Annotated in this window: 48 protein-coding genes and 3 pseudogenes; 29 read left to right on the forward strand and 22 right to left on the reverse strand. The window is 73.7% G+C overall.

Features of this window, described 5'->3' with window-relative positions; translation table 11 throughout:
* The first annotated feature begins 117 nt into the window (after nt 1-117).
* The 4 genes from AVW11_RS22575 (at nt 118) to AVW11_RS22590 (ending at nt 3,678) form a co-directional block, all read left to right on the forward strand.
* Complete coding sequence (locus AVW11_RS22575) at nt 118-378, forward strand: hypothetical protein (RefSeq protein WP_076045570.1); 261 nt, start codon at nt 118-120, stop codon at nt 376-378.
* A complete protein-coding gene (locus tag AVW11_RS22580; protein WP_076045572.1) occupies nt 375-2,723 on the forward strand; it encodes a heavy metal translocating P-type ATPase in 2,349 nt (782 codons plus the stop codon). Before AVW11_RS22575 ends, AVW11_RS22580 begins: the two co-directional genes overlap by 4 nt.
* Nucleotides 2,720-3,313, forward strand: coding sequence for a copper chaperone PCu(A)C (locus AVW11_RS22585; protein ID WP_079250732.1), 594 nt, complete (start codon nt 2,720-2,722; stop codon nt 3,311-3,313). The genes AVW11_RS22580 and AVW11_RS22585 overlap by 4 nt, the downstream gene beginning before the upstream one ends.
* A 122-nt stretch (nt 3,314-3,435) precedes the next feature.
* Nucleotides 3,436-3,678, forward strand: a complete 243-nt coding sequence (locus AVW11_RS22590) for a DUF6296 family protein (protein ID WP_030843647.1) — start codon at nt 3,436-3,438, stop codon at nt 3,676-3,678.
* A 141-nt stretch (nt 3,679-3,819) separates the two neighbouring features.
* On the opposite strand, the gene AVW11_RS22595 is transcribed toward AVW11_RS22590, so the two are convergent.
* The 3 genes from AVW11_RS22595 to AVW11_RS22605 form a co-directional block, all read right to left on the reverse strand.
* Nucleotides 3,820-4,218: an ATP-binding protein gene (locus tag AVW11_RS22595; RefSeq protein WP_158076155.1), complete on the reverse strand. Its 399-nt coding sequence runs from the start codon at nt 4,216-4,218 to the stop codon at nt 3,820-3,822.
* Nucleotides 4,219-4,414: 196 nt separating this feature from the next.
* Nucleotides 4,415-4,681 carry a DUF4235 domain-containing protein gene (locus tag AVW11_RS22600; protein WP_076045576.1) on the reverse strand — a complete coding sequence of 89 codons (267 nt, stop codon included), beginning with the start codon at nt 4,679-4,681 and terminating at the stop codon, nt 4,415-4,417.
* Nucleotides 4,682-4,770: 89 nt separating this feature from the next.
* The gene (locus AVW11_RS22605) at nt 4,771-5,478 is read right to left on the reverse strand and encodes a TetR/AcrR family transcriptional regulator (protein ID WP_060177483.1); all 708 of its coding nucleotides are present in this window, start codon (nt 5,476-5,478) and stop codon (nt 4,771-4,773) included.
* 118 nt (nt 5,479-5,596) lie between these two features.
* On the opposite strand from AVW11_RS22605, the gene AVW11_RS22610 reads away from it, so the two are divergent.
* Entirely contained in the window at nt 5,597-6,844 is a 1,248-nt protein-coding gene (locus AVW11_RS22610) for a saccharopine dehydrogenase family protein (protein ID WP_076045578.1), read from the forward strand.
* A 130-nt stretch (nt 6,845-6,974) separates the two neighbouring features.
* Here the strand turns inward: AVW11_RS22610 and AVW11_RS22615 are convergent, their stop codons facing one another.
* Nucleotides 6,975-7,664: a UdgX family uracil-DNA binding protein gene (locus tag AVW11_RS22615; protein WP_076045625.1), complete on the reverse strand. Its 690-nt coding sequence runs from the start codon at nt 7,662-7,664 to the stop codon at nt 6,975-6,977.
* A 151-nt stretch (nt 7,665-7,815) separates the two neighbouring features.
* Between AVW11_RS22615 and AVW11_RS22620 the strand changes: the two genes are divergently transcribed.
* From AVW11_RS22620 to AVW11_RS22630, 3 genes are all read left to right on the forward strand, one after another.
* On the forward strand, nt 7,816-8,565 hold the full coding sequence (locus AVW11_RS22620; protein WP_076045580.1) for a DUF72 domain-containing protein: 750 nt from the start codon (nt 7,816-7,818) through the stop codon (nt 8,563-8,565).
* A gap of 206 nt (nt 8,566-8,771) precedes the next feature.
* Entirely contained in the window at nt 8,772-9,662 is an 891-nt protein-coding gene (locus AVW11_RS22625; RefSeq protein ID WP_240528235.1) for a methyltransferase domain-containing protein, read from the forward strand.
* The gene (locus AVW11_RS22630) at nt 9,659-10,765 is read left to right on the forward strand and encodes a terpene synthase family protein (RefSeq protein WP_076045584.1); all 1,107 of its coding nucleotides are present in this window, start codon (nt 9,659-9,661) and stop codon (nt 10,763-10,765) included. The genes AVW11_RS22625 and AVW11_RS22630 overlap by 4 nt, the downstream gene beginning before the upstream one ends.
* A 57-nt stretch (nt 10,766-10,822) precedes the next feature.
* Here AVW11_RS22630 and AVW11_RS22635 read toward each other — a convergent pair whose 3' ends face one another.
* Genes AVW11_RS22635 through AVW11_RS22655 form a run of 5 tightly spaced genes read right to left on the reverse strand, consistent with a single transcriptional unit; the run spans nt 10,823 to nt 15,138 of the window.
* The gene (locus AVW11_RS22635; RefSeq protein ID WP_060177478.1) at nt 10,823-12,232 is read right to left on the reverse strand and encodes a cytochrome P450; all 1,410 of its coding nucleotides are present in this window, start codon (nt 12,230-12,232) and stop codon (nt 10,823-10,825) included.
* Nucleotides 12,229-12,849 (reverse strand): GTP-binding protein, encoded by a 621-nt coding sequence (locus AVW11_RS22640; RefSeq protein ID WP_030843670.1) that lies wholly within the window; start codon nt 12,847-12,849, stop codon nt 12,229-12,231. Before AVW11_RS22640 ends, AVW11_RS22635 begins: the two co-directional genes overlap by 4 nt.
* Nucleotides 12,830-13,189: a DUF742 domain-containing protein gene (locus AVW11_RS22645; protein ID WP_030843673.1), complete on the reverse strand. Its 360-nt coding sequence runs from the start codon at nt 13,187-13,189 to the stop codon at nt 12,830-12,832. The genes AVW11_RS22640 and AVW11_RS22645 overlap by 20 nt, the downstream gene beginning before the upstream one ends.
* The gene (locus AVW11_RS22650) at nt 13,186-13,590 is read right to left on the reverse strand and encodes a roadblock/LC7 domain-containing protein (RefSeq protein ID WP_030651942.1); all 405 of its coding nucleotides are present in this window, start codon (nt 13,588-13,590) and stop codon (nt 13,186-13,188) included. The genes AVW11_RS22645 and AVW11_RS22650 overlap by 4 nt, the downstream gene beginning before the upstream one ends.
* Before the next feature lie 6 nt (nt 13,591-13,596).
* The gene (locus tag AVW11_RS22655) at nt 13,597-15,138 is read right to left on the reverse strand and encodes a sensor histidine kinase (RefSeq protein WP_076045586.1); all 1,542 of its coding nucleotides are present in this window, start codon (nt 15,136-15,138) and stop codon (nt 13,597-13,599) included.
* 701 nt (nt 15,139-15,839) lie between these two features.
* On the opposite strand from AVW11_RS22655, the gene AVW11_RS22660 reads away from it, so the two are divergent.
* Nucleotides 15,840-16,169 carry a hypothetical protein gene (locus AVW11_RS22660; RefSeq protein ID WP_076045588.1) on the forward strand — a complete coding sequence of 110 codons (330 nt, stop codon included), beginning with the start codon at nt 15,840-15,842 and terminating at the stop codon, nt 16,167-16,169.
* Nucleotides 16,170-16,205: 36 nt separating this feature from the next.
* Here the strand turns inward: AVW11_RS22660 and AVW11_RS22665 are convergent.
* A pseudogene (locus AVW11_RS22665) lies at nt 16,206-17,392 on the reverse strand (glycoside hydrolase family 64 protein).
* 132 nt (nt 17,393-17,524) lie between these two features.
* Nucleotides 17,525-18,715: a spore photoproduct lyase family protein gene (locus tag AVW11_RS22670; RefSeq protein ID WP_076045590.1), complete on the reverse strand. Its 1,191-nt coding sequence runs from the start codon at nt 18,713-18,715 to the stop codon at nt 17,525-17,527.
* A 184-nt stretch (nt 18,716-18,899) separates the two neighbouring features.
* On the opposite strand from AVW11_RS22670, the gene AVW11_RS22675 reads away from it, so the two are divergent.
* On the forward strand, nt 18,900-19,154 hold the full coding sequence (locus AVW11_RS22675) for a hypervirulence associated TUDOR domain-containing protein (RefSeq protein ID WP_060177473.1): 255 nt from the start codon (nt 18,900-18,902) through the stop codon (nt 19,152-19,154).
* 106 nt (nt 19,155-19,260) lie between these two features.
* Here the strand turns inward: AVW11_RS22675 and AVW11_RS22680 are convergent, their stop codons facing one another.
* Together AVW11_RS22680 and AVW11_RS22685 are read right to left on the reverse strand one after the other, a co-directional pair.
* Entirely contained in the window at nt 19,261-19,737 is a 477-nt protein-coding gene (locus tag AVW11_RS22680; RefSeq protein ID WP_030843685.1) for an MSMEG_6728 family protein, read from the reverse strand.
* A 108-nt stretch (nt 19,738-19,845) separates the two neighbouring features.
* Nucleotides 19,846-21,312: an aminotransferase class I/II-fold pyridoxal phosphate-dependent enzyme gene (locus AVW11_RS22685; RefSeq protein ID WP_076045592.1), complete on the reverse strand. Its 1,467-nt coding sequence runs from the start codon at nt 21,310-21,312 to the stop codon at nt 19,846-19,848.
* Between the two features lie 295 nt (nt 21,313-21,607).
* Between AVW11_RS22685 and AVW11_RS22690 the strand changes: the two genes are divergently transcribed.
* Complete coding sequence (locus AVW11_RS22690) at nt 21,608-23,302, forward strand: SpoIIE family protein phosphatase (RefSeq protein ID WP_079250734.1); 1,695 nt, start codon at nt 21,608-21,610, stop codon at nt 23,300-23,302.
* Between the two features lie 67 nt (nt 23,303-23,369).
* Here AVW11_RS22690 and AVW11_RS22695 read toward each other — a convergent pair whose 3' ends face one another.
* Together AVW11_RS22695 and AVW11_RS22700 are read right to left on the reverse strand one after the other, a co-directional pair.
* Nucleotides 23,370-24,479, reverse strand: a complete 1,110-nt coding sequence (locus AVW11_RS22695; protein ID WP_076045596.1) for a sensor histidine kinase — start codon at nt 24,477-24,479, stop codon at nt 23,370-23,372.
* The gene (locus AVW11_RS22700; protein WP_079250735.1) at nt 24,472-25,350 is read right to left on the reverse strand and encodes a response regulator transcription factor; all 879 of its coding nucleotides are present in this window, start codon (nt 25,348-25,350) and stop codon (nt 24,472-24,474) included. Before AVW11_RS22700 ends, AVW11_RS22695 begins: the two co-directional genes overlap by 8 nt.
* Here AVW11_RS22700 and AVW11_RS22705 point away from each other — a divergent pair.
* From AVW11_RS22705 to AVW11_RS22720, 4 genes and pseudogenes are all read left to right on the forward strand, one after another.
* Nucleotides 25,344-25,724: a hypothetical protein gene (locus AVW11_RS22705; protein ID WP_143568879.1), complete on the forward strand. Its 381-nt coding sequence runs from the start codon at nt 25,344-25,346 to the stop codon at nt 25,722-25,724. The two genes, AVW11_RS22700 and AVW11_RS22705, sit on opposite strands and share 7 nt — an antisense overlap.
* Before the next feature lie 46 nt (nt 25,725-25,770).
* Nucleotides 25,771-26,013: pseudogene (locus tag AVW11_RS37775) on the forward strand (amidase family protein); the annotation flags it as partial.
* Nucleotides 26,014-26,259: 246 nt separating this feature from the next.
* A complete protein-coding gene (locus tag AVW11_RS37780) occupies nt 26,260-26,766 on the forward strand; it encodes a metallophosphoesterase family protein (protein ID WP_076045629.1) in 507 nt (168 codons plus the stop codon).
* A 34-nt stretch (nt 26,767-26,800) separates the two neighbouring features.
* Nucleotides 26,801-27,436, forward strand: a complete 636-nt coding sequence (locus tag AVW11_RS22720) for a VOC family protein (protein ID WP_030843707.1) — start codon at nt 26,801-26,803, stop codon at nt 27,434-27,436.
* 19 nt (nt 27,437-27,455) lie between these two features.
* Here the strand turns inward: AVW11_RS22720 and AVW11_RS22725 are convergent, their stop codons facing one another.
* Nucleotides 27,456-28,388, reverse strand: coding sequence for an oxidoreductase (locus AVW11_RS22725; protein WP_076045600.1), 933 nt, complete (start codon nt 28,386-28,388; stop codon nt 27,456-27,458).
* A 71-nt stretch (nt 28,389-28,459) separates the two neighbouring features.
* Here AVW11_RS22725 and AVW11_RS22730 point away from each other — a divergent pair, with 71 nt between their 5' ends.
* The 5 genes from AVW11_RS22730 to AVW11_RS22750 all read left to right on the forward strand — a co-directional run bounded on the left by AVW11_RS22730 (nt 28,460) and on the right by AVW11_RS22750 (nt 35,661).
* On the forward strand, nt 28,460-29,467 hold the full coding sequence (locus AVW11_RS22730; RefSeq protein ID WP_240528236.1) for an ArsR/SmtB family transcription factor: 1,008 nt from the start codon (nt 28,460-28,462) through the stop codon (nt 29,465-29,467).
* 460 nt (nt 29,468-29,927) lie between these two features.
* Nucleotides 29,928-31,391 carry a xanthine dehydrogenase small subunit gene (locus tag AVW11_RS22735; RefSeq protein WP_076045602.1) on the forward strand — a complete coding sequence of 488 codons (1,464 nt, stop codon included), beginning with the start codon at nt 29,928-29,930 and terminating at the stop codon, nt 31,389-31,391.
* On the forward strand, nt 31,388-33,787 hold the full coding sequence (gene xdhB, locus AVW11_RS22740) for a xanthine dehydrogenase molybdopterin binding subunit (protein WP_076045604.1): 2,400 nt from the start codon (nt 31,388-31,390) through the stop codon (nt 33,785-33,787). Before AVW11_RS22735 ends, xdhB begins: the two co-directional genes overlap by 4 nt.
* A 1-nt stretch (nt 33,788) precedes the next feature.
* A complete protein-coding gene (gene xdhC / locus AVW11_RS22745) occupies nt 33,789-34,715 on the forward strand; it encodes a xanthine dehydrogenase accessory protein XdhC (protein WP_107423314.1) in 927 nt (308 codons plus the stop codon).
* Nucleotides 34,716-34,917: 202 nt separating this feature from the next.
* The gene (locus AVW11_RS22750; RefSeq protein ID WP_060177463.1) at nt 34,918-35,661 is read left to right on the forward strand and encodes a class I SAM-dependent methyltransferase; all 744 of its coding nucleotides are present in this window, start codon (nt 34,918-34,920) and stop codon (nt 35,659-35,661) included.
* Nucleotides 35,662-35,694: 33 nt separating this feature from the next.
* Here AVW11_RS22750 and AVW11_RS22755 read toward each other — a convergent pair whose 3' ends face one another.
* Nucleotides 35,695-36,168: a hypothetical protein gene (locus AVW11_RS22755; RefSeq protein ID WP_076045606.1), complete on the reverse strand. Its 474-nt coding sequence runs from the start codon at nt 36,166-36,168 to the stop codon at nt 35,695-35,697.
* Between the two features lie 315 nt (nt 36,169-36,483).
* On the opposite strand from AVW11_RS22755, the gene AVW11_RS22760 reads away from it, so the two are divergent.
* The gene (locus AVW11_RS22760; protein ID WP_076045608.1) at nt 36,484-36,819 is read left to right on the forward strand and encodes an SAV_915 family protein; all 336 of its coding nucleotides are present in this window, start codon (nt 36,484-36,486) and stop codon (nt 36,817-36,819) included.
* Between the two features lie 450 nt (nt 36,820-37,269).
* Here the strand turns inward: AVW11_RS22760 and AVW11_RS37470 are convergent, their stop codons facing one another.
* Complete coding sequence (locus AVW11_RS37470) at nt 37,270-37,443, reverse strand: hypothetical protein (RefSeq protein ID WP_158076156.1); 174 nt, start codon at nt 37,441-37,443, stop codon at nt 37,270-37,272.
* A gap of 252 nt (nt 37,444-37,695) precedes the next feature.
* Between AVW11_RS37470 and AVW11_RS37785 the strand changes: the two genes are divergently transcribed.
* A complete protein-coding gene (locus tag AVW11_RS37785) occupies nt 37,696-37,839 on the forward strand; it encodes a hypothetical protein (protein ID WP_167389240.1) in 144 nt (47 codons plus the stop codon).
* Nucleotides 37,836-37,925 (forward strand): K(+)-transporting ATPase subunit F, encoded by a 90-nt coding sequence (gene kdpF, locus AVW11_RS35985; RefSeq protein WP_079250738.1) that lies wholly within the window; start codon nt 37,836-37,838, stop codon nt 37,923-37,925. The genes AVW11_RS37785 and kdpF overlap by 4 nt, the downstream gene beginning before the upstream one ends.
* Before the next feature lie 166 nt (nt 37,926-38,091).
* On the opposite strand, the gene AVW11_RS22775 is transcribed toward kdpF, so the two are convergent.
* Nucleotides 38,092-39,378, reverse strand: a complete 1,287-nt coding sequence (locus AVW11_RS22775; RefSeq protein WP_076045610.1) for an extracellular solute-binding protein — start codon at nt 39,376-39,378, stop codon at nt 38,092-38,094.
* 547 nt (nt 39,379-39,925) lie between these two features.
* On the opposite strand from AVW11_RS22775, the gene AVW11_RS22780 reads away from it, so the two are divergent.
* The 4 genes and pseudogenes from AVW11_RS22780 to recQ all read left to right on the forward strand — a co-directional run bounded on the left by AVW11_RS22780 (nt 39,926) and on the right by recQ (nt 46,287).
* Complete coding sequence (locus tag AVW11_RS22780) at nt 39,926-42,364, forward strand: ATP-binding SpoIIE family protein phosphatase (protein ID WP_076045612.1); 2,439 nt, start codon at nt 39,926-39,928, stop codon at nt 42,362-42,364.
* Between the two features lie 96 nt (nt 42,365-42,460).
* On the forward strand, nt 42,461-43,312 hold the full coding sequence (locus tag AVW11_RS22785) for a class I SAM-dependent methyltransferase (protein WP_076045614.1): 852 nt from the start codon (nt 42,461-42,463) through the stop codon (nt 43,310-43,312).
* Nucleotides 43,313-43,792: 480 nt separating this feature from the next.
* Nucleotides 43,793-44,041, forward strand: a pseudogene (locus AVW11_RS22790) (RlpA-like double-psi beta-barrel domain-containing protein); the annotation flags it as partial.
* A gap of 215 nt (nt 44,042-44,256) precedes the next feature.
* Nucleotides 44,257-46,287, forward strand: coding sequence for a DNA helicase RecQ (recQ, locus tag AVW11_RS22795; RefSeq protein ID WP_076045616.1), 2,031 nt, complete (start codon nt 44,257-44,259; stop codon nt 46,285-46,287).
* 96 nt (nt 46,288-46,383) lie between these two features.
* Here recQ and AVW11_RS22800 read toward each other — a convergent pair whose 3' ends face one another.
* Nucleotides 46,384-46,668 (reverse strand): hypothetical protein, encoded by a 285-nt coding sequence (locus AVW11_RS22800; protein ID WP_030843736.1) that lies wholly within the window; start codon nt 46,666-46,668, stop codon nt 46,384-46,386.
* A gap of 232 nt (nt 46,669-46,900) precedes the next feature.
* On the opposite strand from AVW11_RS22800, the gene AVW11_RS22805 reads away from it, so the two are divergent.
* A complete protein-coding gene (locus tag AVW11_RS22805; RefSeq protein ID WP_076045618.1) occupies nt 46,901-47,854 on the forward strand; it encodes a 5'-nucleotidase in 954 nt (317 codons plus the stop codon).
* 109 nt (nt 47,855-47,963) lie between these two features.
* On the opposite strand, the gene tsaD is transcribed toward AVW11_RS22805, so the two are convergent.
* Both tsaD and AVW11_RS22815 read right to left on the reverse strand, forming a co-directional pair.
* Nucleotides 47,964-49,034: a tRNA (adenosine(37)-N6)-threonylcarbamoyltransferase complex transferase subunit TsaD gene (gene tsaD, locus AVW11_RS22810; RefSeq protein ID WP_199818517.1), complete on the reverse strand. Its 1,071-nt coding sequence runs from the start codon at nt 49,032-49,034 to the stop codon at nt 47,964-47,966.
* An 80-nt stretch (nt 49,035-49,114) separates the two neighbouring features.
* Nucleotides 49,115-49,855, reverse strand: a complete 741-nt coding sequence (locus AVW11_RS22815) for an NIPSNAP family protein (RefSeq protein ID WP_076045620.1) — start codon at nt 49,853-49,855, stop codon at nt 49,115-49,117.
* A 120-nt stretch (nt 49,856-49,975) separates the two neighbouring features.
* Here AVW11_RS22815 and AVW11_RS22820 point away from each other — a divergent pair, with 120 nt between their 5' ends.
* Nucleotides 49,976-50,995, forward strand: a complete 1,020-nt coding sequence (locus tag AVW11_RS22820) for a helix-turn-helix transcriptional regulator (RefSeq protein WP_076045621.1) — start codon at nt 49,976-49,978, stop codon at nt 50,993-50,995.
* The last annotated feature ends 206 nt before the right edge of the window (nt 50,996-51,201 follow it).

A 51,201-nucleotide genomic window follows, 5' to 3' on the forward strand; every position in this document is an offset into this window, starting at 1 on the left:
ATCCCCACGGAAATCCGCGGGGATCGGCGGGAACCGGGCGGGGACCGCATCCGACCACCTGCGCGGAACCGGCGGGGCGTCGACCCCGTGAGCGCATCCTCGGATCAGGGAATGTCGATGACCGAAGAACAGCAGTCCGCAGTCCAGGCCTCCGCGTCCACGGGGAGGTGGGGCCCTCCCCGGGCGCTGACCGGCTTCGTGGTGCTGCTCCTGGCGGTGTTCGCCCTCGCGTACGGGATCGGGTCCGCGGCCGGTCCGGTGGCGCCCGGCATGCGCAGCACCGTCGGCGACCCCGGCCCCGCCGAGCCGGGGGGCATGGGCGGCATGAACGGCGGCCCGGGTGGCGGCATGGGCGGCATGAACGGCGGAGGGCGATGACGGCGGAGGGCGGCACGGTCGCGGGGGTGACCACCGACCTCGTCGTCCGCGGCATGACCTGCGCGGCGTGCGTGAACCGGGTGGAGAAGCGGCTGTCCCGCATCGACGGGGTGACGGCCTCGGTGAACCTGGCCACCGGTCGGGCCCGCGTCCACCACCCGGTGGACGTCACGGCCGCAGAGCTCCTCGCGGCGGTCGAAAAGGCCGGCTACGGGGCGGAGTCGGTGTCGGCGCCCCCACGGCCGGCACCGGGTACCGCGGCCGGTCCCCTCGCGCCGAGCCGTACGACCGGCCCTGCGGATCCGGACGACCCGGACGACCCCGCCGGCCGGACGCGGGAGGAGGCCCGCAAGGACCGCGAACGCCTGCTGATAACCGCCCTGCTCTGCCTGCCCGTCCTCGCCTTGTCGATGGCCCCCGCCCTGCAGTTCCGCAACTGGCAGTGGCTGTGCCTGGTCCTGGCCGCGCCCGTGGTCGTCTGGAGCGCCTGGCCGTTCCACCTGAGGGCGGCCCGCGGGCTGCGGCACTCGGCGGCCACCATGGACACCCTCGTCTCGCTGGGCGTCATCGCCTCCTTCGCCTGGTCCCTGTACGCGCTGTTCCTCGGCGGCGCGGGCGATCCCGGTATGCGGATGCCGTTCAGCCTGCTCCCCTCGGCCGGAACGGAGGTCGCCCACATCTACCTGGAGGCCGCGGTCGCCGTCCCCCTGTTCGTGCTGACCGGCCGTCATCTGGAGGCGCGGGCCCGGCGCGGTACGGGGGCGGCGCTGCGCTCCCTCGCCGGGCTGGCCGCCAAGGACGTCACGGTCCGCGAGGACGGCAAGGAGCGCCTGCTGCCCATAGCGGAGCTCGTACCGGGCCAGGGGTTCGTCGTCCGGCCCGGCGAACGGGTCGCCACCGACGGCGTCGTGGTGTCGGGCAGTTCGGCCCTGGACCTGTCGCTGATCACCGGGGAGAGCGATCCCGTCGAGGTGGGCCCCGGCCGGGCGGTGGTGGGCGGCGCCGTCAACATGGGCGGACTGCTCCTCGTACAGGCCACCGCGGTGGGCGCCGACACCCGGCTGGCGCGGATCACGGACCTGGTCACCGAGGCCCAGGCGGGCAAGGCGCGGGCGCAGCGCCTGGCGGACAGGGTGGCGGGCGTCTTCGTCCCGGCCGTGCTCTCCCTGGCGGTGACCGTGCTCGGCTTCTGGCTCGGCGCCGGAGCCGATCCGCAGGCGGCCGTCACCGCGGCCGTCGCGATCCTCGTCGTGGCCTGCCCGTGCGCCCTGGGGCTGGCCACCCCGACCGCCCTCATGGCCGCCACCGGCCGGGGCGCCCGGCTCGGCATCCTGGTCAAGGGGCCGCAGTCGCTGGAGGCCCTGCGGCACGTCGACGTGATCGTCCTGGACAAGACCGGCACCCTCACCACGGGCCACATGTCGGTCGTACGGGTCACGGAGACCGCCGGCGGGATCGGCCGGGACGCGGCGGTCCGGCTGGCCGGGGCGGTGGAGCAGGGCTCCGAGCATCCGCTGGGCCGGGCGATCGCCTCGTACGCCCGGCGTTCCGCGGCCCGGGGCCCGCTGCCGGGGGTCGCCGGCTTCCTGGCCGTCCCCGGCAGCGGTGTCACGGGGATCGTGGAGGGCCGCAGGGTGGAGGTACGCACTCCGGGTGAGGGCCTGCCCGCGTCGCTGGCGCAGGCGTTGGCCGAGGCGGAGGCCGCCGCGCTCACCCCGGTCCTGGTGCGGGTGGACGGCTTCGACGAGGCCCTGATCGCGGTGGGCGACGTCCTGCGGCCGGGCAGCTACCGGGCGGTCGACCGGCTGCGGCGTCTCGGCGTGGAGCCGGTCCTGGCCACCGGCGACGGGGAGACCACGGCACGGGCCGTGGCCCGCGAGCTCGGCATCGCGGAGGTGCACGTCCGCTGCACACCCGAGGGCAAGGCCGCGCTGGTACGGAAGCTGCGGAGCGGGGGCCGCCGGGTGGCCGTGATCGGGGACGGGGTCAACGACGCCGCGGCCCTGGCGGAGGCGGATCTCGGGATCGCGATGGGCAGCGGTACGGACGTGGCCATCGGGGCCGCCGACGTGACCCTTGTCCGGGGTGACATCGAGGCGGTCGCCGACGCGGTCCGCCTCGCCCGCCGCACGCTGGCGACGATCCGGCTCAACCTGGTCTGGGCGTTCGGCTACAACGCGGTGACCGTGCCGCTGGCGGCCGTGGGGCTGCTGGGTCCGATGCTCGCCGCGGCCGCGATGTCCGCCAGCTCGGTCCTCGTGGTGGCCAACAGCCTGCGCCTGCGCACCTGGCAGCCGGCGCCGAGGCGCCCGGGCACCCCCGTCGGAAAGGCGTCCCTTCGATGAACGAGTCCTTGCGGAGGGTGAACCGGTCGGTGGGCCCGCGGGTGCGGCGGACGGCGGGCCGCGCCGCGGCCCGGGCGGTGAGGGCGGCGGCCGAAGTCCGCGGCCCGGACCGGCGGAGCCTGCGCGACGGGCTGCTCGCCACGCTGGTTCCCGTGATGGCCTGCATGGCCATGCTGGTGGCGCTGACCGCGTGGACCAGGGCGGGGGCCGCGGGCAGCCCGGCGCGGATCGACGTCGGCGTGGGTCAGGTCCTCCTCCCGTACGCCGGCAGGGAGCGCACCTCGGCCTTCTTCCGGATCGCCAACACCGGTGGCTCCGACGACCAGCTGGTCGCGGTGACCTCGCCGGCCGCCGACGAGATCATGCTGAACCGGCACGAGCCCGTCGGCGGGGGCGGCGACGCGGTGCGCGCGGTGTCCTCGGCGAACGTCCCGGCCGGGACTGTCGTGCACATGACGCCAAGCACCCTGGACCTGATGGTCAGGGTGAAGTCCCGCCGCCAGGTGGGCGACGTCATCCCGTTCGTCCTGCACTTCCGCCGCAGCGGCCCGGTGGACGCCGTCGCCTTCGTGGTGCGCCGCGGCGGCTGAGCCGTGCGGGGCCCCGGCCCCGGCCCCCGGCCAGGACAGAGCGGCGGGCCGGGCTTAGCGTGGCAGGTGCGAAGTCGGCCACCAGCCGGCGAACGGCAGTCGTCACGGCAGGAGGGTCGGCCATGAGCACGGTGCACGGGGACGCGGAAGCCTACGAGGTGGTCTTCGCCGCCGCGGACGGGGTCGGGGAGGACGTCGTCCGGATGACCCGCACCAGCGCCGCGGGCCCCGGTGGGCACCCCGTCTACGAGGACGCCACCGGCATCGTCCGGGCGGAGATCAGCAGCGGCGGCGAGGTGCGGGTGCTGGCGACGGGCGGAGGCCAGCAGCCGGCCCGCGTACTGCGGGCCCGGCCGGTGACCTGACCTACGTCCGCGACCACCGCAGGAGCGGCCACCGCGGCCACCGCGCTGCGCCGTCCGGCCGGGCCGAGTGTACGGCGCCCTCGCGGCGGCCTCGCCTCCAGCCCTCGGCCCGGGGGCCGCCCGGCGGCGGGGGTCAGGCCCTCAACACGGGACGCGGACATGGATCGTCTTGCCTCCCGTCGCATGGTGGCGGATCCCCACGTCGGTCCCCAGCCGGTTGACCAGGTGCCATCCCCAGCCGCCCTCGCCGCGCCGGTCGGGCCGCCTGGGCTGCGGCTCCGCATCGCTGGTGTCCGTGACCTCGATGTCGATCCCGTCCGCCGCGAGGCGGACCTCCAGCAGGCATCCGCCGCTCGTATGGCGGACGGCGTTGGTGACGAGCTCACTGATCAGCAGGAGCGCCGTGTCCAGCGCGAGAGGTGGGATGAGCTCGTGGTGGTCGGCCGCCGTTTCCTCGAGGTGGATCCGGGCCGCGCGCCGGGCCTGTGCCGCTGCGCTGCGTCCGTGCAGGTCGAGGTGGAGTCTCAGTTGGAGAGGCATGTACCCGCTCTCCCGGAACATAGAGAAACGTCGCATTCCGGCATATTTCCGGAGTTGCGCTTCCGGTGTGCGCCTTCCCTCCCGTTGCGCCCTTCACTCACCCGAGACGCCCCGTACACCTCCGCACACCGACGGCGACCAGCCCGGCCGCCGCCATCCGGAGCCTTCGCGCCCACCTCGGCGGAGGCGAACGGGGTCAGTCCGGCCAGGTGCCGGTGAGGCGCCTGACCGCCACGGCTCCGCCCCGGTCGATCGCCGCCTTGACCACGGCGAACACGGCGCCCTGGAGGACCGCGGCGATGAGGATCTCCCGCCACGTCCGGTCCTCGTCGGTGGCGTCCGGTGCGTCGTCCTCATGGCCGAGCCGCTTCCACAGCTGCTTGAACGCGACGCCGGCGAGCACGCCTCCGAGGGTGCCGAGCGCCATTCCCACGGGCTTGTACGCGACGGTCGAAGCCTTCATCGGTGCCTCCTCCACGGTTCGGGTCCGCTTCCTCCTCCCTGCGCCTGCCCGGTCGGGCGGGCGGCTAACGTCCACGCCCGGGCCCCGGCTCAGGCCCCGGCGTCCGCCAGCTGCCGCTCCGCCGTGTCCAGCAGCATCTCCAGCGCGACCGGGTAGGCACTGTGCGGCATCCGGGCGGCCAGCAGCCGGGCGGTGGCCGCGATGTTCGGGTGGTCGTCCGCCGGCAGGCGGGCGTAGGTCGACTCCCAGCGCTCCTCGTCGGACGCGCGCGCCTTGTCCGTCAGGGCGAGGGGTCCCGCGTCGAGGGCCGCGAAGGCCAGGCTCTGGTCGATGTAGGCGTGGTAGATCCGCACCGCGTCCTCGTCGCCGAACCCGGCACCGCGCAGGATGCCCAGGATCGCCTCGTCCGCCGCGATCTCCCGCGGGCGGCCGGTGACCCGGCTGGCGGTCAGCAGGGCTGCCTGCGGGTGGGCGAGGTAGGCGCCGTGGATGCGCAGCCCGAGGGCACGCAGGTCGTCGCGCCACCGTCCGGTGGGGGCCCAGCCGGCGAGCGCCCGGCCGATCAGCTCCTCGCCGATGGCGAGGGTGAGGCCGTCCATGCCCTCGAAGTACCGGTAGAGGGTGCTGGGGTCCGCGCCGAGGGCGGCGCCGAGCCGTCGGGCGGACAGGCCGGCGCTGCCGTGCTCGCGCACCATCCGCAGCGCCGTCTCGACGATCAGCTTCTCGGAGAGGACCGTCCCCCGGCGGGTGGGCCGCCTCCTCCTGCGCGCCTCCTCGGGGACCACGTTCTTCGCCATCGCCGCCCGCCTCCCTGACGTCCCGTCCTGTCTTATGCCAACACCATTGACCTTAACTCGGGGCGCCAGGTTCCATCAGCCCCCTGAGGCGGACGCCTCACCGAGAGAGGACCAGGCCATGCGTGTTCTGCTTGTGGGTGCCGGCGGTGTCGGGAGCGCGATCACCAAGATCGCCGCCCGCCGTGACTTCTTCGACCACTTCCTCGTCGCCGACTACGACCTGGGCCGCGCGCAGGCCGCAGTCGCCGCCCTGGGCGCCGACGAGCAGCGCTTCAGCGCCTGCCGCGTCGACGCCTCCGACGAGGCGGCGGTGACCGGGCTGCTCACCGAGCACGGGTGCGACGTACTGATGAACGCCACCGACCCGCGCTTCGTGATGCCGCTGTTCAACGCGGCGCTGGCGGCGGGCAGCCACTACGTCGACATGGCCATGTCCCTCTCCCGCCCGCACCCGGACAATCCGCACGGCGAGTGCGGGGTGAAGCTCGGCGACGAGCAGTTCGAACGGGCCGCCGACTGGGAGAGGTCGGGCCGCCTGGCGCTCGTCGGCATGGGCGTCGAACCCGGGCTGTCGGACGTCTTCGCCCGCTACGCGGCCGACGAGCTCTTCGACGACATCGACGAGATCGGTATCCGCGACGGGGCCGACCTGGCCGTCGAGGGCTACGACTTCGCCCCGTCCTTCAACATCTGGACGACGATCGAGGAGTGCCTGAACCCTCCCGTCGTGTACGAGAGCGAGCGCGGCTGGTTCACCACCGAGCCGTTCAGCGAGCCGGAGGTCTTCGACTTCCCCGAGGGCATCGGGCCGGTCGAGTGCGTCAACGTCGAGCACGAGGAGGTCCTCCTCGTGCCGCGCTGGGTGGGCGCCCGCCGCGTGACGTTCAAGTACGGTCTCGGCGACGACTTCATCGGCAAGCTCAAGGCGCTGCACGCGCTGGGCCTGGACTCCACGGTCCGGGTGCCGGTCCGCGGCGCTGACGGCGCCGAGGTGCGGGTCTCGCCGCGCGACGTGGTCGCCGCCTGTCTGCCCGACCCGGCGACGCTCGGGGACCGGATGACGGGGAAGACCTGCGCCGGCACCTGGGTCAAGGGCGCCAAGGACGGCCGGCCCCGCGAGGTGTACCTCTACCACGTCGTCGACAACCAGTGGTCGATGCGCGAGTACGGCTCCCAGGCCGTCGTCTGGCAGACCGCCGTCAACCCGGTGGTGGCCCTCGAACTGCTCGCGACCGGCGTGTGGTCCGGCTCCGGTGTCCTGGGCCCCGAGGCGCTGCCGCCGGTCCCGTTCCTCGACCTGCTGACGGCGTACGGCTCGCCCTGGGGCGTCCGCGAACAGGGCCCCGCCCACGCCCCGGCCGGCTGACCGGGCCGGCCGCCGGCCGCCTTCCGCTCCGCGCGAGGACGCGCTGGTCGCGAAGGCCGCGAAGGCCGCCGCGGTACTGGCGTCGGCCCTCTCCTGAGGGCTTCCCCGTCCGCGGCCGGCCCCGCGCGGGTCATTCCAGCACGGTGGCGGCCACCGAGAGGTCCGCGACCAGGCCCGCGAAGGCGGCCTCGCGGTCGTCGGCCCGCAGCACCGCCGAGGGGTGGACCGTCGCCAGCAGCTGCCCGGCCGCCGCCGTCCCCGGCTCCTCGCCGTCGAGGGCCGGCATCGGCAGCAGGACGCCCCGCTGCTCGCCGACCCGGAACGAGGGCCCCAGCAGGGCCTTGCCCGCCGTCGCGCCGAGCACCACCAGCACCTCGGGCGCGACCAGGCGCAGTTCCCGCGCCAGCCAGGGCCGGCAGGCGGTCATCTCGCGCAGGCTGGGCGCCTGGTGGATGCGCCGTTTGCCGCGCGGAGCAGGGGTGAACTTGAAGTGCTTGACCACGTTGGTGAGGTACGCCTCCTCGCCGTCGAGCCCGGCCTCGTCCAGCGCCCGGCGCAGCAACTGCCCGGCCGGACCCACGAAGGGCTCCCCCTGCACGTCCTCCCGGTCACCGGGCTGCTCCCCGACCAGCATCAGGCGGGCGCGGGCCGGGCCCCGGCCGAAGACGGTCTGGGTGGCGTCACGGAACAAGGGGCACCCGCGGCATGCGGACGCCGCCCGGCGCAGGGCAGGCAGTCCGCCGCGTGCGGGCAGGTAGGGGGTGGCGTCGTAGTGCTGCCCGGCGTCGTCACCGGGTGCGTCCGGGACGGCCTTCGCCATCGCTTCCATCGGCCACCACCGCCCCGGTGCGCTGTTCCTGGTCCGTCCCGCAGTCGGGACCGCGGGACGGCAGTCGGCTTGTGCCCGGGGATCTCCGCCTCAAACCGGGGCGGCGAGGTGTGCCGGACGTCGGGCAGGGCAGGCGGATGGCATGACCGTGTACGTCGGCACCTCCGGGTGGCAGTACCGGGACTGGTCGGGTGTCCTCTACCCGCCGGACCGGCCGCAGCGCCTGTGGCTGGAGGAGTACACGGCTCATTTCGGCACCGTGGAGATCAACAACGCCTTCTACCGGCTGCCGTCACCCGAGACGTTCGCCCAGTGGCGCGCCCGCACACCGCCCGGTTTCGTCATGGCCGTCAAGGCGAGCCGCTTCCTGACGCACGTCAAACGCCTGCGCGAGCCCGCCGAGCCGGTGCACCGGCTCCTGGCGCACGCGGCGGCCCTCGGCGACCGGCTCGGACCGGTCCTGCTCCAGCTGCCGCCCACCCTGCGGGCCGACCCGGCCGCACTCGACGCGTGTCTCGCCTGCTTCCCGGCCGGTACGCGCGTCGCGGTCGAGCCCCGGCACGCGTCCTGGTGGACGCAGGACGTGCGCGCGGTCCTGACCGACCGCGGCGCGGCCCTGTGCTGGGCCGACCGCGGATCGCGGCCCGTGACCCCGCTGTGGCGCACCGCGGACTGGGGGTACGTGCGGTTCCACGAGGGCCGTGCCCGCCCGGCGCCCCGATACGGCAGGACGGCCCTGCGCACCTGGGCGGCCCGGATCGCGGACACCTGGCCGGCGGGCGCGGACGTCTTCGCGTACTTCAACAACGACCCGGGTGGAGCGGCCGTGGCGGACGCGCGGGCGTTCCGACGGCTGGCGCCGTCCGCGGCGCGGGCGCCGGCCCGCGTCTGATGCCAACCAGGGCCCGGCGCAAGGATCTTGACGGTACCGTGCTCCCCCAGCGGGCTGACGCGGTGCCGACGGAATGCCACGATGGTCCGTGCTTCAACAGTGTGCCTTTTCGGGGCGCTCCGAGAGCGGCGCCGAGCATCCCGGAGGGCAGCCCTACCCCACGAAAGGGCGGACACCCCATGCGCGTTTTACCGTTCGTATGGCCCTTGAGCGGCGACCGCGGCTCGTCCGCGGAGGAACAGGTGCGGCGCTACTACAGCCGCAAGACACGGGAGATCCTCCACAAGTACGGGCCGGGTCCGCGCGTCCACTTCCACGTGGGGCTGTACCCGGACGGCCCACCGGAGACCACCGTCCCCCAAAGGGCTCTGAAGCAGGGCCTGTTCGACTCGCAGGAGCGAATAGTCGACCACGCGGCCCGCACGTGGGGCGTGTACGAGACGCCTCCCCGGCGCCTGCTCGACATCGGCTGCGGCCTGGGCGGCACCTCGCTCTACTGGGCGCAGGAGCACGGGGCGTCGGTCACCAGCCTCACCATCGCGCCGGAGCACCTTCCCATCGTGGGGCGCTTCGCCCGCCGCGCCGGCGTCGCGGAGCGCGTGATGCCCGTACTGGCCGATGTGCACCACCTCGACGAGACCCGCGCCTACGACGCCGTGTACGCCAACGAGAGCAGCGGCTACACCGATCGGACCCGGCTGTTCGAGGTCGTCGCCAAGGCCCTGGAGCCGGGGGGCTGGTTCGGGATCCAGGAGCATTTCGCGGGCGCCACGCCGTGGCGGGAGTTCATGGACGGCTACTACAGAACACGGCTCGGCCGGCTCGGGGAGTACCTGGCCGCGGCCGAGGCGGCCGGCTTCGAGCTGGTGCAGGACGAGGACGTGACGGACTCGGTGGCGGAGTTCTGGGTGCAGTCCATGGCGTGGAACACCGCCGAGCTCGACCGGCTGCGGGCGGACTCCGCTGCCGTACCGGGGGCCTGGAGCGGCCACCGGCTCGAACAGTCGACGATCGCACACAGCAGGTTCTTCCGGCTCTGGCGCGACCACGCGGTGGAGACGCGGCTGCTGCGCTTCCGGATCGGCGGCGGCCGATGACAGCACCGCTCCGGCCCTCGCGCCTCGGTACGGGCCTGCCGCCCTTCTACTGCCCACTGCCGCGCGACCTCGTCCACCCCGAGGCCGAGGAGGTGGAGTCCCGGGCCGTCGCATGGCTGGACGCCTTCGGCCTGTACCCCGATCCCGTCGAGCGTGCCTGGGGGCTCGCCACCCACAGTGCCGACTTCTCCTGCCGCATCATCCCCGACGGGGACGTGGAGGCCGTCCTGCTGTTCACCCAGTGGAACTACTGGGCGAACGCCGTGGACGACTGGCAGGACTCGGGCTCCGACGAGGTGGGGACCGCTGCCGTCGTCGAGCACGGGGTGCGGCTGCTGCGCACCATCGAGGACCCGGGGGCGTCCGTGCTGCCCGACGGGCCCATGACCCGTGCACTACGGGATCTGGTGGACCGCACCCATGCCATGCTCACCCCCTACGAGCTGCGCAGATTCGTCGAGGGAACACGGGACTGGCTGCTCGGGGCCGCCTGGCGGGCCGCCCGGGCGGAGGCGGGGTCCATGCCGGGGCTGAACGACTTCGTCGCCATGGGGCCGCTGGCGAACGGCACACGGTTCTCACTGACCTGGGCGGACGTCGCCCGCGGTAGCAGGCTGTCGGCGGACGTCCTCAGCTCCCCCGCCCTGACGGCCCTGACGGACGCGGCCGGTTTCGTCGTCAGCGCGGACAACGACCTGTTCTCCTACGACAAGGACGACCACCTGGAGCCGCGCGAGGTGAACCTCGTCAACGTCCTCGCCCATCAGGAGGGCTGCTCCCCGGCCGAGGCGGTCCCGCTCGCCGTGGCGCTGCGCGACCGGGTGATGGTCCTGTTCACCCGGCTGCGGGCGCGGCTCGAGGACGGCGGGGACGGCGCGGACGGGCAACTGCGCAGCCACCTGGCGGCGTTGGGGCACTACGTGGCCGGCTCGATCGCCTGGCAGACCCGGGCACCCCGGTACGCCAGTCCGCGCAACCGGTACGAACTGCCCGTCCCGGACGCCCGGTTCCCGGTCCGGTACGCCGAGCAGCCCAGCACCACCGCGACCGGGCCGCCGGATCTGCCGGCTCTGGCGTCCTGGTGGCGGCACCTGCACGGCTGAGCACGACACCGAGGTCCCCGGCCCGTACGGCCGGGGACCTCGGTGCGAGCGGTCCGCTCAGCGGCGGCCCAGCAGCCGGCGCCACCAGCTGACGCCACGGCGCCTGCGACCGACCGCGGCCGGTGGCGGCGCCGTCGGCTGCGGCGGGATCACCGGGTGCACGGGGTGCCCGGCCGGCTGCTCCACCGGGAGCTGCGGGGCCGGGGACGGGGCCGGCGCCGAGCGCGGGGCGAACCGTACCGGCAGTGACAGCAGGTGGCGGGACATCAGCGTGCCGCGCCACCGGAGTTCGCTCGCGTCGACCGCCAGCTGGAGGTCGGGCAGCCGGTCCAGCAGGACCTCGATGCCGGTGTCCGCGATGGCGCGCCCGATGTCCTGGCCGGGGCATTCGTGCGGGCCGCTGCTGAACGCCAGGTGCGAGCGGTTGCCGTGGACGGACACGGAGGGGTCGGGCCGGATCTGCGGGTCGGCGTTGCCCGCGGCCAGGCCGAGCAGGATCATGTCCCCGGCCTTCACCTGCTGGCCGCCGAGCACGGTGTCCCCGGTGGCCCAGCGCCCGATGATCGTGTTGATCGGCGGGTCGTCCCACAGGACCTGCTCCAGCGCGTCCGGCAGGGTCATGTGGCCTCCGGAGAGGCTGGCCCGGAAGCGCGGGTCCGTCAGGACGGTGCGCAGCGTGTTGGCGATCAGGTTCGCGGTGGTCTCGTAGGCCGCGATCAGCACGACCCGCAGGTGCATGAGCACTTCGGTGTCGGTCAGGTCCGCGGGGTGCTCGATCAGCCAGGAGGCGAGGTCGCGGGCGGGGTTGGCCTTGCGCTCGACGACCAGGTTCTCCAGCGTGGTCGTGACGTAGCGGTCGCTCTGCAGGGCCGTCTCCGTCCCCTGGAGCATGTCGCGCGCCGCGTTGACCAGCAGCGGCCCGTGCTCGTCGGGGGCGCCGATGAGCTGGGTCATGACCAGCATGGGGAGTTGGTCGGAGAAGGCGGGCACCAGGTCGGCGTACCCCTCGGCCGCGATCTGGTCGACGAGCTGGTTGGCGAAGCGCGTCACATAGCGGCGGATGCCGCGCTTGTCGAAGCGTTCGAGGGACTCCACCACGGCCGAGCGCAGCCGCTCGTGGACGGGGCCGTCGGTGAAGTTGCACACCGGCACCCAGGACACCATGGGGCCGAGCGGGGTGTCGGCCGGCACCCGGCCCTCTCTCATGTCGCGCCAGCCGCGGGGGTCGCGGGCGAAGCGCGAGGACGTGCGGGCGACGTCCAGGTTCTCCCGGTGGCCGAGGACGAGCCACGCCGGGAGGTCCCCGCTCACGAGCACCGGGGCGACCGGGCCGTGCTCGGCCCGCAGCTTCTCGTACAGGGCGAGGGGGTCCGCCTGGGCTTCCGCTCCGTGCAGGCGGTACAGGCCGCCCGCGGTCGCCGCGGCGTGGGCGGGGCACCCGGGCGGTGGGGTGGGGGTGGTGGTCACATTGCCTCCTGGGTGGCTGCCTGGGAGTGCAGGTAGCGCATGAGGGTCAGCAGGACGTCGCGGGAGGAGTCCCGCCTTCTGGCGTCGCAGACGAGGATCGGGACGGCGGGGGGCAGGTCGAGTGCCTCGCGCAGTTCCTCCAGGGGATGGTCGGGTGCGCCGGGGAAAGAGTTGACGGCCACGACGAAGGGGACGCCGCGTTCCTCCAAGCGTCCGATGACGTCGAAGCTGATCTCCAGCCGACGGGTGTCGAGGAGCACGACGGCCCCGAGCGCGCCCTCGAAGAGCCCGCGCCACAGGAACCAGAAGCGCTCCTGGCCGGGTGTCCCGAACAGGTACAGCACGAGTTCGTCGTTGATGCTGATGCGGCCGAAGTCCATGGCCACGGTGGTGGTGATCTTGCGGGCGACGCCCCAGGTGTCGTCGACGCCGACGCCGGCCCGGGTCATCGTCTCCTCGGTCGTCAGCGGTTTGATCTCGCTGACGGCACCGACCATCGTCGTCTTGCCCACGCCGAATCCGCCGACGACCACGACCTTGACGGCCGCCGCGGCCGTCTGCGGCAGGATGTCCGCCTCGCGCGGCCCGGCGGGCGGGTCAGAGCTTCTGAAGTCCATCGATCACTGCCTCGATCAGAGCAAGGTCGGGTAGCTGCGCGGCGGGAACGGGCGGGCGGACGTGCACGCGTCGGGCGGCCATCAGGTCTCCGACCAGCACGGTGACGACGCTCACGGGCAGGCCTGCGTACGCGGCGATCTCGGCCACCGACAGCGGTGACTGGCACATCCGCAGGATGGAGGCCTGCTCGGGCTGCATCTCGGGCCGGGGAGGCCCTTTGGCCACCACTAAGGTCACGAGGTCCAGCTGGACGGAGGTGGAGGGCCCACTGCGTCCGCCGGTGATGACGTAGAGCCGTTCCGGACTGCCGTCCTCCCAGCTTGAGGGCGGCTCTTTCACGCGGGCTGCCCGTCATGTCGGGGCGGGCTGCTGAGGTGGTCCCCCATTCGGGTCACCAGGTTGCGCATCTGCGCGCCCATGAGGCCCGCGTCGACTCCCTCGTCGGCGAGGACCGCGAGGTAGGAGCCGTCTCCGGCGGCCATGAGGTAGAAGAAGCCGCCGTCCATCTCGATCACGACGAGCCGCATTCTGCCCTGGGAACTGGGGAGTTCGGCGGCCACCGCTCCGGCGAGGCTCTGCAGGCCGGCGCACGCGGCCGCCAGCCGGTCGGCCGTGTCCGTCTCGGCCCCGTACTGGGCCACGCAGAGCCCGTCCGCGGACAGCACGATCACGTGCCGCGTCTGCGGCACGCCGGCGGCCAGGTCCTTGAGCATCCAGTCCATACTGCTTCGCTGAGTCATCACTGCTTAAGCCCCTTTGGTCGCTGAATCCGACGCGTCCTGGGCGCCCGGCGCGTCCTGGCCCGGTTCACCCGCAAGCCCGCTGTGGAACGCCTCCAGCCACATTCCGGGGCCGTTGTCGTCCGCCGGCTGCGGCCTCGCGGCCGACCGGACTTCGGAGGTGGCGACACGGTCCTTGCGACGCCGTTGCGGCAGGCCGGTCGCGGTACGTTCGGTGGTCGGCCCGCCGTCGGCGGGCATCATCGGGCCGGGCACCGGCCCGGGCGAAGGCGCCGGGCGGGGCACGGACACGCCGGCCGACGCCGCGTCGACCGGGTGCTCGCGCGGGGTGGCGGACACCGCCCTGGGCCCCGAGGAGGAGCCGATCCCGTGGGCGAGACCGGTCGCCGCGGACGCGGTGGTGATCAGGTGCTGCGGCACGATGACCACGGCGCGGACACCGCCGTACGCCGAGGAGCGCAGGGACACCTGGAACCCGTACGCCTGTGCCAGCCGTCCGACGACCGCGAGGCCCAGCCTCGGCGTCTCGCCCAGGTCGTTGAGGTCGATGCCGGACTGTGCCTGCGCGAGCATCTTCTCGGCGCGTGCGCGGGCCTCCTCGCTCATGCTGAGTCCGCCGTCCTCGATCTCCACGGCGATGCCCGACTGCACCTCGACGGCGGTGAGGTGGACCCGGGTGTGCGGCGGGGAGTAGCGGGTGGCGTTGTCCAGCAGCTCGGCGAGGGTGTGGATCAGCGGCTCGACGACGGGGCCGACGACGGCGACCTCGGAGACGGAGTGCAGTTCGACCCGCTGGTAGTCGATGATCCTCGACATCGCGCCGCGCATGACGCTGTAGAGGGTGACGGCCCTGCTCCACTGGCGTCCGGGGCGGGCACCGCCGAGGACGGAGATGGAGTCGGCGAGCCTGCCGATGAGGGCGGTGCCGTGGTCCAGTCGCAGAAGGTCTCCGAACACGTCCGGGTTGCGGCCGTGCCGGTCCTCCATCTCGCGCATCTCGTGCGCCTGCTGGTGGACGATCGCCTGCACGCGGCGGGCGACGTTGACGAAGGCCCGCTGGGCGGAGTCGCGCAGGCTCTCCTCGTTGTCGACGGCGTCGATGACGTGGGCCAGTACGGCCTGCAGGGCTGCCCTGAAGCGGGGCGTGAGGGCGGTGTCGTCGCCCCAGCGGTTGCCGTGTCCGGCGCGGCCGCCCAGGGAGGTGAGCACCTCCTCGGCCACCTCGCCCCGGCGCAGTCGCTCGATGGCCTCGGGGAGCACCGCCGCGGACAGCCGGGTCGCCTCGGTCTCCTGCCGGGCCAGGGTGTGCCGGAGCGCGGCGATCTCGGCGCCCCGGGCGGCGAGCGCGCGGCCGCGCCGCAGGGCCTCGACGAACACGGCGGCGGTGCACAGGCCGGCCGCGGCGATCAGGATGGTGCCGACCGGCTCGGAGGAGGAAACAAGCGCCCCGACCAGGCAGACGGCGGCCAGGGACCCGATCGCGGGCAGCGCCCGGCTTGCCCCCGCCTCCGGGTGGGCCTTTTCGGGTGGAATGTCTCTTTGCTCCATCGGCGTCCTCGAATTATCGGAAAAGGGTGACCTTCTGACCGGTGGGCGGGAGCATAACTAGGCCCAACTGCCCGCACGGGCGCTTTCGTTGGAGTTCATCGGACCGGAGGAACCGTTATGCGCCATCGATGGCGGCGAATTCCGGCCCCGCCGGTAAACGGCCCGCGGGGAGCGGCGGCGTAAGGGGAGGTCGACGGCCCGCCGACGCCTTGACGGCGCGGACCTTTACCCCTGGAGGCCTTCCGGCGACGGCCGCGGCGCACGGTCGCGAGGTGGCGCCGGGGACCCGAATGCGCTACGGGGCGGCAGCGCCGGAGGTGTCACCGTTTCGAGCGGTCAGGCGCCCGGCGGCGCCGCGTCACCCCGGGGGCCGCGGCGGGGCCGGCGGGCAGGACGTCGAGGGCGGGGTCGGTCGCCGCGGACAGCGAAAAAGTCCTCCGGGAGGGAGCCGACCGGTTCGGCGCCGGAGTCGCCGGCGCGCCCGGCCGCGCTCATCGGGCAGCAGCGCGGTCGGCCTCGGCGACCGGCTCTCGGCGACGGCGTCCGCGCCTGCTTCGCGCCGCCCGGCCCTGACGGTGGCGGGACGGGCCCTGAAGGCGTGGGAGGCCCGACTCGTCCGGGCGGGGCCGCTGCCGCACACTGGGATCCGGACACCCCGACGGCGGGGTGCCCGGATCCCGGCGGGTGCGGGGAGGCGCGACATGGTCATCAGTCACCACATCGCCGACGGGACGCTGCACGTGCGGATCCTGCACGAGCTGCGCGTCACCGATCGGGCCGCGGCCGCCCTGCAGATCGAATCCCTCGTGCACCTGCACCGTCCGGCGCAGGTCTGCGTCGAACTGCCGAGCGGCTCCCCCTCCCCCATGACCTTCAGCGCGCTGGCCCGGGCCCGGCGGATGTGCCAGAGCCTCGGCATACCGCTGACCGCGACGGGGCCCGGCGAACAGGCGCCCCTGCCCCTCTTCGGCCAGGAGGCCGGGGCGGCCGGGCCCCGGTCGATGGAGCACGGGGCGCGCCACGACCACTGACGTGGCGGCGGCGGCCCGACCGGCCGCGGACCGGGGTCAGTTGTAGGGTTCCAGCGTCATGAAGGCCTCCTTGGGGTTCCCCTCGTGCACCAGCGACTCGTGGGCGCCCACGTCGTCGAAGGCGAAGCCGTACGCCTTACCGTCGGCCATCTGCGCGTGGATGATGCGGGAGTAGTGGTTGGTGACCGCGTCGCGGTAGAAGCCGGCGCCGTTCGCGTCGGGCTGGTTGGGGTTGGTCAGGAGCGTGGTGCGGTTGAAGCCCGCGCACAGGGTGCGGGAGATCGGGCCGCGCACGGTGTCGTTGGGGGCGTCCAGGAGCTTGTAGCAGCCGAAGACGCTGTCGGAGTCGGGCTTGCGGAAGCTGGTGACCACCGCTCCCGAGCCGTCGGTGAAGTTCATGACGTCGCCCGAGACCCGGCCGTGGTACTTGGTGTTCGGTTCGTGCGCGAACGGCGTCACGGTGAGGTGGAGGAGCTGTACCTGCTCCAGACGCGGTTGATGTAGTCGTCCATCGCGCTCGCCGGGATGCCGCCCGCCTCGATGCCGTGGCCGGGCGACAGCGCCCGTAGGGGCGTGCCGTCGGGACGGCTCTGGATCAGCCCGCCCCAGCCGGCCGAACGCAGGCCCGCGAAGACGGCGCCGTACCCGCCGGCCTTGAGCCGGCCGGTGTTCTTGACCGTGCCGTCGGCCGCCTTGGCGCCCACCGCGTACGGGGCGGAGAACATGTCGACCTGGGTGCTGTTGATCCACAGGCCGGCGTCGTTGAGGGTGTACTCGGACCAGTTGAACAGGATGTCGTGGTTGGGGTCGGAGGGGTTCTGCACGGCCGGCTGCACCAGGCCGCCGGTGGTGAGCCGGAAGACGAGCTTGCGTCCGACGGAGAAGTAGACGCGTCCGGAGAACTTGGGCATCCGGATCGTCTTGGTCTGGCCGTTCGCCGGTCCGGCGATCGACGCGTCGGGCGCGGGGGTGGGCGGGTTTCCCCCGACGGGCCAGGGGTGGAAGGCGCCGTCGGCGTCGGCCCAGCCCTGCCGGCCCGTCGCGAGCTGGGTGCCCAGGTTGTAGATGTAGACGGGCTCGTTGCGGCCCGATGTGTTCTTGATGGTGAGCGGGATGGTGGCCGGTACGGCCTCGGCCGACGGCGGCGGGCCGAAGAACAGCACGCCGGCGCCTACGGACAGGGCCGCGACACCGAACGCCAGCACTCGCGACAAGCGAAACACTCTCTTCCTCCTTGCGTGGGGGCCTGCCGAGGGAGCGGTGGGGCAAGGCAGGGACGAATTATTGAAGCGTGAGAGCGCTCTCAGCGTCCGATTGTGTTCAACTTCTGTCAATACTCTTGACATGACCGCCGGTCAGAACGCGTAGCGGATCCGCAGCCACGGCGCGTGGGCGGCGACGAGCTCACGCATCGCCGCGACGGCCCCGGCTTTCACGTCGCCGCGGTAGCGGACGTTCCAACTGCCGTTCTGCGAACGCTTCGGCTCCTGGAGGCGGGGCTGCCACAGGACGTCCTCCGCACGGGGGTGCCAGCCCAGATTGAGCTCGTGCAGGTCCTTGTTGTGCGTCAGCATGATGACCTCGGCGGCCGCCTGGTCCTTCACCCGGGCCGGCAGCACGTCGTCCATGTTCCGCAGCAGCTGGGCCCAGTCCCCTTCCCAGCCGGGGCGCAGGACGACGGGCGAGAGGTTGAAGTGGACCTCGTAGCCGGCGTCCAGGAAGTCCGCGGCGGCGGCGAGGCGGTCCTCCACCGGGCTGGTGCGGATGTCCAGCAGCCTGGAGTCGCTCTGCGGCATGAGGGAGAACCGCACGCGGGTACGTCCGCGGGGCTCCAGGAGGAGCAGGTCGGGGTTGACGAACTTGGTGGCGAAGGACGCCTTGGCGGCGGGCCACCGCGCGAAGGCGTGCACCAGGTCGGCCACGTTGTCGCTGATCAGGGCGTCGACGGAGCAGTCGCTGTTCTCGCCGATGTCGTAGACCCAGGCGGCCGGGTCGCACTGGTTGGGCTCGGGCTTGGGGCCCAGGCGCGCGATGTGCCGGGAGAGGTGGGCGATGGTGCGCTCGATGTTGGTGAAGACGGTGACCGGGTTGGCGTAGCCCTTGCGGCGCGGGACGTAGCAGTAGGCGCAGGCCATCGCGCAGCCGTTGGCCGGGCCGGGGGCGATCCAGTCGGCGGAGCGGCCGTTGGGCCGGGTGGTGAGCGTCTTCTTCTCCCCCAGGACCAGCGTCTCGGTCTTGATCCGGACCCAGCGGTCGACGTTGCCCTCGTTCCCGTGGAGGTCGGGGATCCGCCAGTGCGAGTCGACGGGGACGATCTCGGCGTCGGGGTACCGGGCGAGGACCTGTCTGCCGCGCGGGGAGGCCGCGGCGGCGGGCTCGGCGAAGATCGCCCGTACGGACAGCAGCCGGCGCGCTGCGGGACTGTCACGGAACAGCGGGCCGGCGGTCCCCTGCGGGTGGGACGCCGGCCCCGGGTCGATGTCCTCCAGGGCGAACAGGGCGTCCGCCCCGTCGTCCGGTCCGCCCGGGGGCGGCTGGGCTCGCATGTGGTTCTCCTGCGGGATCGCGGACCGTCCACTGTAGGGCAGTCGGCGGGGGCCGGGCCGCCGGCCGGGCGCACGAGGGTGCTCGGGGCGGTCCGGGAGGCGTGGAACGCGCGCGTGCCCGAGGCTGGGACAGCACGGCACGCCCCGCGCCGCGGGTCGGCCGGCCCGAGCGGAAGGGAGCCTCATGGACGCCGAGACTTCGGGCAGGGGCGGCAAGGACGGGGACGGCCTGGGCCGGGGTGACGAGGTCACCTGGAAGAGCCACGGCCGGCGGGTGACGGGGAAGGTGAAGAAGAAGATCACGGAGCGCACGCGGGCAGCGGGTCGCACCGTGGACGCTTCGGACGAGCAGCCGCAGTACGAGGTGGAGAGCGAAGCGTCCGGCCGGTCGGCGGTGCACAAGCCGGACGCCCTCCGCAAGAAGGGCCGCTCCGGCTGACCGACGGCCGCGGTCGGCAGCGCGCAGGACCAGCAGCTCGACCGACCGGATCCGGTAGCCGCCGGGCGAGCCGCGTGCCACGGTGCCGGTGCTCCGGCGGCGACGCCTACCGGGTGCCGGTGTCGCGGTCGGATGCGGGCCAGAGGTACGGCAGGTCGTCCGCGACCTCGGGGAAGCGGGGGCGGTAGAAGTCCGGGTCCTTGCGCACCAGGGCGGACTGGTGGCTGCGGTGGAAGTCCGGGACGCCCAGCCACGGCGGCAGGTCCCCGTCGGCGGCCAGCTGCTCCTGCGTCCTCGGCTCACCGCCCGGCAGCCAGGCCCGGAAGTCGCGGACCAGGGTGACGGCGCACGTGTCGCCGCGGCCCTCGGCGGTCCACTTCCGGCAGACGTCCAGGCCGTACCGCACGAGCGCCTCCTCGTAGCCGGCCCACATGCGTACCGCCGGGTGCCTGCGCCACCCGTAGCCCGGCACGATCAGCCCGCGCAGTACCTGGAGCGCCTCGACCCGCTGCTTGCCGAGCCGCCGGACGTCGAGCACCGCGGCCGAGTCCCCGAACGACGGGAACGGAAGGAACGTCTGCACGGGGCCTCCTCCTCGTCTCGACGACCCGGCCGGGCCCGTGCCGGGGCCCTGGCACGGGCCATGGCCGTGGCCGGCGTCCGCGCCCGCGTCCGGCGTCCGCGCCGCGTGTCAGCTCTCGCGCACCACCCGGACGCTCGTGACGTCCGTGTCGACCGCGTCCGGTACGACCATGCCCGCCTCGACCCCGGAGCGCAGGTAGTGCAGGACGTCCGCGGTGAGGCGTTCGCCCGGCAGCGCCGCCGGGATGCCCGGAGGGTAGGGGGTGAGCATCTCTGCTGCGATCCGCCCGTCGGCCTCGTTCCAGGGCACCTGCTCGGTCGGCCCGAAGAAGGCGTCACGGGGCAGGGCCGCCTGTTCCAGCCGCATCCGGGGCGGCTGCGGGACCCTGACGGGCTGTCCCGTCCGCAGTTGCGCGGCGTGGCCGGCGAGGTCGGTCAGGGCGGTGAGCAGGCTGTCGGCGGTCTCCTGGTCGTCGGCGTGGGTGAGCTGGGCGCTGATCCGGCGGTGGTCGGCGAGGTGGAGGTTGATGCGGTGGTGCCGTCGCAGCCAGTCGGCGGCACGGTAGCCGGTGACCTCCCACGCGCTGATGTCGACGACGACCTGGAGGGGGTCCATGTCGGCCGCCCGGCCCGGTCCGCAGAAGTCCTCGCGGCCGTGCACGCGCATGCCGCCGATGCCGGAGATCCGGTCTCGGACCCGGTCGGCGAGGGCGAGAGTGTCGTCGTAGAGGGCTTTGCCGTGTTCGGCCATCTGGCGCCGCCAGCCGTCCAGGGCCGCGTAGACCAGGACGGACGGGCTGGTCGTGCCCAGCAGGTCTTCGCGGCTCTTGAGGACCTCCGGGCTCACGAGGCCGCCCTGGAGGTGGAAGACCGAACTCTGTTCCAGGCCGGAGCCCATCTTGTGGACCGAGGTCACGCACACGTCGGCGCCCGCGTCCATCGCCCAGGTGGGAAGGGCGGGATGGAACGGCAGGTGGGCGCCCCACGCCTCGTCGACGAGCAGGGGCCGGCCCCGGCGGTGGCAGACCTCGGCGAGTGCGGCGAGGTCCGAGCACGTGCCGTAGGGAGTCGGTGTGGTCACCAGCGCCCCGCGCGCGTCGGGGTGCGCGGCGAACGCGGCCTCGAAGGCCTCGGCGGACGGCGGGTGGGCGAGGTGGCGCTCGGCGTCCCACTCGGGATCCACCCAGACGGGCCGGATGCCGCAGAGGATGAGGCCCGAGACGACGGACTTGTGGGCGTCCCGCCCCACCAGCAGCTCCTGGTGGGGCCCGGCGACGGAGAGCATCGCCGACTTCACCGAGAGGGAGCTGCCGCAGGTGGAGAAGAAGGCGTGTTCGGCGCCGACGGCATCGGCCATCAGCGCCTCGGCCTCCTCCACCACGCCCTGCGAGGAGGTGCGGTCGTCGAGGCCGCTGGTGGCGAGGACGTCGGAGCGGAACACGTCGTCGCCGAGCACGGCCCGGACTCTCGGGTCGGCCCCGCGGCCCTGTTTGTGCCCCGGGGGCGTGAAGGGGGTCTGCCCGTCACGGTGGTAGGCGGCCAATGCGTCGAGTACGGGTGCCTTCGCCTGATCCATGGCGTGCGCCTGCCCCTCGGGGACGGGCGGAAACCGCGCGCCATCGCCGCGGACCCCGCCACGGCGGTCGGCGCGGGGCGTCCGCGGCGGGCCGGGCCGGGACGCCCGCGGCGCTCTCCGCCCTGTCCGGCGCGGCGCCGGCCACGCTGCCGCCGGCGTGCCTTCGGGGCAGGTCAGCGCGGGATGCGCAGGGCGCGTGGCGGCGCGCGAGCCTACGATGGGGGCATCGAATGTGCGGGTACGGCCCGGAGAACCGACAGGAGAGTGGCCGGGGTACCGACAGGAGAGTGAGGGCTTGAATCGTTTCGCCCGGCTCGCCACACGTCTGCTGGCGGCGCCGCTGGGGCTCGTCTGGCTGGAACCGGCGGGTGAGAACGCGGGGGCGGTTCCCGAGTGCTGGCCGGTCGGGAACCGCCCCGATCCGGCCGTCATGGCCTGCTGCCGCCGGGTCGCGGCGGACGGACGGACCCGGTTCCTGTCGCATGTGGAAGACGTCGGCGGGGCCTTCGCGTTCGCCGGCGTCCCCCTCGTCGGGGGGTCGGGCGAGCTCCTGGGCGTCCTCGCGGTCACCGACCTCGACCTGCGGGAGTGGACCGAGGACGACGCTCGGGATCTGTCGGACCTCGCCGCCGCGTGCAGTGCGCAGATGCGGATGCGGACGCGCTCCGAGACCGTGCGCCAGGCCCGTGCGGCGGCGGAGGGCGAGGCCTCCCGGGTGCACGAGTTGCTCAACCGTTCCGAGCTGCTCCTGCGCGCGTCCGAAGACCTCGCCGACACCCGGAGCCTGGACGACGTGCGCCAGCGGGTCGGGGACCTGGTCAGCGGGGACCTCAAGCCCTCGTGCATCGACCTGGTCCTGCTGCGGCGGGGGATGCTCCACCGGGTCCTGAGCCCCGTGGGCGGTGCGCCGCTGCGGGGCACGGTCACCGAGTCCTTCCCCGTCGGTTCGGACTGGCCGGTCGCCCGGGCGGTACGGCAGAACCGGGTGATCGTGGTCGACGGCCCGCCGGAGGCCGACGAGGCCCGCGCCGCGTCCGTCCCCCTGGCCACCCCGGCGTTCGAGACCCTGGGCCTGGAGACCGCCGCCTGCCTTCCCCTGCGCGGGACGCACGGGGTGCTCGGGGCCCTGGTGCTGGCCTGGGACGCCCCGTACGCCATCGGCACGGACGAGCGGGCGGTGCTGACCACGCTCGCCGGCTACACCGCCCAGGCCGTCGAACGCGCTCTCCACCTCGACGAACGCATCACCGTCGCCCGCCAGTTGCAGCGGGCCATGCTCACCGAGCTGCCCGCCGTGCCCGGCCTGGAGCTGTCCGCCCTGTACCGTCCGGCCGCCCGGGAGGACATGGTCGGCGGTGACTGGTACGACGCCTATCCGCTGCCGTTGGCACCGGGCGTGGCGGCCACGGGCGCGCTGGCCCTCACCGTCGGCGACATCACCGGGCACGACATGCGGGCGGCCGCGCTGATGGGCCAGGTGCGCAGCATGCTGCGCCAGGCCGATCACGACCATCCGGGCGAGGGCCCGGGGCAGGCGCTCAGCGCGCTGGAAAGGGCCTGCCGCCGGCTGAACCTGCCGGCCAGCGGCACCGCCGTCCACGCCCACCTGGCGCCGGCGGCCGACGGCCGCTGGCGGCTGCGGTGGAGCAACGCGGGCCACCCGGCGCCGCTCGTGGTCACCGCTGACGGCGCCGTGGAGACCCTCGGGCGGCACGACGTGCTGCTGCACCACGCCCTGACGCCGGGGCCCCGCACCTGCGACAGCCGTTCGCTGCCCCCGGGCAGCACCCTGCTGCTGTACACCGACGGGCTGGTCGAGGAGCGGGGGGAAGACATCGAGAACAACGTCGAACGGCTCTCCCGCCTCCTCGCCGCGGCTCCTGCGGACCTGCCGCTGAAGGCGCTGCTGCGGTCCCTCCTGGACGGCGTCGGTCCGCGGGACGCGCGGGACGACGCCGTCCTGTTCGCGGTCCGCGTCGCCGCTCCCTGACCGGCCCGCCCGCGTGCGGGGGGCCGGCGGGGGCCGGGGCGGGGCCGGTGGCAGGCGGGGCCGGGGGTCAGGCGGGGGCCGGGAGGGTCAGTTCGAAGCGGCAGCCCCCGGGCACGTTGCGGACGTCGGCGTGCCCGGCATGGGCTTCGACGATGCCCCGGACGATCGCCAGGCCCAGGCCCGCGCCCGAGGGGGGCGTACGGGCCCGGCTGCCCCGCCAACCGGTGTCGAAGACGCGGGGCAGGTCCTCCTCCGGGATGCCGCCGCACGCGTCGGTGACGGACAACACCACCGCGTCCGCGCGGCGTTCCGCCGCGATCGCGACGGTCCCTTCGGCCGGGGTGTGGCGGATGGCGTTGACCAGCAGGTTCGACAGGACCCGGGTCATCTCCTTGCCGTCGACCTCCACCGGCAGCCGGTCCACGGCGCCGCCTGCCAGGCGTACGCCGTGCTGCCGGGCGAGGGCGTCGGCGCCCGCCAGCGCGTCCCCGACCAGATCGCGGAGGGACATCCGGGCGGGGCTGAGCGAGAGGGCGCCGGCATGGATGCGGGACAGCTCGAACAGGTCGGTGACCATGGAGTTGAGGCGTTCCACCTCGGTGCGCATCTGCCGGTGGTAGCGGGCCGGATCGGCCACCACGCCGTCCTCCAGCGCCTCCGACATGGCACGCAACCCGGCCAGCGGGGTGCGCAGGTCGTGCGAGATCCACGCGACCAGCTCACGCCTGGAGGTCTCCAGGGCCCGTTCGCGTTCCCGCGAGGCCGCGAGGCGTTCACCGGTGAGGACCAGCTCACGGCTGAGCGCCGCCAGCTCGGCGGGAGCGGGGACGGCGGGTGGCGTGAAGGTGCCCTTCTCGCCGAACTCGCTTGCTGCGCGGACGAGTTCGCGGCACCGCAGGACGACGTGCCGGCCCAGCAGGAGCGCGGCGCCCAGCGAGACGGCCGCGGCCATGGCGACGACGGTGGTCACGACGGTGAGGTCGTGGGAGGACAGGAACATCGCCCGGGCCACGGCGAGTGTTCCGGAGAGCATCGCGGCCACGGCGACGGCCACGACGACCGCGAGGGACACCGCGACGCTCCGCCTGCGCAGCACGCGCAGCGCGGCGGCGCCGAGCGCCCCGGCCGCGCCGGCGCCGAGCAGTGCGTACAGGGCGATCAGCAGGAGGTCAGACACGGCCGCCCTCCGTGCGGGCGGGGGCGGCCGGGGCCGCGGTACGGGTCGGCGCGTCGAGTTCGGCGTCGAAGCGGTATCCGGCGCCCCACACGGTCCGGATGAGCTGCGGGTCGGCCGGATCCTTCTCGATCTTGGAGCGGAGTCTGCGGATGTGGACGGTCACGGTGGAGAGGTCGCCGAAGTCCCACCCCCAGACGTCACGCATCAGCCGCTCGCGGTCACAGACCTGGCCGACATGCCGCAGGAAGTAGGCCAGGAGGTCGAACTCGCGCAGTGTCAGGGCGAGTTCGTCGCCGTCCCGGGTGACCCGGCGGGCGACGGGGTCCACCGTGAGGCCGGCTGCCGAGAGCAGGGGCTCGCCCGTCGGGACGACCGCGGACGCCCGGCGCAGCACCGACCGCACCCGCAGGACCAGTTCACGCGGGCTGAAGGGTTTGGTCACGTAGTCGTCCGCGCCGATCTCCAGGCCCAGGATCCGGTCCTCCTCGTCCCCCCGCGCGGTGAGCATCACCACCGGCAGGCGGCCGGGTCCGGTGTCGTGCGCGCGCAGTCGGCGACACACCTCCAGGCCGTCGATGCCCGGCAGCATCAGATCGAGGACGACCAGGTCGGGCCGGTACCGGGCGGCGGCCTCCAGGGCGGACGGACCGTCCGCGGCGTGGTGGACGGCGAACCCGGCGCGCTCCAGGTAGCCGGCCACGACCTCCGAGACGGTGGGATCGTCGTCCACGACCAGGATGCGGCCCGCCGCGCCCGCGGTGCCCCCGCTCAGGCCCGCGCCCGTGGGGCCCGTGCCGCCTGTTTCGCCTGTGCCGTATGCGTCGCCCGTGTCGCCCGTGTCGCCTGTGGACCACTCATTGCTCGATGCCATGGCTCCAGGGTGTCACCGCACGGCGCGGAGCCCGCCACCGCCTGCCGGGAGCCGACGCGCTGTCCGCCCCTCCCGGTGTGCGGGCCGGCGGCGGCACGGGCCGTCGGGAGGGCGGGCAACGCGGCCATGCCGAGGAGGGCGACGAGGGCGGCGTACGCATGAGCTGCCGTCCGCAGCCGTGGAACTGCGTCAGGACGCCGGCTCCGACGGCCGGCAGGCTCATCGCCACATACGAGAGGACGTGGTACGCGGCCAGGGTCGCGCTGCGGTCCGACGCCGGGACCGGGGCGAGCACCAGGCGCATCGAGCCCTGGGCCACCGCCCCGAAGGCGACACCGGCGAGCAGGGCCGCGGCGAGACGGCGGGGAGGCTGAGAAGGTGCATGCCCGGCGGGCGGGCGGGGAGACGGCGACGCGGGGGCGCAGGCGCGCGCAACGCGCCCGCACGCTCGTGCGGCAGGCGTGGCGGGAGATGTCCTCGGCGGTCGACGTGATCGCCGCGCCCACCGTGCCCATGACCGCCGTGGCAGCCGGGCAGACCACCGTCACCTGGGGCGACGGCACCGTGGAAAGCGTCTCCGACGCCTACGTACGGCTGTCCGCCCCGGCCGACGTCACGGGTGTCCCCGCCCTGACCGTCCCCGTCGGCCTGGACCCCCGCGGCGAGGTCGACGGTGGCCATGCCGTACACCGCGAAGGCGGCGGCAGGGACCACGATCAGCGCGAGCCCTACGGCCGAGAACCACGGGGCGGGGAGCGCACGCGTGCGGTCCCGGCCCGCGGGAGGAGGACCGCCCGTCCTCGGCCTCGGCCTCCGCGGTGCCGGGGGCGGCCGTGGCGTCCGGCCGCCGCAGCAGCTTCCGTGTGCCGTGGGCGGCAGCGGCGGGGGCGGAGCGTCTACCGTGGTGTCATGAGGCTGTTGCTGACCTCCGACACGCACGTGCCCGCGCGGGCCAAGCGGCTGCCCGAGGCGCTGTTGGCGGCCCTCGCCGAGGCCGATGCGGTGATCCACGCCGGGGACTGGACCGACGAGGCCACCCTCGACCTGCTGGAGTCGAGGTCGCGGCGGCTGATCGCCGTGTACGGGAACAACGACGGACCCGCCCTGCGGCGCCGGCTGCCCGAGACCGCCCGTGCCGAACTCGGCGGGCTGCGGTTCGCGGTCGTCCACGAGACCGGCCCGGCCGCCGGGCGCGAGCGGCGGTGCGCCGCGCTCTTCCCCGACACGGACGTCCTGGTCTTCGGCCACAGCCACATCCCCTGGGACTCCACGGCCCCGGGAGGGCTGCGCCTGCTCAACCCCGGCTCCCCGACCGACCGCCGGCGCCAGCCCCACCACACCTACCTGACCCTCACCGCCGAGGACGGCGCCCTCGGCGACATCGTCCTGCACCGGCTGGCCGCGGGCGTGTCGTAGCGATGTGTGCGGTGTGCCGGGTCATGATGGCGCGGTGCGACTTGATCATGTGTCCTATGCGGTGGCCCGCGACAGCTTCGTCTCGACCGTCCAGTGGATCGGATCGGCCCTCGGCGCCGGGTTCGTCGACGGTGGCGTCCACCCGCGCTTCGGCACCCGCAATTTCATTCTCCCGCTGAGCGGCGGCACCTATGTCGAGGTCGTCACCACACTCGATCACCCCGCCGCCGACCGCGCGCCCTTCGGCCAGGCGGTCGCGCGCCGCGCCGCCGAGGGCGGCGGATGGCTCGGCTGGGTGGTCTCCGTCGACGACATCGCCCCGGTCGAGGCCCGCCTCGGCCGCACCTCGGCCGAGGGCCACCGCGTCCGCCCCGACGGGTTCGACCTGAGGTGGAAGCAGATCGGCCTGCTGGAACTGCTGGAGGACCCCCAACTGCCCTATTTCCTTCAATGGTTGGTGCCCGACGAGGAGCGCCCGAGCGCGGACCCGCGCACCTCCACCGCCATCCAGGGGATCTCCATCGCCGGCGACGCCGCCTCCATCGCCGAATTCCTCGGCGAACCGGCCGACCACCCCCTCGACCAGATCGACGTCACCTGGGTCGAGGACGAGGAACCGGGTCTCGTCGCGGTCGAGTTCGCCACCGCGCACGGCCCGGTCACGATCTGACCAGGGCCCGACCTGCCCTTCAGCCGGCCCCGCCTCCCCCCTGGCGGCCGCCGGGCCCGCCCCGGTGCAGGGAGTCCAGGACGGACAGGTCGGCCGTCGTGAGACGCAGGGCGCCGGCGGCCACGTTGGCGGCGAGGTGCTCCGGGTTCCCGGTGCCGGGGATCGCCAGGACGTGCGGGCCCCGCTGCAACGTCCAGGCCAGCCGGACCTGGGCCGCGCTCGCCCCGTGCTCCCGGGCGACGTCCAGCACCTCGGCGCTGTCGTGCCCGACGGCGCCCGCCTGCCGCCCGGTGCCCGCGATCGAGTAGAACGGCACGAACGCGATGCCCTGTTCGCCGCAGGTGCGCAGGAACTCGTCCTGCTCGGGCTGTACGCCGATGCCGTACATGTTCTGCACGCACACCACCGGCGCGATCGCCAGGGCTTCGGCCAGGTGGTGGGGCCGGACGTTGGAGAGCCCCAGGTGGCGGACGAGGCCGGCCTGCCGGAGCTCGGCCAGCGCTGCGAAGCGTTCGGCGATCGAGTCGGTGCCGACGATTCGGAGGTTCACCACGTCGAGGTGGTCGCGGCCGAGCTGGCGGAGGTTCTCCTCCACCTGGCCGCGCAGTTGCTCGGGCCGGGCGTGGGGCAGCCATTCGCCCGAGGGGTCGCGGCCGGGCCCGACCTTGGTGGCGATCACCAGGTCCTCGGGGTACGGAGCCAGGGCGCGGTTGATCAGCTCGTTGGCGGAGCGCAGCGGGGAGAAGTAGAACGCCGCGGTGTCGATGTGGTTCACCCCGAGGTCCACCGCGCGGCGCAGCACCTCGACCGCCTGGCCGCGGTCGCGCGGGACGGCGCCGCCGACGAGGGCCTCGCCGCTCTGGGGCAGGCGCATCGCGCCGAAGCCGATCCGGTTGACGGTGCGGTCGCCGAGCGTCCAGGTGCCTGCTGCTGTGATCGTCTGTGAAGTCATGCAGGGGATGTTCCGCGGCGGGTAGGCTGCCGGGCCATTGGTTAAGGCATGGGTGAATCCTCGGGGTGGCGGTGCGGGCGGAACTGGCGTTCTCGGTGGGCGATCTGGCGCGGACGAGGTTCGCCGTCTCGCCGATGTGGGAGGTCGGCCCCAGCATGAGACTCCTGCGGTCGGGGCACGAGCACCCCGTGCACCGGGCCTGGACGGCGCAGGTGCGGCCCCGGCTGGCGGCCGCAGGGCTCGACCGGGGCCTGCTCGCCGAACTGGTGCCGCCCGCCGGGTACGTGCCCGACTTCCTCAATCCCGCGCCCGCCGGCCCGTCCCCCGCCTTCGCGGAGGAGCTCGCCGCGATCCGGACCGCGCCCGCCGGCCGGGTGCGCGGGGAGATCGACCGGCTGCGGGACGGGCAGGGGCGTCTGGGCCCGGGGCTCGCCGGCCTGTACGACGACGTGCCACGCCTTCTGGAGCGGGTGGTCCAGGAGATCGAGGCCTACTGGGAGGTGGCCCTGGCTCCCTACTGGGTGCGGATCCGGGCGGTGCTCGACGCCGACGTCTTCCACCGGGCCCGGCAGGTCGCCGAGCACGGCGCGGGCCGCCTCCTGGGCGACCTGCACTCGTCGCTGAGCTGGGACGACAGCGCCCTGCGGCTGGCCGACCGGCGCGCGCCGCTGTCGCGGCAGGCGGCCGGGGCCGGCCTGCTGCTGATCCCCTCGGTCTTCACCGGGCCGGTCCCGTTCACCCGGGTGGCACCGCCGGATCCGCCTCAACTGGCCTACCCGGCCCGCGGTATCGGCGCCCTGTGGGAGACCCGTCCGGTGGTCCGCGGCGGCGCCCTGGCCGCCGTACTCGGCCGCTCGCGGGCGCTGCTGCTGGCCGAGCTGCACTCGCCCGCGACCACGACCGACCTCGCCCACCGCACGGGCCTGTCGGCGGCCGGGGTGTCCCAGTGCCTCACCGCACTGCGGGATGCGGGGCTGGTGAGCGCCCACCGGGCCGGACGCTGCGTGCTGTACGCCCGCACCTCCGTGGCCGAGGCGCTGCTGACCGCCACCACCGAGCACTCGCCCGCCACGCCCTGAGGGCCGTCCCGTACCCATGGCCTGCAGGCCGCTCGGGGACACCTGGCCGTCGGGTTGCCCTGGCTTCCCGCCGGTCGCCGTGGCCGGCTTGCGCGGAAACCACCGACCCGTGCTTGACCGATGAACCCGCGGCGACGTAACTTCGTCCGCACCCGCTCGTGAGCTGCTGGAAGGAGGCGAAACCGGATGTCGACCGTCTCCGCGCTGATTCGCCTCGCCCACCAGATCGCCTGGGCTCCGGGTCGTGTAGCACACGGCTGCTGAGCAGCCCCCTTGTCGGCGTGCCCGATTGCGGCCCCGGCACCTTCTCATCTATGTCACCCCTTACGGCACGCCGTCGCGTGCCGATGCGTCGCGCTGCGGTACTGCGGTGTCCCGGGCTGCGACCACCGGAAGAGAAAGCTCCTGAAATGGCGACTTGGACAGTCCTATCGGTTGCGCGCCGAAACGAGGCCGAGCGATGGTAGCGGCGCGGATCACGGTCAACGGGAAAGAAACACGGATCTCACCGGCCGCACCCCACACCACGGTGCTCGAATTCCTGCGAGAGCGGGGCCTGACCGGCACCAAGGAGGGCTGCGCCGAGGGTGAATGCGGCGCCTGCTCCGTCCTGGTGGCCCGTCCCGGGGTGGACCGGCCCACCGACTGGGTGGCGGTCAACGCCTGTCTGGTGCCGGTCGCGGCGCTCGACGGCCAGGAGGTCGTCACCGCCGAGGGCCTCGCCACCACCGGTGAATCCGGCACGCCGGCCGTGCTGCACCCCGTACAGGAGGAGATGGCCGTCCGCGGCGGCTCCCAATGCGGCTACTGCACACCGGGGTTCGTCTGCAGCATGGCCTCCGAGTACTACCGGCCCGACCGCTGCGCGCACGCCGGACCGGCCGACGGGACGGGCTCCGAGCACGGCCCGAACGGTTTCGATCTGCACGCGCTGAGCGGCAACCTGTGCCGCTGCACCGGCTACCGCCCGATCCGCGACGCCGCGTTCGCCGTCGGCATGCCCACCGAGGACGATCCCCTGGCGCAGCGCCGCGATCAGTCCCCGCCCGAACCGGCCGCCACCGCCTACACGCAGGACGACAGCACGTTCCTGCGTCCGGCCACCCTGACCGACGCGGTGCGGCTGCTGCGCGAACGGCCCGACGCGGTGGTCGTCGCCGGAAGCACCGACTGGGGTGTCGAGGTCAACATCCGCTCCCGCCGGGCGAACTGCGTGGTGGCCGTCGACCGGCTGCCCGAACTGCGCACGCTGCACGTCGGGGCCGACCACATCGAGATCGGCGGTGCGCAGACCCTCACGGAGATCGAACGCCGCCTCGACGGCGCCGTCCCGCTGCTGGCGCAGCTGTTCCCGCAGTTCGCCTCCCGTCTGATCCGCAACAGCGCCACCCTCGGCGGCAACCTGGGCACCGGCTCCCCCATCGGCGACAGCCCGCCCGTCCTGCTCGCGCTGGAGGCGTCGTTGGTCCTCGCCGACGCCGACGGCGAGCGCGAGGTCCCCCTCTGCGACTACTTCACCGGGTACCGGCAGAGCGTGCGCCGCCCGGGCGAGCTGATCCGCGCGGTGCGCGTGCCGCTGCCGCTGTCACCGGTCACGGCCTTCCACAAGATCGCCAAACGGCGCTTCGACGACATCTCCAGCGTGGCGGTCGCCTTCGCGCTCGACATCGAGGACGGCACCGTCCGCAAGGCGCGCATCGGCCTGGGCGGCGTGGCTGCCACCCCGATCCGCGCCTTCGCCGCCGAGGCCGCACTGGAGGGCGAGCCCTGGACGGAGCGCACCGTCGAGGCCGCGGCCGGCGTGCTGCGGGCCGAGGGCACGCCGATGGACGACCACCGGGCCAGCGCCGGGTACCGCTCGGCGATGCTGGGCCAGAGCCTGCTGAAGCTGTACGCGCGAACCACCGAGGCGGTGCCGTCATGAGCCATCTGTCCGAACGCCCCGAGAAGCCCGTCGTCGGTCTTCCGCTGCCGCACGAGAGCGCCGGCCTGCACGTCACCGGCGCCGCTCTCTACACCGACGACCTCGTCCACCGCACCAAGGACGTCCTGCACGCCTACCCGGTCCAGGTGATGAAGGCCCACGGTACGATCACCGCGCTGCGCACCGGGCCCGCGCTCGCCGTGCCCGGTGTGGTCCGCGTCCTGACCGGCGCCGATGTGCCCGGCGTCAACGACGCCGGCATGAAGCACGACGAACCGCTGTTCCCCGACACGGTGATGTTCCACGGCCACGCCGTCGCCTGGGTGCTCGGCGAGACCCTGGAGGCGGCCCGGCTCGGCGCGGCGGCCGTGGAGGTGGACCTCGACGAGCAGCCCTCGGTGATCACGTTGCGGGAGGCGATGGCCGCCGGGAGCTTCCACGGCGCCCGGCCCGTGATGGTGAGCGGCGACGTCGACGCCGGATTCGCCGACTCCGCGCACGTGTTCACCGGCGAGTTCCAGTTCTCCGACCAGGAGCACTTCTACCTCGAGACGCACGCGGCGCTGGCCCACGTCGACGAGAACGGGCAGATGTTCCTCCAGAGCAGCACCCAGCACCCCTCGGAGACGCAGGAGATCGTCGCGCACGTGCTCGGGCTGCACAGCCACGAGGTGACCGTGCAGTGTCTGCGCATGGGCGGCGGCTTCGGCGGCAAGGAGATGCAGCCCCACGGCTTCGCGGCCGTCGCCGCGCTCGGCGCCAGGCTGACCGGCCGGCCGGTCCGGGTACGGCTCAACCGCACCCAGGACCTGACCATGTCCGGCAAGCGCCACGGCTTCCACGCCACGTGGAAGATCGGCTTCGACGCCGAGGGCCGCATCCAGGCCCTCGACGCGACACTGACCGCGGACGGCGGCTGGAGCCTGGACCTGTCCGAACCCGTCGTGGCCCGCGCGCTGTGCCACATCGACAACACCTACTGGATCCCCAACGCGCGGGTCACCGGCCGCATCGCCAGGACCAACAAGGTCTCCAACACCGCCTTCCGCGGCTTCGGCGGACCGCAGGGCATGCTGGTGATCGAGGACATCATGGGCCGGTGCGCTCCCCTGCTCGGCCTCGATCCCATGGAGCTGCGCGAACGCAACTTCTACCGGGAGGGCCACTCCACGCCGTACGGGCAGCGGGTCCTGCACCCCGAACGGATCTCCACCGTCTGGCGCCAGGTCCAGGGCGACGCCCGCATCGCCGACCGCACGGCCGAGATCGCGGCCTTCAACGCCGCGCACCCGCACACCAAGCGGGCGCTCGCGGTCACCGGGATCAAGTTCGGGATCTCCTTCAACCTCACCGCCTTCAACCAGGCCGGTGCGCTGGTGCTGGTGTACAAGGACGGCTCGGTCCTGATCAACCACGGCGGCACCGAGATGGGGCAGGGCCTGCACACCAAGATGCTGCAGGTGGCCGCGACCACGCTCGGTATCCCGCTGCACAAGGTGCGCCTGGCCCCGACCCGCACGGACAAGGTGCCCAACACCTCCGCCACCGCGGCCAGCGCCGGCGCGGACCTCAACGGCGCCGCGGTGAAGAACGCCTGCGAGCAGATCCGCGAGCGGCTGCTCCAGGTCGCCGGTACCCGCCTGGGTGCGAACGCCTCGGACGTGCGCATCGTCGACGGCGTCGCCCGCGTCGTCGGCAGCGACACGGAGCTGGCCTGGGACGACCTGGTGCGCACCGCGTACTTCCAGCGCGTCCAGCTGTCGGCGGCCGGCTTCTACCGCACCGAGGGCCTCCACTGGGACGCGAAGGTGTTCCAGGGGTCGCCGTTCAAGTACTTCTCCTACGGCGCCGCCGCGGCCGAGGTGGAGGTGGACGGGTTCACGGGCGCGTACCGGATCCGGCGGGTGGACATCGTCCACGATGTCGGCGACAGCCTCTCCCCCATGATCGACATCGGTCAGGTCGAGGGCGGCTTCGTGCAGGGCGCGGGCTGGCTGACGCTGGAGGACCTGAGGTGGGACGCCGGCGACGGTCCGCACCGCGGCCGGCTGCTGACCCAGGCGGCGAGCACCTACAAGCTGCCGAGCTTCTCGGAGATGCCCGAGGAGTTCAACGTCAGGCTCCTGGAGAACGCCACGGAGGAGGGCGCGGTCTACGGGTCCAAGGCGGTGGGCGAGCCTCCGCTGATGCTGGCGTTCTCGGTTCGGGAGGCGCTGCGGCAGGCCGCGGCGGCCTTCGGGCCCGACGGGGTCAGCGTCGAACTGGCCTCCCCGGCGACGCCCGAGGCCGTGTACTGGGCGGTCGAAGCGGCCCGCGGCGGCGGTGCGCCGTACGGCGGACAGGCAACCGACTGCAGCGGGGTTCCCGCCGCGGCAAGTGCACTGAGCAATGCCTGACATGGGCTGGGTGGCCGCGGTCGCCCGGTTGCGGGCGCGCCGGGAGCCCGGCGTGCTCGTGACCGTCGCGGCGGTACGCGGCCACGCGCCCCGCCGGGCCGGTGCCAAGCTCGTCGTGGGACGCACCGAGACCTGGGGGTCGATCGGCGGCGGCAACATCGAGGCCGTCGCCGTCGACCGGGCGCGCGAGCTGACCGGCGCGGCCGATGCGGAGCCGGAGCTGATGGAATTCGCCCTCAACGACAAGGTCACCGGCCGGCACGGGGTGCAGTGCTGCGGCGGCTCCGTCACGGTGCTGCTCGAACCGCTGCCGGTGGTCGAGGCGGTGGCGGTCTTCGGCGTCGGGCACGTCGGACTGGAACTGGCACGCATCCTGGCCCGCCACCACCTCGACCTGCACCTGGTCGACTCCCGCCCGGACATGCTCACCGAGGAGCGGCTCGGCGTGCTCGCGGACGCGGTGGCGCAGATCCGGGTGCACCACACGCCGCTGCTGCCGGAGGAGGTCCTCGCGGAGCTGCCGCCCGGCGCCCACGTCCTGATCATGACCCATGATCACGCCGAGGACGCCGCGCTGTGCGACGCCGCCCTGCGCACCGCCGGTCTCGGCTCGATCGGCCTGATCGGCTCGTCGGCGAAATGGGCGCGGTTCCGGCAGCGCCTGGCCGCCGAGGGCGGTCATGCCCCGGCCGCCGTCGACCGGATCAAGACCCCGATCGGGATCCCGGGGATCAGCGGCAAGGAACCCGCCACGATCGCGGTGAGCGTGGCGGCGGACCTGCTCCGCACCTTCGAACAGGACCGCCGCCGGTCCGCCCCGGACCCGGCGGCGCCGGCACCGGAGCCGGTGTCCGCCGACGCGTACGGGCCGGCGGGCGAGGCGGGCGCGGAGGCGGTGGTCGCGGGGGCGGTGGTCGGCAACCGGTGACCCGGGTGGTGCGCACCGGACCGGACCGCAGCGCTCCGGCCGGCCCTCCGTACGCGGCTCCGGGACGAGGTCCGGATCTTTGTGGGTTCTGCCAGTACGGACGCCCGCCCGGCCCCGTAGAGACTTCCGAACACGGGCCGCGGCATACACCCCTGGGTCGGGAGTCGTGGCCGAAGCATGCCGAAACGGGGAGGACACCGCCATGAGCGCGCAGCAACAGTACGACGAAATCGGCGAGGCCTACGAGGGGTTCAAGGCCCTGCCTCTGGAACAGTACGTGGTGGTACCCAGCTTCCTGGCGCTGGTCGGGGACGTGCGCGGCAGGTCGGTCATCGACCTGGCGTGCGGAACCGGCTTCTACAGCCGGGAGTTCAGGCGGCGCGGCGCCGCGGAGGTGCTCGGCATCGACATCTCCGGGGAAATGATCGCAGTGGCACGGCAGTTGGAGGAATCCGAGCCGCTGGGGGTGCGCTACGAGGTGGGCGACGTGGCTGAGCTGCGGCCCCTCGCGCAGCGCTTCGACATCGCCCTCGCCGTCCAACTGCTCAACTACGCGGAGGACATCGCCACCACCGAGGCCATGTGCCGCGCGCTGCACCGGGGCGTGCAGCCCGGCGGCGAGCTCTTCCTGCTCAACCAGTCGCCCGACTTCCGCTTCGACGGGCCCACCCCGGAGCGGTACGGCTTCCGCAGCGAGCTCACCGGTGTGGAGGTCGAGACCGGGCCCCAGGTCCGCACGACGGCACTGCTCGACCCGCCGGTCTCGTTCATCGCCAACCGGCCGCGCCGGGACGTGTACGAGGAGTGCCTGCAGGCGGCCGGATTCAGGGAGTTGACCTGGGTGCCGATGACGGTGTCGGAGGCCGGCGAGCGCGCGTTCGGTGCGGAGTTCTGGGCGGACTTCCACGCCAACCCGCCGCTCGAGATGCTGCGCTGCCGCGCCTGACGGCCCCGGCCGCCGCCTCGCCGCGCGGCGGTCTCATTCCACGAGGCTCCCGGTGCACGGCCGGGCGGACGCCTGGTCGCCCGCTCGCGACAGCCGGCCGTGCAGGGCGGGACCGCCGACGGCCACCATGACGGACAGGATCGCGGCGGTGACCAGGGCCGGTTCGGCGAACCACAGGCCTGCGACCTGGTCGACGAGCAGTGCGACAGCCACGAGGAGCACCTTCGCGGCCACGAGGCCGAGGAAGAGGCTCCGGTCGAGCGGAGCCCTCCCGGTGCGGGCGAGCCGGCTGCCGACGAGGCGGCCGGCCACGCTGACACAGAGCACCACCAGGAGGACCCGCACGGCGTGCTCCCCCGCCGGGGTGTCCCCACCGAAGGCCCACACGGCGCCCACGGCCACGCCGGCGGCGGCGTAGGCCGCGCGCCTGCGCGCGGACCCGGCGGTGGCGCGCCGCTCACGGACAGGGCTCTGCCCGGCACTCGCTCGGGCGCTGTAGACGGACATGCCTCACCCTTCGCTACAAGCAGTGACTAAATACCCGAATAACGGACAAAACAACTTGCACTCCGAGTGTTATATGTTTGGGCGCCGCCGTCAAGCCCTCCCCACGCGGGACGACCGCACCAGGCAGGGCGCCTCCCGGCGCCGGCCGTCAGCGACGCGTACGGACGGGGCCGGCCGCCGTCAGGGCCGCGTTACGGAGCGGCCCCGGGCGGGGCGGGCGGGGGCGGCGGGCGATAGCTTCGTTGCCGCGCCCCGGACCGCCTCCCCGCATCCGGGGCCTCACCTGCCACTCGCGGTTCCCCCAAGGGAGGGCCCATGTGCCTGTTCCGGTACGACGACGACCCCGAACCCGAAGAACGGGTCCCGGCCGGACCCCTCTTCGTGCCCGTCCGGCCCGGTACGGCGGAGGCGGTGCTGCGGATGTACCGCACTCCTCTGGGCGACCGCACCGCCGTCGGTTTCACCCGCCCCGACCTGCTGGCGGCGACGCTCGGCGCGGGTCACCCGTGGATCCGGCTGTCCGAGTCCGCCCTGCGCGCGCTGGCCGCACCGCTCGGCGGGTACCGGCTGACGATCGACCCGACCTTCACCGCCCCCGCCGTGACCCCGGTGCCGGCCCGTAGGGGCGATGTGGAGACCCCCGCCCGCTGAGGGGAGCCCCGGGCGGGCCCGTCCGCTGGGGACCAGCGGGGCGACATCCGCGGCGGCAACCTGGTTGGCCCCCGCGGTCGTCGCGGTCCACGCGGGCACCGCCCGGGTGCTGGTCAGGCCCGAGGACTTGAACGACTTTCGCAGCCGGGACTTCGGCGGCTGACGCCGGACGCGGTTCAGCGGGCTGCGAGCCGCTCCGGCAGTGCGGTGCTCCGCGCCGGCAACGCCCGCTCCTCGTGGGTGAGTTCGGGCTCGATGGCCCGCGCGTGCCAGCGGGCTCCGCGGCCTCCCTCCGCTTCGGCCGCGGCCGCGCCCGCGCCCGTCAGCTCGACCAGGGTCGTGGGTCCGGCGTCGCCGGAGTTCTGCCTCGGCGGCCGGCTGCGGCCGGATCAGGACCGGCCCCGCTCTCCCGCACCGACCGTACGGCGCAGAAGGGCGCCGCACCGCCCGTCACGGCCGGTAGACGATCTCGATGCCCATCGCGGCGATGATGCCCCACACGCCGATGCCGAGCAGCCACATGGCTTCGAGGGCGGCGCCGGTGGCGACGACGGTCAGCCCGGCCGCCCCGAGGGCGCGTACGGTCCGGCGGATGCCGCGGTCGGGAAGCCAGTCTCCGGTCACCTGACGAGAATCCCGCCGAACCCGCGCCGTGGCGAGGGGCCGCGGGGATTCCTGTCGGCGTCTTGATGCCGGGGCGTCAGCCGGTGCCGGTCCCCGGCCGGGGGCGATGCCTTCCCAGTGCCCCGGGCGGTATCCATACAGCCGCCGGCCCGGCCGGGCGCCGGGGGCGGTCGGCGTATGGGCGCCGTCAAGGGTGCGCGCACCGCCGTATGGGGCCCGTCAACACGTACCTGCGTCCGGCGAAGAAGGGGGTTGTCTGGTCGTCGGCCGCACGGCCGATCCCTCTTCCTTCTCTTCTTCCAGGAGCTCACGGTGGCCGATCCGGCCTTCGTCGTCACCACGGTCGCGGTCTTCGCGCCGACGGCTCTCACCGCCCGGGGGGTGACCGCGCTGTGAACGTCGAGAACGTCGTCGGCCTCGCCGTGGCCGCCTCCCTGCTCGGCTACCTCATCCTCGCCCTCGTGTACCCGGAGAAGTTCTGAGCACTGCCTGGCGGCCGTCGGCGGCACGCCCGCCGCCGAGGACACCCCCGGCGGCGGACTGACGACGGCCTCACCCTCCCCGTCGCGGGCTGCACCGCGCCGGTCACGGCGTACCTCCCGACCGGCGCGGTCACCTGACCCGCGACCCCTGCGCCGCCGCACGCGGTCAGGTCCTGTCGGCGGCCTCCTCGGCCTTGTCGGCCAGGTCCTCCAGGACTGCCTTCGGGTCGCCTCCCGGCTCGACGGCGCGGCCTATGGTGCGCTTGATGGTGTCGCTGACCGTCACCCAGGACGGGTCGTTCACCGGGTAGAGCCGGGCCGTCCGCAGTGCGTTCAGGAAGTCCTCGTCGGTCTGGCTGAGCCCGCCGCCGGCCGGGGTCCGCGCGGCGGAGGCGGTGGCCGGCAGGAGGTGGTAGCGGCCCGCGAAGTCCGACAGGTTCTTGTCCTGGTAGACGAACTCCAGGAACCTGCCGATCTCCGCGCCCCTGCCGTTCTGCCTGAAGGCCACCATCCAGTCGGCCACGCCCACCGTCGGCGGAGTCTCTCCGCTGCCGAGGGAGTCCGAGACCGGCATGGCGACGGTGCCCACGCCGATCCCCTTCGCGGCGGCCTCGTGGGCGAGGGACGGGTATCCGTTGAGCATGCCGACCTCGCCCCGCAGGAAGGCGGCGAACGCGTCGGCGCGGTTCAACTCGGACGGGGCGGTGGGCCCGACGAGGCCGGGCGCGACCAGGTTGTCCCTGACCCACTGCCAGGTCCGGACGTTCTTCTCGGAGTCCAGGCTGTAGCTGCCCCGCCCGTCGGCGTAGCCGCCGCCGTTGCTGAGTTCCCAGATCAGCGCCTCCGCGTGCGCCTCCTCGGGCCCCAGCGGCAGCGCGTACGGGTACTTCACGCCCTTGTCCTTCAGCGCCTTGGCGGCGGCCTTCAGGTCGGACCAGGTCTTGGGGGCCTCCCTGATACCGGCCTTGGTGAACAGCGCCTCGTTGTAGAAGAGCAGGCGGCTGCTCGCCACGAAGGGCAGGCCGTAGAGGCGGTTGTCGAAAGTCCCCGCATCGGCGAGCGGCTGGAGGAAGTTCGCCTCGGCGCCGACCGAGAGCAGCTCCTCCGCCGAGTACAGCTTCCCCTGCGCGGCGAAGTCCGAGTAGGAGCCCATGAGCGCCACGTCGGGCGCCTTGCCGGCCTTGACCATCCGGGAGACCTCGCGGTCGATGTCGGCCCACGGCAGCAGTTGGACCTCGACCTCGATGCCGGGGTTGGCGTCGGTGAACGCGCCGGTCACCTTGTCCCAGTAGGCCTTGGAACTGGTGGCCGGGGTGTCGCCGTACTCGGCGGCCACCAGGCGGAGGGTGCCGCCGGCACCCGCGCCGCCGTCCGGAGCGCCGCACCCGGAGAGTTGCGGCAGGAGGCCGAGTACGGCCGCGGCGGCGGCCGGCCCGAAGATCTTTCGTCGCACGTGCGTGTTCCCCTGATGTCACTTGGCTGTTGCCGCGCACGGCGCACCCTGCCGGGGGTGCCCAGCGGCCCGGTGGCCGGAATCATCCCCCGGGATTGGAGTGATTGATTCCGCCCCGGGGACAGGTGTGGCCGATGATCCAGTCACCGGCGCGCCCACTTGTGGCTTCCGACGATGCCGCGGGCGGTCCGACGCGCGTAGAACGGCGGGAGTCGTCCTCCCGCGACGGCTCCGCCACGCGGCCGTGGGGGACCGGGCCCGCCCGGCGGGAGCGCGAAACGCTCCGTCTGCCCGCCTGCCGCCCTGCCCACCTCTTCAGGCCACGCCGTTCAGGTGGCACCTGCCCAGGCCGGGCCGCCTCTCCTGGCTTGCTCCGGGACCGCGTGGCGGCCGGCGTGCGATCCGTCGGCGGTGACGCGGGTGTTCCCCGTCGTGGGGTGGACGGCCCCACGGCCGTCCGGACGGCGCAACGCCCCTGGCCACCGTCGTGGACATCGGCCAGCATGGGAACAGCGGACCGGCGGACCGGCGGACGAGATGGGCACGCATGCGCGCCACCGAGAGCAACCAGGACTATCCCTTCGCTGTCACGAACACGGCCGCGGCACTGCTGGACGCCGCGGGGACGGTCGTCGCCTGGACTGCGGCGGCCGAGGCCCTCCTGGAGCGGCGGTCCGCAGACGTGTGCGGCCGGCCGGCACAGGACCTCCTCGCGGACCCGGGCGACTGGGACGCGGTGCTGGCCCAGGTCGGCCGGCCCGCGGATCCGGAGGGGCGGGAGGGGCGCGCCACGTTGCGGCACGGCTCGCGCGGCGAGCTGGAGATCGGCTTCCGCGTGATCCCGCTGGCCGGCGGCACGCGCGGGGACACGGCCCGGTTCCTCGTACTCGGCGCGGCCCTGGACCTGGTCGCCCGATGGCGGCAGGACCACGCCTTCACGCACGAACTGTTCCTGCAGGGCCGGGTGGGCCTGGCCGTCTTCGACAGGGACCTGCGGCTGCTGCGGACGAACTCGCACCTGCTGCCGTACACGGGGGTGCCCCTCGACCTGCACGGTCGGCGGCTCGCCGACTTCCTGTGGGCCGAGGACGCGCAGAGCATCGACGACCGGCTGCGGGAGGTCGTCCACAGCGGGATCCCCCTCGCCGGTTTCAACACGACCGTACGCACCCTCCACGATCCGAGAGGCGGCCGGATCGTCACCGTCCAGGCGTTCCGGCTCCAGGAACCCGACGGACATCCGATGGGCGTGGCGGCCGTGTTCACCGACGTCACCGACCACGAGCGGGCACGCGCACGCCTGGACCTGCTGTACCGCGCGACGGGAGCGCTGGGCGGTTCGCTGTCCGTCCTGCGGACCGTCGAGGACCTGGTGGAGGTCCTGACGCCCGCGCTCGGCGACTGCGCCGCCGTGGACCTCGCGGAGACGGTGCTGACCGGCGGGGAACCACCCGCCGACGGACAGCTCACACTGCCCCTGGTCCGGATGGCCGTAGCGGGAACGGAATCGGAGGCCTTGCGTACGGGGACGGCCCGGTTCGCGGCGCGGCTCGCCGCGCCGGGTGCGCGGGGGTGCCGGGGCGAGCTGGTCACCGGCCTCGGCGACCTGCCCGTGGGCTCCGGGCGGGCCGAGGCCCCGGAGTGGGCGACGACCGTACCGGGCGCGCATTCGGCGATGACGGCTCCGCTGTGCGCGCGGGGCATCAGGTTCGGCCGGCTCACGCTCTGGCGCACGGGCGACGCGGCTCCGCCGGAGGCGGACGACCTCGCCCTCCTGGAGGAGATCGCCGCCCGCGCGGCCGTCGCCGTCGACAACGCCCGGCGGTACACGAAGGAGCGCCGCACCGCCGTGGGGCTGCAGCGCAGCCTCCTGCCACCGGCCACCTCGGAGAAGCCCGCGCTGGAGGCCGCCGGTCTCTACCTGCCCGCCGACGCGGACAGCGGAGTGGGCGGCGACTGGTTCGACGTCATCCCCCTGTCGTCGGCCCGCGTCGCCCTGGTGGTCGGAGACGTCGCCGGCCACGGGCTGCACGCCACCGCCATGATGGGACGCCTGCGCAGCGCCGTGCGCGCGATGGCGGACCTGGAACTGGAACCCGAGGAACTCCTGGCCCACGTGGACGACATGGTGCTGCAGTTCGCCTCCGAGGCCGAGAACGGCGACCCGGACGACGGCGACGCGTGGATTGCGCTGCCCTCCGGACCGGCCGGTGCCACCTGCCTGTACGCCGTCTACGACCCGGTCACCCGGACCTGCGCCATGGCGAGCGCCGGCCACCCGCCGCCCGCCGTCGTCAGCCCGGACGGAACCGTGGAGTACGTCGAGCTGAGCCCCGGACCGCCGCTGGGGGTCGGCGGCTGGCCCTTCGAACCGGTCGAGCGCGAGCTGCCGCCGGGGAGCGTCCTCGCGCTCTACACCGACGGCCTGATCGAACGCGGGGAGGGGGACATCGACCACGGCATGCGCGACCTGGCGGACCGCCTGCTGCGCTCGGACGTGCTCGGCCGGCCGCTGCGCGAGGCCCGGCACGACATCGTCGAAGGCCTGCCGCCGGGCCGGCTGAGGGACGACGTCACCCTGCTGCTGGCCCGTACCCGGGTGGTGGAGGCCGACTCCATCACGACGTGGCTGCTCGACCCCGACCCGGCGGTCGTCGCCGACGCCCGCCACCTCGTCCTGGCCCAGCTGACCGCCTGGGACCTCGACGAGCTGTCCTTCAGTACGGAACTCATCGTCAGCGAGCTGGTCACCAACGCCATCCGCCACGCCGGCGGCCCGGTCCGGCTTCGGCTGATCCGGGCGGACACCCTGACGTGCGAGGTCTCGGACTCCAGCAACACGCAGCCGCGGATGCGGCGCGCGCGGAGCTCCGAGGAGGGCGGTCGCGGCCTGTACATCGTCGCCCAGCTCTCGCACCGCTGGGGCAGCCGCTACACCATGGGAGGCAAGACCGTCTGGTCCGAACAGGCCCTGCCCCCCGCATGACGGGCGCAGGCGCCGGCGGGGAGACGACGGTACGGAGATGACGGTACGGAGACGATCCTGCGGACCGGCGGTCCGGAACCACTGGAGGTGGTGGCAGTGAGCAGCACACCTCGGGTCGACCCTTCGAACGCCGACCAGGCGGACGCCTGGGACGGCCGGGAAGGCGCGTACTGGGCGGAGCACGCCGACCGGTTCGACCGCGCCGTCCGCCCCTACCTCCCGCACTTCCTCGCCGCGGCCGACGTGTCCGCCGCCGACCGGGTGCTCGACGTCGGCTGCGGCACCGGCGAGACGACCCGCGCGGCCGCACGTCGGGCGAGTGGAGGCAGGGCCCTGGGCGTGGACCTGTCGGCGGCGATGCTGCGCGAGGCACAGCGGCGGGCGGCGGCCGAGGGAGTGGACAACGCCGAGTTCGTGCAGGCGGACGCCCAGGTCTACGCCTTCCCCGCGGCATCGTTCGATGTGGCCGTCAGCCGCACCGGGACGATGTTCTTCGCCGACCCGGTCGCCGCGTTCCGCAACATCGGCGCTGCGCTGCGGCCCGGCGGACGCCTCGTACAGCTGGTCTGGCAGGAGGCGGCGGGCAACGAGTGGTTCCTCGCCTTCAGCGGGGCCCTGGCCGCCGGACGGCGGATGACCGGGCCGCCGCCGGACGCTCCCGGGCCGTTCTCACTGGCCGATCCGGACCGGGTACGGGCCGTTCTCGGCGCCGCCGGATTCACGGACGTCCGGCTGGAGCCGCACAGCGAGGCGATGTGGTTCGGTGAGGACGCGGCCGACGCGGAGCGGTTCACCCTGGGCCTGCTCGGCTGGATGCTCGACGGCCTCGACGCCGAAGACCGACGCCGTGCCGTCGACGACCTGAGGGCCACCCTCGCCGCCCACGAGGGCGACGAAGGCGTCCGCTACGCCTCGGCGACCTGGATCATCCGGGCGACGCGCCCCTGACGCCCCCTGACGCCCGCCCCCTGGCACCCCCGCCCGCGTCCCGCGGCCCCCGCGCGCCCCCGCGCCCCGGGAGGGTTAAGGCGGGATCAACTCAACCTTAAGGATGCGTGCGGCCCGCTCGTCCGCGCGGCGGTCCCGACTTCCGGCGCGAGCGCCGCACACGCCGGCCGTCCCGACGGACACGCCTCCCACCTGCGCCTTCGTACGCGGTCAGGGCTGCACGGCCCACTGCGGCCTGTCGTGCAGAGCACTCCGAAGCCCGGTCACCGCCGGATTTGTAACACGGCGACAAGAACCGAACCCGCCCGGGATGCCGGGCGTATGCAGGACGCGGGGAGGCAGTGACCATCGGATCGAGGAGTGTCCATGTCCCGGAAACGGACTATGAGTCTTACCAAGAAGCTCGTGCTCTCTGTCACCACGGGAGCCCTGGTGACCGGAGGGGTGATCGTCATGGTGGCGACCGGCAACGCCTCCGTGCCCGACGTCGTGTGCCCGGGATCGACGGTGACGCTGTCGGGTGAGGCCGGTCCCCCGGCGGCGACCAGCGGGACCTTCCCCGCCGGCACCAAGCTCAAGGTGACCAACCTCGACAACGGCCAGGCCACGACGGTCACCGTCAACGGCCCCTCCGGCAGCTGCGTCCTGCTCAACAACGCCGCCTTCGAGCAGGTCCGCGAACCCGGCAAGAACCTCATCCGACGCGCCCGCGTCGAACGCGTGAGCTGACCTCGACAGCAGGCCCGTTCGGGGCCGCAGGCGCCATGGCGGGGGTCGGTGCGAGCCGCCCCCGCCATGGCGCCGACCCGTGCGGCACGGCCCCGCGAGGCCGGGTCGGCGGCGCCGTACCGCCCCGGCGCCCGGAACCTCCCGTGCGCCTCCTGCGCCCACCGGGTTCCGGTGGGCGGGCCCGGCGTGTCGGCGGCTGCCGTTAGGCTTCACGGATGGCCCTTCCGGACACTTCCCCCCAGACCTCCGACGCTCTGCAGGTACTGCACCGCGTGTTCGGATACAGCTCCTTCCGCGGCGAGCAGCAGGAGATCATCGAGCAGGTGATCAGCGGCGGCGACGCCCTCGTGCTGATGCCGACCGGCGGCGGCAAATCGCTCTGCTACCAGATCCCGGCGCTGGTCAGAGAGGGCACGGGGGTCGTGATCTCGCCGCTGATCGCCCTGATGCAGGACCAGGTCAACGCGCTGAACGCGCTCGGGGTGCGGGCCGGATTCCTCAATTCCACGCAGGACCCGTACGAGCGGCAGGCCGTCGAGCAGGCCTTCCTCGCCGACGAGCTGGACCTGCTGTACCTGGCCCCGGAGCGGCTGCGCACCGAGAGCGCCCAGCGGCTGCTCGACCGGGGCAGGGTGTCGGTTTTCGCCATCGACGAGGCGCACTGCGTCGCCCAGTGGGGCCACGACTTCCGGCCCGACTACCTCGCGCTGTCCATGCTGCACGAGCGCTGGCCGAAGGTGCCGCGGATCGCGCTGACCGCGACGGCCACCGAGGCCACCCACGCCGAGATCGTGGCGCGGCTCGGCCTGGAGGACGCCCGGCACTTCGTCGCCAGCTTCGACCGGCCGAACATCCAGTACCGCATCGTCGGGAAGAACAACCCGCTGGCGCAGCTGCTGGAACTGATCCGGACCGAGCACGCCGGGGACGCCGGAGTCGTCTACTGCCTCTCCCGGGCTTCGGTGGAGAAGACCGCGGCCTCCCTGGTGCAGCACGGCATCGACGCCGTGCCGTACCACGCCGGCATGGACGCCCGGGCGCGCGCGGCGAACCAGGCGCGCTTCCTGCGGGAGGAGGGCGTCGTGGTCGTGGCGACGATCGCCTTCGGCATGGGCATCGACAAGCCGGACGTGCGTTTCGTCGCGCACCTCGACCTCCCCAAGTCGGTCGAGGGCTACTACCAGGAGACGGGCCGCGCCGGCCGCGACGGCGAGCCGGCCACGGCGTGGCTGGCGTACGGCTTGCAGGACGTGGTCCAGCAGCGCAAGCTCATCGACGGTTCCGAGGGCGACGAGGCGCACCGCCGCTCGCTGGGCATGCACCTGGACGCCATGCTGGCGCTGTGCGAAACGGTCGAGTGCCGCCGGGTGGGACTGCTGGCGTACTTCGGGCAGACGGGCACGCCCTGCGGCAACTGCGACACCTGTCTGGCGCCGGCCGAGTCCTGGGACGGGACGGTCGCCGCACAGAAGCTGCTGTCCACCGTGTGGCGGCTGGCGAAGGAGCGCCGGCAGAAGTTCGGCGCCGGCCAGATCATCGACATCCTGCAGGGCAAGAAGACGGCCAAGGTCATCCAGTTCGACCACGACGCGCTCTCGGTGTTCGGTGTCGGGGCGGACCTGGGCACCGCGGAGTGGCGGGGCGTCGTGCGCCAGCTGCTGGCGCAGCGGCTGCTGGCCGTGGAGGGCGACTACGGGACGCTGGTGCTGACGGAGGAGAGCGGCGAGGTCCTGGGGGGACGCCGCAGCGTTGCGATGCGGAAGGAGAAGGCGCCGGCCGCCGCGGCCCGCAAGGAGTCCGGGTCGCGCTCGGGGAAGGCCGCCCGCGTGCCGGTCGACCTGCCGGCCGCGGCCGAGCCGGTCTTCCTGGCCCTGCGCGCCTGGCGGGCCGAGACGGCGAAGGAGCAGGGCGTGCCGGCGTACGTCGTCTTCCACGACGCGACACTGCGGGAGATCGCGACGCGGCTGCCCGCCACGGTGGAGGAGCTGGGCACGGTCGGCGGCGTCGGCGAGGCCAAGCTCGCCAAGTACGCCGAGGGCGTCCTGAAGACCCTGGCCAGCTGTGGCGCCGGTGTTCCCGGCCCCGCTTCGGCGCACCCGTCCGAGTCCGTCGCCCCTGCTCCCGCCGGTCCGGCCCGCCCGGCGTCCGCACCGGCGGCGCGGTCCGCCGCACCGGAGGACGAGGAGCCGCCCTTCGATCCGGACGAGATGGATCCGCCGCCGCCGTGGGACGAGGACTGGCAGTAGCCGTAGGCCGATCGCAGCGGCCATGCGCCAGGGGCCGGGTCGTGCACCGACGACCCGCACCCCCGTGCCGGGCGGCCGCGCGCCGGCCTTCGGCGGCTACTGCGGGGCCACCCGGCAGGCGCTGACCGCGGTCCCGTTCGTGACACCGCTCGCGGTCAGGCCGGTCACGCACTGTTCGTGGTCGCCGGTGAGTCCGACGTAGCAGGCCATGCGGACGGAGTCCGGGGCTTCCCCGCCCTGGAGTTCGCGCTCGACCTGGTTGATGCAGGCCGTCACGTCTGCGTGTGCGGCGGGGGCGGCGAGGGCCGCGCCGCCGAGCGCGAGGGCCAGTCCGGTGAGGACTCCGGCGATACGGGTCGGGGTGGCGGTTGACGTGCGCAAGGGGATGCACCTGCTCTCGGTGTGCGGTCACCCGACCGGACGGCGAAGAGCGCGAGGGCCACCTGGCTGTGCTTGCCGGTTCCGGTCGCCTTGACCACCGTACGACCGCTGCCGCCCGGCCACGAGCCGGCGGCCGGTGGAGGCGGAGGGCATGCATGTGCGGCGTGTATTTTCGGGATGTAGGAACGGGTGATCACCATCCCGGTGTCGCGAGGTGCCAGCAGGGGGCGTCATGAGGTACGACCTGTCCGACCGCCTGGTGATCGGGATCGCCTCCAGCGCCCTGTTCGACCTGGCCGACTGCGACGCGGTCTTCCGGGAACAGGGCGAGGACGCCTACCGCGCCCACCAGGAGGCCCATGTGGACGACGTCCTGGACAAGGGCGTCGCCTTCCCCTTCGTGCGGCGCCTGCTGTCGCTTAACGACCTCGCCGACCCCTCGGACCCGCTGGTCGAGGTCATCATCCTGTCGCGCAACGACCCCGACAGCGGCCTGCGCGTCATGCGCTCGATCGCCGCGCACGGCCTGCCCATCAGCCGGGCCGTGTTCCGCCAGGGCCGGTCGGCGCACCGGTTCATGCGCGCCCTGAACATGTCGTTGTTCCTGTCGGCGGACGGGGCGGACGTGCGTGCGGCGGTGGCCGACGGGCTGCCCGCGGGGCACGTCCTGCAGACGGCGCGGATCGACGACGAGGACGACCGCGAACTCCGCATGGCCTTCGACTTCGACGGCGTGCTGGCGAGCGACTCCTCCGAGCGGATCTTCCAGGACGCCGGCATCGACGGGTTCCGCGCGCACGAGGTCCTCAACGCGACCACCCCTCACGACCCCGGCCCCTTGAGCGAGTTCCTCGCGGGCATCAACCGCATCCAGCGCCGCGAGGAGGACAAGCGCCGTGCGGACCCGGCGTACCAGCTGCGGCTGCGGGTGTCCCTGGTCACCGCCCGGGACGCCCCCGCGCACGAACGCGCGGTGCGGAGCCTCAAGCGGTGGGGGCTGCGGGTCAACGACGCGTTCTTCCTCGGCGGCATCGACAAGGCCGCCGTGATGAGCACCCTCGATCCGCACATCTTCTTCGACGACCAGGTCGCCCACCTGAACGGCACGGCGCCGGCCACCCCGAGCGTTCACGTGCCGTTCGGCATCGTCAACACGCCCCCTCCGGAGGACTCTTCCCGCGCCTGAGGGAGGGGCGCGGCCGTGCTCGGTCGGGTGAGGGCCGACGGCGGTGATGGGCGGGCTGCTGCTGCGGGTTGCGGTGCCGTCGACACAGGAGGCGACGGAGCCGGCGCGATCAGGTGATCCGGACCGCCGGCCGGGCGAGCGGTGTGAGGGAGGCGTACTCCAGGGGCGCGGACGGGTCGATCGACACGTCCAGGGGCGCCGGCTCGGCACCGGCGCGGACCAGGAGGTCCCCCACCGCGGCGATCATGGCGCCGTTGTCGGTGCACAGCGTCATCGCCGGGACGCGCAGTTCGATCCCGGCGGAGGCGCACCGCCGCTCCGCCAGGGCGCGGACGCGGGAGTTCGCGGCCACTCCCCCGACCACGACCAGCGTCTTCACGTCGTGGGCGCGGCAGGCCGCGAGGGCCTTGCGGGTGAGTACGTCGGCCACGGCCTCCTGGAGGGCGGCCGCGGCGTCGGCGACGGGGACCTCCGCGCCGCGCCGGCGGTGGTGTTCGACCCAGCGGGCGGCGGCCGTCTTGAGGCCGGAGAAGGAGAACGCGTACGGGTCGTCGCCCGGCCCGGTCAGCGGGCGCGGGAACGCCACGGCCTTCGGGTCGCCGCCCCGGGCCGCCCTGTCGATGGCGGGGCCTCCCGGGTACGGCAGGCCCAGGAGCCGGGCGACCTTGTCGAAGCACTCCCCTGCCGCGTCGTCGAGGGTGTCGCCGAGGTGGAGGATCGGGTCGCGCACGAGGTCCCGTACGAGCAGCAGCGAGGTGTGGCCGCCGGAGACGATCAGCACCACGCACGGCTCGGGCAGCGGGCCGTGCTCCAGGGTGTCGGCGGCGACGTGCCCGGCCAGGTGGTGGACGCCGTACAGGGGCACCCCGGCCGCGTAGGCCACGGACTTCGCCCCGGCCAGCCCCACCTGGAGGGCACCGGACAGCCCCGGTCCGGTGGTGACGGCGACGGCGTCGATCCGGCCGATCCGCAGACCGGCCCGGTCGAGGGCCTGGCGGACGACCGGGTTGAAGGAGTGCAGGTGGGCGCGGGCGGCGATCTCCGGCACCACCCCGCCGAAGCGGGCGTGCTCGTCCATGCTCGTCGCGACGACGTGGGCGAGCAGTCTGCCGTCCTGCACGATGCCCGCCCCGGTCTCGTCGCACGACGACTCGATCCCCAGTACCACCGGTCCACCCACGGCGCCCACTCCTTTTGCACGTCTGCAACACCTGCAATATATGTGCAACAAGGTGGGGCGGGGGCGGGCGGCGGGCGCCGTCAGAGGATGAGCGAGCGGCCCGTGGGGGCCAGGCGCAGTGTGCGGGGGGCCGATGCCTGTTCCCGCTCGATGCCCGGCAGGACCTCGTCCCTCGCGACGGGATGCGCCCGCAGGGCGCTCAAGTGCCGGCGGTGTGCGCCTTCATCGGGATGGGAGGTGAGAACCACGACGGCGTTCTCCCCGGCGCGGACCGGCAGTCGGGGGAAGGTGTTGGGCGCCGTCTCGGTGGCGTAGGCGGCGACCGGCTCGGCTCCCGTGCTGCGCAGCAGCGGCAGGAGGCCGTCCCTGACCAGGGCGATCCCGGCGGCCCGGCCGGGCGGGAAGGACCACACCGTGGCGGACACGAACCGCTCGGGGGCCGGCGCGCCGGGTCGGGGCCTCGTGGACGGGGCGGGGCGGAAGCCGGTGCCGTGCGCCAGGGGGCGCAGGAGGAGGACGTCGTCGGAGTCGCTCATGGTGGCGTTGGCCCGGTCGCGGTGGCGTGCCCAGACCGGCCCGCCGTAGAAGGCCGCGAGCGCGTCGTGCCGGGCCGCCATGTCGGGGAACCCGCGCAGCCAGACGAAGCGGTCCGGGTCGTCGAGGTCGCGGAATTGGCCGAGGACCGCCATCCCTTCCTCCTCCTGCGGTTCGACCAGCTCCCCGTCGAAGAGTTCGATGAGGTCGTCGCGTCGGCCGGGCCGCAGCGTGTACTGGCGGAGCTCGATCACGGCGAGCGGGCGGTCCGCGTCGATGGGTGGCACGACAGACTCCTGTTCTGTTCGGTTGGCTCTTGTTCCGTCGGTTCTTGTTCCGTTGCGCCCGACCGACGGTAGGCCTCAGGCGTGCCAGGAGCTGTCAGGGTTTCCGGGCAGAATGGGCCCATGTCTGCCGGTCGCCTGCTGTCGGTCCTGCTGTTGCTGCAATCCCGTGGCCGCATGTCCGCCCGGGCGATCGCCGAGGAGCTGGGTGTGTCGGTGCGGACGGCCTACCGCGACGTGGAACGGCTGCAGGGCGCCGGGGTGCCGGTCTGCGCGGAGCCGGGGCGCGGGGGCGGCTACCGGCTGCTCGACGGCTATCGCACGCGGCTGACGGGGATGAGCGAGGGCGAGGCGCGGGCGCTGCTGTTCGCCGGGCTGCCGGGCGCCGCCGCCGACCTGGGGCTGGCGGCGGAGGTGTCGGCGGCACGGCTGAAGCTCCTGGCCGCACTGCCGGCGGGGCCGCGGGCGGCGGCGGCGCGGACGGCGGCGGTGTTCCACGTGGACGCCCCGGGCTGGTACCGGGAGCCTGAGCAGACCCCGTACCTGCCGCTGTTCGTCGAGGCGACGCTCACGCAGCGGGTCGTGGAGACGCGCTACCGGCGCTGGCGCGCGCCCCAGGAGGTGTCCCGCCGTCTGCGGCCCTACGGGCTGGTCCTCAAGTCCGGTGTCTGGTACGTCGTGGCCGCCGCGGAGAACGCGACGGCGACCCCGACCGCTGCGACCTACCGGGTCGCCCAGGTGCTCGACGCGTCGCTGAGCGGCGAACGGTTCGAGCGGCCGCGGGACTTCGAGCTGGGCGAGTACTGGGCCTCCTCCCTGGCGGACTTCGAGGCGCGCCGGTACACGGGCACGGCCACCGTCCGCCTGTCCCCGCGAGGACGCCGACGCCTGCCCGACAACGTCGCACCGCAGGTGGTGCGGGCGGTCGACGCCACCGCGACCGCCGTCGGCGCGGACGGATGGGTGGAGGCGGTCGTACCGACGGAGAGCATCGCGCACGCATGCGGTGAACTGCTGCGGCTCGGCACGGACGTGGAGGTCGTCGCGCCGGCCGAACTGCGCCGGGCCATGGCCGACACGGTGGGTGCGCTCGCCCGGGCGTACGGGGTCACCGGGGTCACCGGGGTCACCGGCCACACCTGACCCCGTCCGCGGCCGGCTGCCCGGCCGGCTCCGGCGCAGTCTGCGCGGCCCGCGCCCTCCGCGGTGTCCGGGCGGCGCCGCGCGGGGCGCCCGGTGTGCACGGGTGGGCTCGAACACGGGTCAAGGGCAGGGGCGCCTTCATCCGGAAGGGGATTCGGCGACGAGCGGGCGCGGGTGCGGGTGCGGCCGGCGCGATCCGGTCCGCT

The sequence above is a fragment of the Streptomyces amritsarensis genome, assembly GCF_001953875.1.
Classification (GTDB): domain Bacteria; phylum Actinomycetota; class Actinomycetes; order Streptomycetales; family Streptomycetaceae; genus Streptomyces; species Streptomyces amritsarensis.

Excerpts from the sequence above, each read along its gene's own strand:
- AVW11_RS22755 (WP_076045606.1), bottom strand. The coding sequence starts at position 36,168 with ATGTCCGTCTACAGCGCCCGAGCGAGTGCCGGGCAGAGCCCTGTCCGT.
- AVW11_RS22780 (WP_076045612.1), top strand. The coding sequence starts at position 39,926 with ATGCGCGCCACCGAGAGCAACCAGGACTATCCCTTCGCTGTCACGAAC.
- AVW11_RS22735 (WP_076045602.1), top strand. The coding sequence starts at position 29,928 with ATGGTAGCGGCGCGGATCACGGTCAACGGGAAAGAAACACGGATCTCA.
- AVW11_RS37780 (WP_076045629.1), top strand. The coding sequence starts at position 26,260 with ATGAGGCTGTTGCTGACCTCCGACACGCACGTGCCCGCGCGGGCCAAG.
- AVW11_RS22585 (WP_079250732.1), top strand. The coding sequence starts at position 2,720 with ATGAACGAGTCCTTGCGGAGGGTGAACCGGTCGGTGGGCCCGCGGGTG.
- AVW11_RS22670 (WP_076045590.1), bottom strand. The coding sequence starts at position 18,715 with ATGCGAGCCCAGCCGCCCCCGGGCGGACCGGACGACGGGGCGGACGCC.
- AVW11_RS22600 (WP_076045576.1), bottom strand. The coding sequence starts at position 4,681 with ATGAAGGCTTCGACCGTCGCGTACAAGCCCGTGGGAATGGCGCTCGGC.
- AVW11_RS22650 (WP_030651942.1), bottom strand. The coding sequence starts at position 13,590 with ATGACTCAGCGAAGCAGTATGGACTGGATGCTCAAGGACCTGGCCGCC.
- AVW11_RS22660 (WP_076045588.1), top strand. The coding sequence starts at position 15,840 with ATGGTCATCAGTCACCACATCGCCGACGGGACGCTGCACGTGCGGATC.
- AVW11_RS22640 (WP_030843670.1), bottom strand. The coding sequence starts at position 12,849 with ATGGACTTCAGAAGCTCTGACCCGCCCGCCGGGCCGCGCGAGGCGGAC.
- AVW11_RS22580 (WP_076045572.1), top strand. The coding sequence starts at position 375 with ATGACGGCGGAGGGCGGCACGGTCGCGGGGGTGACCACCGACCTCGTC.
- AVW11_RS22590 (WP_030843647.1), top strand. The coding sequence starts at position 3,436 with ATGAGCACGGTGCACGGGGACGCGGAAGCCTACGAGGTGGTCTTCGCC.
- xdhC (WP_107423314.1), top strand. The coding sequence starts at position 33,789 with ATGGGCTGGGTGGCCGCGGTCGCCCGGTTGCGGGCGCGCCGGGAGCCC.
- AVW11_RS22610 (WP_076045578.1), top strand. The coding sequence starts at position 5,597 with ATGCGTGTTCTGCTTGTGGGTGCCGGCGGTGTCGGGAGCGCGATCACC.
- AVW11_RS22605 (WP_060177483.1), bottom strand. The coding sequence starts at position 5,478 with ATGGCGAAGAACGTGGTCCCCGAGGAGGCGCGCAGGAGGAGGCGGCCC.
- AVW11_RS22615 (WP_076045625.1), bottom strand. The coding sequence starts at position 7,664 with ATGGCGAAGGCCGTCCCGGACGCACCCGGTGACGACGCCGGGCAGCAC.
- AVW11_RS22675 (WP_060177473.1), top strand. The coding sequence starts at position 18,900 with ATGGACGCCGAGACTTCGGGCAGGGGCGGCAAGGACGGGGACGGCCTG.
- AVW11_RS22760 (WP_076045608.1), top strand. The coding sequence starts at position 36,484 with ATGTGCCTGTTCCGGTACGACGACGACCCCGAACCCGAAGAACGGGTC.
- AVW11_RS22685 (WP_076045592.1), bottom strand. The coding sequence starts at position 21,312 with ATGGATCAGGCGAAGGCACCCGTACTCGACGCATTGGCCGCCTACCAC.
- AVW11_RS22820 (WP_076045621.1), top strand. The coding sequence starts at position 49,976 with ATGTCTGCCGGTCGCCTGCTGTCGGTCCTGCTGTTGCTGCAATCCCGT.
- AVW11_RS22575 (WP_076045570.1), top strand. The coding sequence starts at position 118 with ATGACCGAAGAACAGCAGTCCGCAGTCCAGGCCTCCGCGTCCACGGGG.
- AVW11_RS22705 (WP_143568879.1), top strand. The coding sequence starts at position 25,344 with ATGCCATGGCTCCAGGGTGTCACCGCACGGCGCGGAGCCCGCCACCGC.
- AVW11_RS22595 (WP_158076155.1), bottom strand. The coding sequence starts at position 4,218 with ATGCCTCTCCAACTGAGACTCCACCTCGACCTGCACGGACGCAGCGCA.
- AVW11_RS22700 (WP_079250735.1), bottom strand. The coding sequence starts at position 25,350 with ATGGCATCGAGCAATGAGTGGTCCACAGGCGACACGGGCGACACGGGC.
- AVW11_RS22805 (WP_076045618.1), top strand. The coding sequence starts at position 46,901 with ATGAGGTACGACCTGTCCGACCGCCTGGTGATCGGGATCGCCTCCAGC.
- xdhB (WP_076045604.1), top strand. The coding sequence starts at position 31,388 with ATGAGCCATCTGTCCGAACGCCCCGAGAAGCCCGTCGTCGGTCTTCCG.
- AVW11_RS22620 (WP_076045580.1), top strand. The coding sequence starts at position 7,816 with ATGACCGTGTACGTCGGCACCTCCGGGTGGCAGTACCGGGACTGGTCG.
- AVW11_RS22750 (WP_060177463.1), top strand. The coding sequence starts at position 34,918 with ATGAGCGCGCAGCAACAGTACGACGAAATCGGCGAGGCCTACGAGGGG.
- AVW11_RS22725 (WP_076045600.1), bottom strand. The coding sequence starts at position 28,388 with ATGACTTCACAGACGATCACAGCAGCAGGCACCTGGACGCTCGGCGAC.
- AVW11_RS22630 (WP_076045584.1), top strand. The coding sequence starts at position 9,659 with ATGACAGCACCGCTCCGGCCCTCGCGCCTCGGTACGGGCCTGCCGCCC.
- recQ (WP_076045616.1), top strand. The coding sequence starts at position 44,257 with ATGGCCCTTCCGGACACTTCCCCCCAGACCTCCGACGCTCTGCAGGTA.
- AVW11_RS22655 (WP_076045586.1), bottom strand. The coding sequence starts at position 15,138 with ATGGAGCAAAGAGACATTCCACCCGAAAAGGCCCACCCGGAGGCGGGG.